The sequence below is a fragment of the Aequorivita marina genome, from assembly GCF_031631895.2.
Lineage (GTDB): Bacteria > Bacteroidota > Bacteroidia > Flavobacteriales > Flavobacteriaceae > Aequorivita > Aequorivita marina.
Window position 1 is genome coordinate 115,344 of sequence record NZ_JAVMBW020000003.1, and the last position, 57,671, is coordinate 173,014.

Below are 57,671 nucleotides of genomic sequence, written 5' to 3' on the forward strand. Positions count from 1 at the left end.
TGAATTTGGGGTTTTGATATACAATTTCGTTTTTCGTATTAACCGGTGGCATACTTATTAAGGGCTCATCTCTTGTGCGATCGTAACCTTTTACTAGTGAAAACTGTTGGTTAAAACGAAAGTTCTTAGTAAAGGAATAGGAAGCATCTATATCTACCCCCAAAAGTTGGGCGTTGGTTTGTCTGTATTCCCAAACTTGGAAATTACCACGTACCGTTTGCTGAATTTCTGTGGGTTCAATAACAATAAAGTCATTAATGACATTTATAAAAGGACTCACTGAGAAACTCAAGTTTTTATTCGCTCGTTGAAATGTCAATGCTATTTTATGCCCTATTTCTGATTTAAAACGCAAGTCGCCCAACTCAATTCGGGAAGCCGAATGGTGTAACCCTTCACTAAAAAGTTCAGAAGGGTTAGGGGCACGAGATGCTAATGAATAGTTGAAATATAAAGTATATAAATCGCTAAAAGAGTATGTAGCTCCCAAGGTTGCCGAAGCGTTGTAAAAATTAAGTTGCGGATTGGTCAAAATCTGATTATCAAATTCCTCAACCACAATTTCAGGAAAGAGAACATCATAATCACGAGATTCCCACAACGAGGTACGGTAAAATTTAAAAGCGTCCATATAGGTATAATCAAAACGCCCGCCTGCTTCAAAGAGTAGCTTATCATTTAACCGAAAATCAGCTACGGCATATATACCTAGATCATATTTGTCATAATCAGGTATCAACCTACGTACTCCGGTATTAGGGTCTGCAAAATTGTTTTGATAACTTACTTTTAAACCAGATTTTAGACCCGTTGCATCAGTTAATTTCGAGTCCAAATCGAGCATTAAAGTGTGAGTGTCTAATTTCAAGTCTAACGAAGCCTTGCCTTTATCTGAACCTCGCCTGATATCAAATTCCAAACGTTTGTTCTGCTGAAAGTCATATTGTAGGCTCAATTTTCCAAAGCCATCAAACTTTTTAAACCCTTTTATCCGTGCCAAATGATGCGTAACATCTTGTTTTGGCGCAATGATATTGTAGGTAAAGTCATCTATTAATAAAGGCTTATCGCTATTTATTGCTCTAATTTGGTCTTGAGCACCCCCTAAGTGCGATGCCCTTAATATGCCAATTTCATTTTTAAAAAGGGAGTAGTACGCCTCGAACCCGTAATCAAATTGATTAAGACCTACGCGCAACGAAGCATTGCGTTCAAAACTACCTGTGTTGCTCAATACATAATCCGGCGCTTCAAAATCACCAAAGCGTTTTAAGGTTCCTTGCAAGGCTGCATACCAACCGTTTTGATAACTTTTGGTCAATTGGGTAGTAAGGGAAGCACCGCGGCCGTTACTTACCCCCGTAAATAGCGTCTTACCATAAAGGCTATCTTTAACAGGAACTTTTGAAGCCTCTGCCACAATAACACCACCCACAGCATCTCCACTGTACTGTAGTGCTCCAGCTCCTTTTATTAAAGTAAGGTTTCCGGCGGTATTCACATCAACATTTGGGGCGTGTTCCGAACCCCATTCTTGGTCCTCCATTCGGACTCCATTGTTGATGATAACAACCCGACTACTGTGAAGTCCGTTAATCATTGGCTTAACTACAGTATTACCTGTATTAAGGGAAGAAACACCGCTCAAACTGTTGAGTGCATCGCCTAGCGTACCGCTGCTAAAGCGTTCTAATTCATCTTTTGAGATGGTGTTTTCGACCATTGTTTCAGACTTATTCGCATAGGTCTTTCCCGAAACGATAATTTCGTTAAGCTCCTCCAAATGGTGTTCGAGCTTAAAGTTTTTGGTCGTGTTTCCAGATACTTTAACGGCAAAGCCATTGGTCAAGCAATTTGGATGTGAAACCTGTATATTATAGGTGTTGTTACAGAGATTTGAAATTGTAAATTCCCCGTCAAGGTTTGTAACCACAGCTTGTCCAGAACCTGCAACAATAAGTGTTGCGCCAACTAATAAAGAGCCGTCGTGAAGGTCTGTTACTGTACCAGAAAGTGTGTTGTTACAATTTTGTGAAATAGACGTAATACCGCTCAATAGCAGTATCAATAGTGCATACTTGCGCATATAAATTCTTAATTAACATAATAAATAGTGTTTTATAATTAAGAATAGAATGGTGGTGCGCGAAGCTGGGTATTGGTTATTACAAAGGAGTGAAACTGAAGAGAAGCAAAGCTTACTTCAGTTTTTGTAGGGATTGTTGGTAGTGAAAAGTCTGGGTACTTAAGTATGTCGTAGTTGAACGATGTTGAATGAAAATGATAAATATCACATTTCACAACTGTTTCATGCATATGAGTACTATTCTCATTACAAGCAATGTGCTCATGCCCCTCGAACATATGGAAAAACTGTATGGCAGTAGGTAACATTAAAGCTGCAAAGAGCAATAATGCGGCTATGTTTTTGCCAAGTTGTTTTTTAGAATCCATTATACCCGTTAATTTCGGAAGCGCAAAATAAAGAATAATTATTGAATTAGAGCTATCCTTGAGTAGGATAATTTTAAGCGAGTTTTCAAATTTCTTGATTTCAATCTATTTTAAAGTAGTATTTGAAGGAAAAACAAAACTTAAGTATTAGACTATTTTCCAGTTTTAGGTTGCCTCTATTCCAAAGGCTAAATCCACCAATAAAAATCAATTATCTGTGCGCTACTATTAGGCTATTGAAGCTTTTTTGTTAATTACATCACGCTATTGAAATGACAACTTGGGTTTAATACAAAAGAGTTGGCTTAATCAACAAAGCCTAATTATCAATCTATTCGAAATCAAGTATTACGCCTTTTACGTAGCGACCTTAAGCCTTAGTCGGACACGGCTACCTTTTTTAGTTCTAAATTGAATTAGGCTAAAGTCCGTGGCAACAGGAAAACACATGATGTTCAGAACAAAACAACAGTTTCAATTCACTTTGGGGTAATATGAGAGAAATACAAGCTAAGGGCTTATGTAGTTTTTTAACGTCCTTCTGTATTATTTAAGCGAACTTAGATAAGCAATAATGGCTTTTCTGATATCCCCAGCGGTTTCCTTTTCTACGGGTTTATATACTTTTTTAACTTCTGGGTTTTCGGGAGTTAGAAAAGGAATATCGAGACCTTTTAGCAAGAAGTCGCTAATCGCAATTTTATAGGTTTTTTTATCACGAATAATTTTACCATTCATTTTCCACGTACCACCTTGGGCTCGAGAAATGTTGTAACGCTGTAAGTAAGCTCCTTCTCCACTACTTGCTTGTCCGTAATCTAAAACCTTTTTTAAGAGGCTACCCTTTAAATCAACTTTTAATACACTCCCTCCAAAAGGCAGAATTCTAAAAATATCGGTACTAGTTAAATCGCCAACCAAACGGTCATCTATCCTAATAGAGCCGCCATTTACTATAGCTCCAGCTACCTTGTCTTGATATGAATATGCCATAGAGCGTGCAATGAGCTCACCTAAATTGGTTTGTTTGCTACGGCTTGCTTTATCGGTTCCGTCTAAAGGTATTTTTGCAGTGTAAATAACGGCATTGGGGTCGTCAATTACTTCCTTAAGCTCTTGATCAAGTAGGTCTGTCCATTTGTTGACCACACGCTCCACTTTTGCTGAAGACGCTATTTTATCTGTAACCATCATTACTTCCGAATCAATATACAAGTGCTTGGTTCGCAAGTCGTAAATAATGCTATGGATATAAATACTTTTTGCATTGGCGTCTGCTTTTGCAATTAGCGTTCTACCTTCTTTTTCAAGCATATTAAAATGCTCGTGCCCTCCCATGATTAGTGGTAAGGTTCTAATTCGTTTCGCAATCTCTATATCTTGGTCAATGGCAACGTGGGTTAGGCCCACAACAAAATCAGATTTTTGGATGGCAAGGTCATAGGCGCGTTTGGCATTATCATAAATATCGCCATAATAAACGTATTCTTTTGGGTTGCTAGGTAGGGTAACTCCAAAAACACCAAACTTCATTTTATTTCCATCTGCATCCATAGCATCAAAGGTAGAATAGTCTGAGGTAGGAACACTGGAGTAGTCCCATTTTGTGCTAAAAGGTTCCACATTTCCATCTTCCGTTACATGACGCACGTTTGCCGAGGTCCATGTAAATTTTGACTCGTTTAATCGTTTTTGCAAATCTTCTTCACTAAGGTCAAATTCGTGGTTTCCGAAAGTAACCAAGTCAATTTCCATCGCGTTGAGCACATCAATCATTTGCTTGCCATTTACGCGTTCGCCATCAACTTTTAAGGTACCCAATAAGGAGGGGTTTAGAAAATCGCCTGCCAGAAACAAATAAGTGTTTGGATATTTGGCTTTGATAGAATCACGAATATGGGCAACCCGTGCCAGCCCGCCATATTCGCCGCCATTTAAAGGTGCAATTTCATACACGTCGTTCATCTGGACAAACTTGAGCGTAACTACGCCAGCTCCTTTTACTGGATCTTCCGGTGCAATTTTAAGTATTTCGCAACCCGTTAAAAAATAACCCGCTAAAACTAAAAGTAAAAAATTTTTCATTTAATGATATTTAGTAAAAATCTTTGTTGCTTCGTTGTGCGCGCTCTCAAAGGACATCGGGTCTATATTGCATGAAATTTTCCCAGCTGTAAAATAGCTGAGCATTTTTTCTGTAGGCATATTTCCCGTTAATTCATCTTTTGCCATCGGACAACCTCCAAAACCTTGTATGGCGCCGTCAAACCTTCTGCAGCCCGCTTTATAAGCTGCATCTACTTTTTCGTGCCACGCACTTGGAGTGGTGTGTAAATGCGCACCAAATTCGATATGGGGATATTTAGGGATCAAGTTACTAAATAAATATGAAATAATATCAGGCGTTGATGTACCAACGGTATCACTCAAAGAAAGTATTTTCACCCCCATTGCAGAAAGCTTCTCGGTCCACTCCCCTACTATTTCAACACTCCATGGATCTCCATATGGATTGCCAAACCCCATAGAAAGATAGGCTACTACTTCTTTATTATTTTTATGGGCTAGGTTTAATACCTGCTGAAGTATCACCAAGGACTCTTCAATTGTTTTATGAGTGTTTCGCATCTGAAAGTTTTCAGAAATAGAAAAAGGATACCCCAAATAATCAATCTCAGGGTGTTTTACAGCATCTTCGGCGCCGCGCACATTGGCAATTATGGCCAGCAATTTGCTATCGGTTCCCGAAAGATCTAGCTCCGAAAGCACTTGAGCCGTGTCTTTCATCTGTGGAATTGCTTTTGGAGAAACAAAGCTGCCAAAATCTATGGTATCAAATCCACAGCGCAATAAGGCCTGAATATATTTTACTTTTTCTGAGGTCGGAATCCAGTCCTTAATGCCTTGCATGGCATCTCGAGGACATTCTATTATTTTTACGTGTTGCATCGGTTCAAAGATAGCAATTCCTACGCAGGCAGAAATATTTCGATTTTAAAAAATAACAAAAAGCTACGGCAGCAATATAAAAACTGCAATCCCAACAAAAACTAATATTTGAAGCCATTTTAAAACAAGGCCCATATTCTTCCATTCTAAAAGTAAAGTCGAAATTCTACCCGCAGCCAATGCGATGGCGCTAAAAGTAAGAAAGGAAACAGTCATAAAGGTTATGCCCAAAACATAAAATTGAACGACAGTGTTTCCGTCTTTATCCCAAAGAAAACCAGGAAAAAATGCTAAAAAGAAGATCATCACTTTCGGGTTAACTAAGTTCATGATCACACCGGTTTTAAAAAGTTTTAAATAAGACTTCCTTGGTGCGTTTTCTGTCAGTGAAACATGTTCATCACTTTTATACACGGTGTATGCCAAATACAATAAATAGCAAGCACCCAAAACTTTTATAGCGTAAAAAAGTTGGTCTGAAGCCGTAATAATTGCAGAAATCCCAAACGCCAAAAGCGTAGTGTGAACAATGCAACCGCTAATTAATCCGGCGGTAGTAGCAATGCCACTTTTGGTGCCATTGGCCAAAGATTGAGTAAGCACATAGATGTTATCCGGCCCAGGAGAGATGGCCAGCGCGAGGGTTGCAATTGAGAAAGAAATTAAGGTTTCAATCATGCTGGAATGTTAGTTAGGTCTGAGACTTGAGGCGGGAGAAGCTCTAAATGAAATTGAATGTTCCAGATTTTTCGTTACCTTATTGTTATACCTCGCTATTCAAAATTGCCTTGTTTATATCACGAATTAACCCTGGACCTTCATATACAAAACCAGTGTAAAGCTGTACCAAACTTGCGCCGGCATTGAGTTTTTCTAAAGCATCTTCGCCAGAATGTATTCCGCCAACGCCAATAATTGGAAAGGCTTTATTGCTTTTTTCCGAAAGAAAACGAATAACCTCAGTAGCTCTTTTAGTCAAGGGTTTTCCGCTTAAACCACCCATTTCCTTCTTGTTTTCTGAAGAAATACCTTCGCGTGAAATGGTTGTATTGGTAGCAATAACCCCATCAATTTTTGTGGTTTGAACAATCTCTATAATGTCTACAAGTTGTTCATCGGTTAAATCGGGGGCAATTTTTAGAAGTATTGGCTTTCGTTTTTCTTTTAAATCATTTTTATCTTGAAGTGTTTTCAGCAAATCTGTCAATGGTTTCTTTTCCTGTAAAGCCCTTAGATTTGGTGTGTTTGGAGAACTTACGTTTACCACAAAATAATCTACGCAGTCAAAAAGTGCCTCAAAGCAAGTTATATAATCATTAACCGCATCTTCATTTGGAGTCACTTTGTTTTTCCCAATGTTTCCACCAATTAAAACCCGTCCTTTATTACCAATTTTGGCATTCTTCTTTAATCTTTCAACAGCTTCTTTTACCCCTCCGTTGTTAAACCCCATTCTATTGATAATCGCCGAATCTTCTTTTAAACGGAACAATCGCGGCTTTTCATTTCCGGCTTGTGGTTTTGGCGTTACGGTACCTATTTCAATAAAACCGAAACCCAGATTAGAAAGCTCCTTATATAACTTGGCATCTTTATCAAAACCAGCTGCAAGACCAACAGGGTTTGGAAATTTTAATCCAAAAAGCTCGCGTTCCAATTTCGGGTTTTCAACTTTGTAAATACGTCGAAAAGCTCCAGCCATTCCAATTTTTTTGAAAAACCGAAGCAATGAAAATGTGAAATAATGAATCTTTTCAGGATCAAAACTGAAGAATATTGGGCGGATAATGTTTTTGTACATAGCTGAAAGATATTTGGCAAAAGTACCACTAAAGGCATGAATTTCTACGGAATTACATTAAATATTATCTTCTTTCGGAATACATAATGCTTTAAATATTTAGTAACTTTGAAGAGCAAATTAAATTGCGAATCCTATTTAAAAAAGCACAAAACATCCAACTTTAAAACTTGTAAATTACTACGTATAAAGCGGATGCACACTTGAAGACTGAAAACACGTTTAAAATTGCGAATACAGAAAACCGATTAATCAAGACTTATAATAGGCTAGGTAAAAGTTGACAGTGTATGCACCGACCTTTTGAAATAATTACAAACAAACACCAGAAACAGAAAAACGATTACCATAAATTATGATTGAAAAACAACACATTATTGATCGCTTTAAAGGCTACATTACCATTGACACGGAAAGTGACCCAAATAGCGATACTACGCCAAGTACTGAAAAACAATGGAATCTTGCCAACAAGCTTGCGGAAGAGTTAAAGGAAATAGGCATGGAAGATGTTAGCATTGACGAAAACGCCTATATTATGGCAACTTTGCCCGCAAATGTTTCGCATGAGGTTCCTGTAATTGGATTTGTTTCGCATTTTGATACCTCACCAGATTTTACGGGTGCAAACGTAAACCCACAAATCATTGAAAATTACGACGGAAAGGATATTGTCCTCAACAAGGAACAAAATATCATTCTCTCTCCAGATTATTTTGAAGACCTCCTGCTTTATAAAGGCAAAACCCTTATCACAACCGATGGCACCACACTTTTAGGAGCCGATGATAAAGCTGGAATTACCGAAATAGTTTCAGCCATGGAATACCTTATTCAGCATCCTGAAATTAAACACGGAAAAATTCGCGTAGGTTTTACTCCAGATGAAGAAATTGGTCGCGGTGCTCATAAGTTTGATGTTGAAAAATTTGGCGCGGCATGGGCTTATACCATGGACGGCAGCCAAGTGGGCGAATTAGAATACGAAAACTTTAACGCTGCCGGAGCGGTAGTGACCATTAAAGGAAAGATCGTTCATCCGGGTACCGCAAAGGGAAAAATGGTAAACAGCGTTTATATTGCTACCGATTTTATCAATTCGTTACCTAGGCTTGAAACTCCAGAACATACTGAAGGCCGCGAAGGCTTTTTCCACCTTCATACTATAGAAGGTTCTGTAGACGAAACGAAACTCCAATATATTGTTCGCGACCACGATAAAAACCAATTTGAGGCGCGTAAAGAAATGATGGAGCAGCTTGCAACAGAGCTAAACGAGCAACATGAAGGCGAAGTAGTATCGGTTGAAATCAAGGATCAATATTTTAATATGCGCGAGAAGATTGAGCCAGTAATGCATATTGTAAAAATTGCCAAACAAGCTATGGAAGACGCCAATATAGAAGCCATCATCAAACCCATACGCGGCGGAACAGATGGTTCGCAGCTAAGCTATATGGGGCTGCCTTGTCCCAATATATTTGCCGGCGGCCATAACTTTCATGGCAGGTATGAGTACGTGCCAGTAGAGAGCATGCAAAAAGCAGTGGAGGTTATTGTTAATATTGCACAGATAACTGCAACGGATCTTTCAAAGTTTAAGAAAGAAGAGGCCTAAACAAATCTCAAATACAATCCATAAAGAAACTCCCTCAACTAGTAAATAGCGAGGGAGTTTTTATAAAAAAAGGAACAATTTACTATTTCTTTTCTTTTGCCGGGGCGTTTAGCTTTGCTGTTTTCTCCATAGAGATTGCAGCTCGTTCAAACTTCTGCTTTCCGGCACCGCTTTCAATGATGCAAGTTCCGTCATCATGAAGGTCTAAAACCTTTCCGTGAAGCCCTCCATTTGTAATAACCTTGTCACCCTTTTTCAATTGGGCGGCAAATTGTTTTTCTTGTTTGGCTTTTTTCATTTGCGGACGTATCAAAAAAAGATACATCACTGCAAACAATAATATAATAGGTAAAAAACTTTGAATTTGTTCCATAGCAATAATTTATTCCTAAGTAGTTAAAAATTTAGGAAGTTAAGATTTTACTGGAGCTGCTGCACCTCCTTTAGGAGTCACAAAAGCTTTAATTGTTAAGGTTTCAGCACCTTTTTCAGTGTTTGCTGTAATGGTTACCGTTTTACTAACTTGGTTTTGACCACTACCATTAAACTTTACCAGCATTTCACCAGACTCACCCGGTGCAACAGGCTCTTTGGTATATTCTGGAACAGTACAGCCGCAACTACTCTTTGCGTTTACAATCATAAGCGGAGCATCACCTGTATTTTTAAACTTAAAAACATGCTCTACATTGGTTCCTTTATCTATGGTTCCAAAATCAAACTGTTCCTCTTCAAATGTCATTACTGGAAACTTTCCGGATTCTGCATCGCGATCTGCCGCTGCAGCTACGTTTTCTTCATTTACTTTATCTGCCGCATTATCTTTACAAGAAGAGAAAGCGAAAACAGACAAAATAGCAACTAGTAAAATTGATTTTTTCATAATAAATAAGATTTTTTGTGTTTTTAGCAGGGCAAAAATAAGGATTATTTTACTCTTACTGAAGTCCGCGCCCAATTTTATTAAGCTCTCCAGTCTCGGAGAACTCCTTTACAATCTTGTCTAAAATTCCATTGACAAAAATACTGCTTTTAGGAGTTGAATATTCTTTTGAGACTTCCAAGTACTCATTTATACTTGCTCTAACCGGAATGGATGGAAAGTACAGAAACTCAGCTATACCCATTTTAAGAATTATCAAATCTAAATCTGCAATCCGTTCTTGATCCCAATTTGGCGTCTTTCCGGCTATATGCTCATTGAGCTTTTCCTCATTTAAAATCACCTTTCTAAAGAGTTGAAGAGCATATTCCCGATCCTCTTCATTTTTATATAGTCTAGGCGTTAATAAAGCGGAAGCATTATCTTCTGAAAGTTTGCCCAACATTTTTACAATAGCCGTATTTACCAACGGGAAATCGTCAATCCAGGTTAGGCGTTTGTCTTCAAGGTACTCGTAAAGTTTATCATTAGGAGCAATTACTTTCTTAAAAACCGAAACTACAAAATCGCGATCTTCTTTGAAGGTAGTTTCTTTTTTGTCAAGATAGGTTTTATACCATTCTAGAGCTCGCAGTTCATTAAAAATTATGGTAGGATATTCATCATCAAGAGCCCAATAATTGAGGTTTCTTTTTTCTATAGCATCAGAAAAGGCAGTGTTTTCTGTGATAATCTGCAATACTTTATTGTCAATAAAAGTCCTACTTGGGTTTTTTTCCTTGGCTGTTGCCAGATGTTTCTTTTGAGAGCGTGTAAGAAAAACCTCCGCTTGGTCTTGAACGGCAAGCAGCAATTGTATCATTAAAAGGTATAGGTCCTGCATTTGCCCAATACTGTGGTGCAAAAACTTTTCCTGAATATCAATATTTGGATTTTCTGTCTGTTTATAGGCATAAACTGATTGTAAAACTTTTACGCGGATATGTCTTCTTGTAAGCATATAATTTTAAAAGAACAGGTTTTAAAAGAAACAACGCACAGAACAATTTCTGTGCGCTGCAAAGATAGTGTTTTCAGAAAAACGAAGCCTATTTTTTATTTTTTCTTGCGTCAATTCTCGCTTGCGCTATATTATATGCAGCGGCGTAGCTTGTAATCTGGTCTGAATCTGCTTTTTTAAGAATCTCAAGCGTGGTGTTATAGATGTTCTCTGTCTTGCGAATAATCTCTTTTCGATCATAATTTTCAAGTTCAGCATACACGTTTATAATTCCACCAGCATTTATAAGGAAGTCGGGCGCATAAACAATTCCCTTTTCCCGAAGCATTTGTCCGTGCTTGCTCTCCTCGGCCAGTTGATTGTTAGCTGCACCTGCAACCACTTTTGTTTTTAACTGGCTAATGGTAGTATCATTAAGCGTAGCACCTAAAGCACATGGAGCATAGATATCCATTTCTTCGGCATAAATATTGTCTCCTTCATAAATATTAACGTTGTATTTGTCGCGCACTTCTTCTAATCGCTCTCTGTTGATATCAGAAATGTAAACTGTTGCGCCTTCATTGGTAAGGTTTTCTACCAAACCTTCGCCTACGTTTCCGATTCCCTGCACGTAAACAACTTTTCCTTCAAGCACATCGCTTTCAAAGGCGTATTTAGCAGCTGCTTTCATTCCCATAAAAACACCATAAGCCGTAATTGGCGATGGATTTCCTTTACCACCTTTCGCTTCAGAAATACCAGTTACATAAGGGGTAACGGTACGTACCAAATCCATATCTGATGTTGCCATTCCAACATCTTCGGCTGTAATATATTTTCCTCCAAGAGAATGTACAAATTCGCCAAACTTCAGCATTAATTCGGGTGTTTTTTGAGTTTTCGCATCTCCTATCAAAACTGCTTTCCCACCACCGAGGTTTAAGCCCGTAATTGCACTTTTATACGTCATACCGCGCGAAAGACGAAGCACGTCATTCAAGGCCTCCCACTCGCTGTCATAATTCCACATTCTAGTACCACCCAAAGCTGGCCCTAAAACGGTGTTATGAATACCAATTATTGCTTTTAATCCAGTATCTTTGTCGTTGCAAAAAACAATTTGCTCGTGATTGTCAAAAGACATTTGACCGAAAACCGGATCTATTTTATGTAGTTCACTCGTATTGATTACCTCTGATGTCATAGCTATTTTATTATATTATTGATCTTCTAAAAAGACGGTGCAAAAATAGCCATTTGTTAGTAATCCCGCAAAGTAAAGACCACTAATTTAAGAATTTAAAAAACCCGTTTCTCCATTTTAATTAAACATAACAGCTGCTTTATTTTTTTGAATAAACAATATCTTTTAAGCTTCTTGCTTATTACTATTTTAAAATGTGAAACACATATTGTAAATGAAAGAATTAAAATATCTAAATAAATATTTTTTAAAATACAAAGGGCGTCTGCTTCTCGGTGTTTTTATTACTATTATCGCCACGGTGTTTAAATTAGTAGTGCCTATGAAAATTGGGGACTCCGTAACCATAATAAAACAGTACCTAAGTAACCAAGTAACAGACTTAGCCCTTGTAAAGCACGAATTACTAATCAACATTCTTTTATTATTAGGCGCAGCATTGCTTTCGGCCTTGTTTACCTTTATTATGCGGCAAACCTTTATTGTAGCGTCAAGATATGTAGAGTACGACCTTAAAAACGAGGTTTTTAAACACTACGAACAGCTCTCTCTAGGTTTTTACAAACAAAATCGTACAGGCGATTTAATGAACAGGATTAGCGAAGACGTCTCTAAAGTGCGAATGTATGTTGGCCCGGCATTAATGTACAGCATTACCACCGTAACACTTTTTGTTGTGGTTATTAGCTATATGTTTTACAAAGCCCCAACCCTAACCCTCTATGCTATTGCACCATTGCCCATACTTTCTGTGGCCATTTATAAACTAAGTGTACTCATCAATAAACGCACTACTGTGGTACAACAATACCTATCTAAACTCACCACGTTTACCCAAGAGAGTTTTAGCGGTATTGCCGTGATAAAAGCCTATGGAACTGAGATCAGAACCAATGCCAATTTTGAAGAACTTGCCGAGGGCAGTAAAACTAAGAACGTAGACCTTGCAAAGGTGCAGGCCTTATTCTTTCCGTTAATGATGTTATTGATTGGTGTGAGCAACATCCTGGTAGTTTATATTGGAGGTACGCGATATATAAACGGACAGATAGCTGAATTTGGAACCATCGTTGAATTCTTGATTTATGTAAACATGCTCACTTGGCCCGTAGCGGTTGTAGGCTTTGTGGCTTCCATGGTACAGCAAGCGGAAGCCTCGCAAAAAAGAATTAATGAATTTTTACAGACGCAGCCAGCAATTAAAAACCTGACAAAAGAAAACACTCCGGTAAAAGGTGAGATTGAATTTAAGGATTTGAGCTTCACCTATCCCGACACGGGCATCACGGCGCTTAAAAAAGTTTCATTTTCTGTGAAACCTGGCGAAACATTGGCGATTGTAGGGAATACCGGTTCGGGAAAATCGACGATTCTGGAGCTTATTGGTCGGCTTTATGACGTTGAGGAGGGCATGCTGAATATTGATACAACCCCTATCAAAAAATTAAATTTAGAAGATTTGCGCGAAAGCATAGGTTATGTGCCGCAGGATGCTTTTCTCTTTAGCGATTCGCTTCGGAACAACATCCGGTTTGGAAAAGAAAAAGCTACAGAAGAAGAAGTAATTGAAGCCGCAAAAAACGCTGTGGTACATGAAAATATAATTGGTTTTTCAAAAGGCTACGACACGGTTCTGGGCGAACGCGGAATAACATTAAGCGGAGGACAAAAACAAAGAGTTTCCATTGCTAGGGCCATTATTAAGGATCCACAAATTTTATTGTTTGACGACTGCCTTTCAGCAGTAGATACCGAAACCGAAGAGGAAATACTAAACAACCTACAAAAAATATCTAAAGACAAGACTACCCTGATTGTTAGCCATAGAATCTCTTCAGCAAAACACGCCACAAAAATAATTGTATTAGATGAAGGCGAAATAATTCAGCAAGGAACACATAATCAATTGGTAAATGCGGAGGGCTACTACAAGGAATTGTATGCCAAACAGCTTTTGGAAAAAGAAATGTAATTTTTACCTTGGCTTATTTGGATTTTTTTTGGATTTTTGGCGAAACCTAAGTAAAATATAGAAATTATGAGTGACCACAAAGTGATGGGGCAAGAAGAAATATTTTCAAAAGTTATGCGTGCTGGAAGACGCACCTACTTTTTTGATGTAAGATCAACAAAGGCGGGAGATTACTACCTTACTATTACCGAAAGCAAGAAGTTTACAAACGATGATGGCTCGTATCATTACAAAAAGCATAAAATCTATCTTTACAAGGAAGATTTTCACGAATTTAAAGACAACCTTGCCGAAATGATAGACTATATTATTGACGAGAAAGGCGAAGAAGTAATAAGCGAAAGACACCAAAAAGATTTTAAAAAAGAAACTGACGAACAGCCTAGCGTTGCCGAAACTACCCAACAAACGGCAGGTACAGATACCACTTCGTTTACCGATGTAAAGTTTGACGATATATAAATAAATGGCGCAGGAAGCATAAAGATTTAAACCTTTTAAGCAGAACGTCTTAATTTTACACACAAGACCAAAACCGGATCAGTAAACACTGATACCGGTTTTTTATTTTCAAAAATGAAGGCTGGTCTATTAAGTTTGTTTAATTTACATCTTTAAAATTTTCCGTACACACAAACAATGGCCAAAAAACCCTACCAAACCTATAAGCCAAACCTAGACTTTTCTGGGTTGGAGCACATTGTTGTTGGTAGTGGAATGGGTGGTTTAACGGTTGCCACTTGGCTTGCGAAGGCAGGAAAAAAGGTTGCAATTTTTGAACAGCATTACGTTCCCGGGGGTTTTACACATAGTTTTAAGCGGAAGGATGGCTTTCAATGGGATGTTGGCGTGCATTATGTTGGCAATATGGCCAAGGGAAATTCCCTTCGGAGCTTTTTCGATTTTTTAACCGATGGAAAACTGGAGTGGGAATCCATGGGCAGTATTTATGACGTTGCGAATATTGGCGGCACCGAGTATATTTTTAAAGCGGGAAAGGAAAACTTCAGAAAACAACTTATCACTTATTTTCCAGCGGAAGAAAAGGCAATTGACACTTACCTAAAACTCATAGAAAAATCGAATAAACGCGGCAGTGGTTTCTTTTTCGAAAAAGTATTCGAGCCATGGTTTAGCAAGGCGGTTGGTTGGATTTTCAAGAAAAGATATTCAAATTTTTCAAAGCGAAGTACGTGGCAAGTCTTAAACAAGATTACCAACAACAAAAGGTTAATTGCCGTGCTCTGCTCTCAATGCGGCAATTACGGATTATCGCCTAAAAACAGCAGTTTTGCAGCCCATGCAATGGTAATTGGCCATTTTATGGAAGGCGGATATTACCCCGTTGGAGGATCGGACCAGATTTGCCAAAAAACCCTTGAAGTTTTTATCGCACATGGCGGTAAAACATACATTAATGCCGAAGTAGATAAAATAGTAACCAACAAGAAACGCGTTACGGGAATAGAGATAAACAAGAACTTTATTCCCTGCAAAAGTGTAATTAGCAATGTTGGGGTAAACAACACCTTTAATCATTTACTTACAGAAGCAGATCGCGAAACCTGCAATTTCAATCTAAAAAATGTCCCACCTGCCAGCGCACACATCTGCCTATACCTTGGGCTAAACAAGTCTAGCGAAGCTTTAAACCTGCCAAAGAGTAATTTGTGGTTTTACAAACACGACGATATAGATGAAATCTTTGAGAATGCAAACCTTGAGAATGCCCCAAGTAATTTTGCGTACATCTCGTTCCCTTCTGCCAAAGACCCTGAATGGGAAGTCAAAAACCCAGGCACAACCACAATCCAAGCAATCTCTATTGGGAATATAGAATGGTTTAAAAGCTATAAGAAGTCTAAATGGATGAAACGCGGCAAGGAATACGAAAAGCTTAAAAATGATTTTGAAACGCAAATGTTAGGTGTTTTATATAAATTTTACCCACAGATTAAAGGAAGTATCGTCACTTCAGAAGTATCTACCCCACTATCTACCAAAAATTTCACCAATTATAAAAGCGGGGAAATCTACGGCGTAGCGCATTCCCCCGAAAGATTTAAACTTTCCTTCTTAAGACCTAAAACAAAGATAAAAGGCTTGTTCCTAACGGGGCAAGACATTACTTTAGTTGGAGTTGCGGGAGCTATGCTATCGGGCCTGCTTTGCGCTACTACAATATTAAAATTTAATTCTTGGAAGATTTTTAAGGAAATAGGGCAATTTAAAAACCAGCGTCATGAACAAAACAAGACGGCCGAATAAATCTAAAGCAGCAAAACCACATTCAAATTTGCATTGGAAACTGTGATTATGTGAAAAGTCCATCTAGCCCCAATAAGAAAACAGTAAATTGGTAGCTGTTTTAATTACTATCCCACCTAAATTCCTATTGATTAAGCTTCACAAATAACTAAAAAACAAGGAGATATGTTTATTTAAGCAGACAATATAGACGTTCTTTTTTATCTCAAAAACCTACTTTGAATTGCTCTTAATTTATAATCTTTCAACTATTTTAAAAAATACTATATTTGCCGCCGTTTAAAAAATCAACCAAAAATGCTCACTAAAACAATCCAAAACTTTACCCAGAACCCAAAAAACGATATTTTATCTGGTCTTACCGTTGCTTTGGCCTTAGTGCCCGAAGCGGTAGCCTTTGCCTTTGTAGCCGGTATTGACCCACTAGTGGGGTTATACGGTGCTTTTATTATGGGTATTGTAACCGCTCTTTTCGGTGGCCGCCCAGGTATGATATCTGGGGCAACTGGAGCAATGGCAGTTGTAATGGTTCATTTAATACAAAAAGGAAATGAAGTAGGCCTAGCCTTGGCGGAACCGGTGGAGTATCTTGGCCTGCAATGGCTTTTTATAACGCTTTTGTTTGTTGGTGCCATTCAAATAATGGCAGGCGTGTTTAAGCTGGGTAAATTTGTAAGGCTTATCCCCCACCCGGTAATGATGGGCTTTGTAAACGGTTTGGCTATTGTTATTTTTCTTTCTCAACTCGGTCTTTTTAAAGAAAGTCGCGGCACGGTTCCACAATGGCTCACAGGCATGGATCTATGGATAATGCTGGCTTTGGTTGGGGTAACCATGGCCATTATGTTTGGTTTGCCCAAGCTCACCAAAAAACTTCCCGCTGCCTTAATTGCCATTATAGTTGTAGCCTGTATCACCATTTTTGGAGGCCTTGATGTAAGCACCGTTGGTTCTTTTATTCGCGACGGGGGCGGTAGCGGTTTAAAAGGCTCCCTACCCGTATTCCAAACTCAGATATTTGGATTTATTGACACTTTAAGCGGTCATTGGGACTTAATACTTTCAACCGCATTTTTACTTGCGGCAGTTGGTTTAATTGAATCTTTAATGACCTTAAACCTAATAGATGAAATGACCGAGACTCGAGGTAGCGGAAATCGTGAATGTGTAGCTCAAGGAGGCGCTAATATGCTTAACGGACTCTTTGGAGGAATGGGAGGCTGTGCCATGATCGGGCAGTCTATTATTAACGTGAGTTCTGGGGGTCGCGGCAGACTTTCGGGCGCTACAGCTGCCATTGCACTCTTGTGTTTTATACTTTTTGGCGCACCATTAATTGAGCAAATACCAATAGCTGCACTGGTTGGGGTGATGTTTATGGTAGTAATTGGAACATTTGCCTGGAGTAGTTTCCGAATTTTACACAAAATACCGCTAGCAGATGCTATTGTATTAATAACCGTATCAGCCGTAACCGTTTGGCAAGATCTTGCAGTGGCCGTTTTGGTTGGCGTTATCATGAGTGCCCTTGTGTTTGCTTGGAAAAGCGCAACTCGAATTCGCGCCCGAAAACGTGTTAAAGAAGACGGTACAAAGGTTTATGAAATCTGGGGACCCTTATTTTTTGGTTCTACTACCACTTTCAACAGTAAGTTTGAAGCATCAACCGATCCCGATAAAATAGAAATCGACTTTATCGAATCTAAAATATCAGACCATTCGGGGGTAGAAGCAGTGCGAAACATCGCCAACAAATACATGGACCTAGGCAAGGAAATTAGACTTACTCACCTAAGCCCAGACTGTAAAGCATTACTTTTAAAGTGGAACCCAGAATTTGAAAGCATTATAAAAGATTCAGTTGAAGATCCGCGCTATTACGTGGTTACCGACGTCTTAGACTCAGAAACATATAATTCCTAAGGTTTTTTTGAAAAATAAAAATCAATTTTTTTAGACTTATTATTTACCGGGCCTTCAATCCACGCGTGAAGCGAATCTTTTTTAGGGTTAGTATAAACAATTCGCTTTGGGAAGTCATGGTTTTTATTTTCAAAAGTAAACGCATCATTTTCTGAAGTTTTAAATTGAAATGTCACTGGCGCCGAGCCTTTTTTATTTGCATTAGCAACGGTTAAAATTAAACGCGTTCCCTTTTCTTCTAAGGCCATTGTTTCGGCAAAAACCGTTTCGCCTTCTACTTCTGTAAAGCTGAAACCGGTAAACGTGCTGTCATTTTCTTTAGACCAAGTTTCTTGCGAAAACTCCTCTCCCGCCTCATTGATCCATGTACCCAAAAGCCAATCTAATTGTGCTATTTTTTTATAATCTTTATTAAGGCGAGTGTTTTCAGAAGCTTCACTTTCATTGTTATTTTTACAAGCATAAAACAATACTGGAAGCAGGAGGAGAATAAATAATTTTTTCATAAAATAATGTAATGAATACAAGCCTAAGTATTTAGGCACAACAGCCTTAAAGTTCTTATACCTAAGTTACGCCCAAGTGGGTGTTATAAAATTCGCAACCCATTTTCAACGGGTTTATCTGTTTTTAGCAGAGTAACATTTTTTCCTTCAACAGCCCCTAAAACAAGACATTCGCTCATAATATTAGCTATTTGTTTCTTCGGAAAATTAACGACGGCAACCACTTGTTTCCCCACTAACTCTTCTTTATTATAAAGCGAAGTAATCTGAGCGGAGGTTTTACGGCGTCCAATTTCATTTCCAAAATCTATTAACAATTGATAGGAAGGGTTTCGAGCTTCAGGAAAATCATTGACATCAACAATTGTTCCCACTCGCATTTCAACCTTTTCAAAATCAGTCCACGAAAGATTACTGGTCATGATGGATACGTAGTTTTTTTATCATTTCGGGAGAAATTTCGCCCTGATCTGCTCCATAAGCATCTACAAGAAGGCCTTTTTCTCCGTCGTGTGTTTCTATTAAATACAAAATAGTATTGTCGCCAGGATTGGTCATTCCTTCAAACCGATAAAACTTCACCACGTCTAAATCGCCAGCCTTCCATTTCTTCTTTAGATTTTTAGATTCAATGCCTTCGCCAACAAGGTTAAAGTCTTCGGTAAAGCCATCTTCCTGTAAATCTTTAATGGCGACGGAAAGTGATGGATAAGAATTTTTCATAATTATTTGTTTAATGAATAAAGTTAACGGAGATAATCTGCAATGACAAAATTTTATAAAATCTTTAGTAAAACACATAGTCGGGTTCTACTGAGTTTTTAAGATACTTCGGCAAGCTATTAGTTTTACATATTATATTTACAGAAAGTTTAACCTTATTAAATTTTAGTCGTGTCCGACTAAGATATAAGACCGCTGCGCTGAAAGACATAAGACATAAGACTTGCTTTTTAATAGATTGAATACTAGATAAAATTGATTAAACATACTTTTTAATTGATAAATTTTGATGCTAAGTATAATAGCATGCTGTCATTAAATAAAAAATATTCTAATTGCCTATTATCTGTGACTCAACAAATTTTCTCACTCTTTTAATCGGACACTAATGATTAAATTTCTAAAAAAACCAAATCCTATCAGTTCGTTGCAATTTAGTCATTTCACTTTTTTTATATAACGAAGCAAAACTGGCTCTTAAAGCAGAGACTAATGCCTATAAATAAACTTGCCTTTTATATCTGTGTGGGAAACTATCTTTTTCTTTATATTGAACAAGGGAAGAACTAAAAATTGAGTAACTTTGCATCTTTCATTATGAGCTCAAAAACAGACACAAATAATCAAGCAATTGTAAAGAACGTTTTCACCGGTTTTCTTGAAGATAAAGGACACCGTAAAACGCCGGAACGCTATGCTATACTTCAGGAAATTTATGACCATGACGACCATTTTGATATTGAGTCGCTCTATATAAATATGAAGAATAAAAATTATCGTGTAAGCCGTGCAACCCTTTATAATACTATTGAATTGCTACTTGAATGTGGCTTGGTGCGAAAACATCAATTTGGCCAAAATCAAGCACATTACGAGAAATCATATTTTGATCGCAACCACGACCACGTAATTCTTGAAGACGGTGAGGTAATTGAGTTTTGCGATCCACGAATACACAGCATTAAAAAAACCATTGAAGAGGTTTTTAATATTGAAATAACCAACCATTCACTTTATTTCTACGGAAATAAGAAAAATCCCGAAGACAATTCAGACGGGAACAATTCCTAAAAAATTATGGCAGTAGATTTACTACTTGGACTACAATGGGGCGACGAAGGCAAAGGAAAAATTGTTGATGTCCTTACTAAAAACTATGATATTATCGCACGCTTCCAAGGCGGGCCAAACGCAGGGCACACCCTAGAGTTTGACGGAATTAAGCATGTTCTGCGAACCATCCCATCGGGGATTTTTCATAAAAACGCTACCAATGTTATTGGTAACGGGGTTGTTATGGATCCCGTTGTTTTTGTAAAAGAACTGGAAGGTTTAGACAAATACGGTCTTGATTACCGTAAAAACTTGATTATTTCAAGAAAAGCCCATATCATTCTACCCACACATCGCTTGTTAGACGCAGCTTCGGAAGCTTCAAAAGGGAAGGCTAAAATTGGCTCTACCCTTAAAGGCATTGGTCCAACGTATATGGATAAAACTGGTAGAAACGGTATCCGCGTAGGCGATTTAGAGCTTGAAAACTGGAAAGAAAAATATCGCGCTTTGGCAGATAAGCACGAAGCGATGATAGACTTCTACAATGTTGACGTGCAGTATGATCTCGCCGACCTTGAAACCGAGTTTTTTGCAGCTGTTGAAACACTGAAAACACTTCAGTTTATTGATAGTGAGGAATATTTACATCAAGCAAAAAAAGACGGAAAAACCATTCTGGCTGAAGGCGCCCAAGGCTCCTTGCTTGATATAGATTTTGGAACCTATCCGTTTGTAACCTCGTCCAATACTACCGCAGCAGGTGCTTGTACAGGTTTGGGTATTCCACCAAATCAGGTAAAAGACGTATTCGGAATATTTAAAGCCTATACCACCCGTGTAGGAAGCGGCCCTTTCCCTACTGAACTATTTGACGAAGTAGGTGAAAAAATGGCCAAGGTTGGAAATGAGTTTGGTGCCGTTACAGGACGCTCAAGACGTTGTGGATGGTTAGACTTGGTAGCCCTTCGCTATGCCGTGCAGGTAAATGGCGTAACCGAATTAATAATGATGAAAGCCGATGTACTTAGCGGATTTGAAACCCTAAAAATATGTACGGCCTATAAGTATAAAGGCGAAACTATTCAGCATTTACCATACAACATTGAAGCGGAAAACATTACACCAGTCTATACCGAAATGAAAGGTTGGAAAGCAGATTTAACTGGAATGAACGATATTTCGCAGCTGCCTAAAGCCCTACATGATTATATAGGTTACTTAGAAAAAGAACTGGAAGTACCTATTAAAGTTGTTTCGGTAGGACCCGATAGAAGCCAGACCATTCGCAGAGACTAATTTTTAGTTTAATCTTTCTTGATAGTGTTTTCAAAAAACCTTTTAAAGATTCGGTTTTAATACCATATTAAATACTAAAATTGGTGTAAGCGTAAAAATTGGAAGCTTCTTAAAACTAAAACAGCATTTGAAAGCAATTACGGTATATAATTTTTTGTTCCTTTTTCTTTTCCTCTTCGGATCAGTGCTCAATGCGCAGGAAAAGCAAAAAGTTGATATCCAATCGGGATATTTGGAAAGACGCCCAGAGTTTCCCGATGCGGCAATTTATACCAAAGACGAGACCGGTCAGGTTTACATTATCCATGAAGGTGTAGAAATGTGGTGCGATCAAGCTTTTGTGTATCTAAACAGCAATTTCGTAAAAGCTTATGGTGCCGTACGGATTACCCAAGGCGATACCATCTCCATGAATAGTAAATACGCGGAGTACAACGGCAACACTCAATTTGCCTTTGCCAGCGGCGATGTGGTATTGACCGAACCCAAAACTACCCTACAAACAGACACGCTTTACTTTGACCGTATTAAACAACAAGCCTACTACCGAACTGGAGGAACCGTGCGCGACACCGCAAGCGTTTTAACCAGTAAGGCAGGCAGATACTATGCCGAAAGTAAAAAGTATCAGTTTCTGTCTGACGTTAAAATTGTAAACCCCAAATATACCGTAAACAGCAACCAGCTCGATTTTTTTTCTGAAACGGGAGCAGCCTATCTTTTTGGACCATCTACTATTGTAAGCGAAACCAGTACAGTTTATTGCGAACGGGGTTATTACGACACCCGCGGCGACACCGGTTATTTTGTAAAAAATTCAAAAGTAGATTACGAAAACCGAACCCTTTATGGCGATAGTATTTATTTTGATCGGAATAAAAGCTTTGCTTCGGCAACCAATAACATTAAAGTATTAGACACTATTAATGAAAGTGTAGTCCGAGGGCATTATGCAGAAGTTTTCCGGGAAAAAGATTCGGTATTTATTACAAAAAGAGCTGTTGCCATTACTGTACGCGACAAAGATTCCATTTATGTACATGCAGATACGCTTCAGATAACCGGGAAACCTGAAGACAGGATCCTAAAAGGTTTTTACAGGGCCCGGATGTTTAAACCTGGTAAAAATGACGATGAACCAACAAGCGGGAAATGTGATTCCATTTATGTAAATGAGAAAAAGGGAATTACCAAACTCCTTCGAAACCCAGTGTTATGGAGTGGCGAAAACCAGATGACGGGCGACACCATTCATATTCTTGCCGATACCCTTACCGATAAGCTAGACACCTTAAAGGTTTTTAACAACGCATTTTTAGCACAGAAAGATAGTTTAGGGTATAATCAAGTAAAAGGAGAACGCCTTATCGGACTCTTTACCAACAACGAATTGGATACCGTCAACATTAATAAAAATACCCAAGTAATCTATTACTCCCGCAACGATGAGGAGGAATTGGTAGGTATCAACAACACCGTATCCAGCTCCATCCAAATGTATCTGGAAGAGCAACAAATTTCTGGGATACGCTTTATAAAAAAAGCCGATGGCAAAGTCTATCCACCATCTATGCTACCTGAAAATGCACGACTATTACCCGGGTTTCAATGGCGGGGAGAAGAGCGTTTATTGCGAGTAGAAGATTTATTTAAAGGAAAGCCAGCCCCTATTCTTCCAAAGATCACAGGCATTCCACTCCCTGAGGATGAAGGCCAATTTTTTGAAGAAATCCCTCCTGATGAAATGCAACTGCCCAAGGAGTCAAAACTCTCACCAAAAGATTTACAAAACCGTCCCGAGGATCCAAAACCTGAAACCCAGGAAATCCCAACTATCCCTGAATCGGGGAATGAAGAGTAATGTATGACGAGTGGTTACTGAGCCCTAGCCTCCTGAAAGGGAAATGGGTTCTGATGAATACAGAACAGCGATTACCTATTACTGACTACTGCTTTTTTTGGTTCTCCAATAAAATCGCGCCGAAGACCCCGAAGGGATGCCAATGGCAAAACCTACTCTAATCACCTCTAATCACCTCTAATCACCACAGAGGCACGGAGGGCACAGAGGGTTTTTGCAGTTTGGCTACTGATCACTGACTACTGACTACTGACTACTGACTTACTGACTACTGAAAGCGAGTCCCCCTAGCCCCTCGAGGGGGAATGCTTTGTTGCTTTCTAATGCTGCCAGCTATCCGCTAATCACCGCTAATCTCTAATCACCGCTAATCTCTAATCACCACAGAGGCACAGAGGACACAGAGGGTTTTTTGTAGTTTGACTACTGCCTACTGATTACTGACTACTGACCTACTGACTACTGAAAGCGAGTCCCCCTAGCCCCTCGAGGGGGAATGCTTTGTTGCTTTCTAATGCTGCCAGCTATCCGCTAACCTCTAATCACCACAGAGGCACGGAGGGCACAGAGGGTTTTTGCAGTTTGACTACTGATCACTGCCTACTGATTACTGATCACTGCCTACTGATTACTGATCGCTGCCTACTGATTCACTGATTTACTGACTACTGAACCCCGACTAACACACCTATCAATTATTTTCTATTTTTGCAATTAAAATTCACTTTTAATCCCCTAACTTACCCTTGTGATACACCAGACCAAAAGTTTTATAAAGTTCGTTAGACTCTCCAAGAACAAACACGGAGTGCATTCACCTTTTGTGTATGATCTGGTTACAAAATGCTTTAACGATAAAACCAAGTATCCTGAATACCAAACACTGAAATCGTACAGGAAAACCCTAAAATCTGACAAAACTTTAATCAACATGAAGGATTTTGGTCAAGGGTCTCGCGTATTTAAGGGGACAGCAAGAAAGGTGGCTGCCATCACCAAAACAGCAGGCATGAAAAAGAAGCGTCAAAAGTTGCTGTACAGGATGGGATATTACTTTATGGCCGAAAACATGCTTGAACTGGGTACCTCTGTTGGTCTTGGCACCGCGGCACTCTCACTTTCAAACAAGTATGCTTTTGTAAATACTGTGGAAGGATGCCCAAATACAGCAAGATTTGCTGCAGGTTATTTTGAAAATTTCGACTTTAAAAACATACAGATCCATCAAGAAACATTTAAAGACTACCTCAACAACCATACTGAGGAAAAATATGACTTGATATTTGTTGATGGGGACCACAACGGCGAACGCACCCTGGACTATTTTAAATCACTTTTAAAGAATGTCCACAATAATTCGTTAATCATTTTTGACGATATTTACTGGAGTAAGGATATGACTACAGCTTGGCAGAAAATCATAGCCCATGAAAAAGTTACCGTGAGTATTGACACGTTTCAATGGGGGATTGTATTTTTTAGAAAAGAACAGCCCAAACAGCATTTTACAATCCGTATATAGTTTTGTAATTTGAGTACTTCAATGTAACATCCCTTGTATCTTTACGTCTTATTAAGCATATTGGAAAATCTATGGATTTAGTTATTAAAATTAGAAATATTACTCGTGATTTCCCTTTGGGGCAAGAGGTAGTAAAGGTTTTAAAAGGAATTGATCTAAATATTGAACGCGGCGAATACGTAGCTTTAATGGGGCCCTCCGGCTCTGGAAAATCTACCCTGATGAACCTTTTAGGCTGTTTAGACACGCCTACTTCAGGCGATTACGAACTCAATGGCAAGAATGTTAGCAATATGACAGACGATGAATTGGCCGAAATCAGAAACAAGGAAATAGGCTTTGTCTTTCAAACTTTTAACCTCTTACCGCGAACCACTGCCCTAGAAAACGTAGCGCTCCCCATGATCTATGCAGGCGCCTCAAAAAGTGAGCGTACCGAACGCGCAAAACAAGTATTAACCAACGTTGGCCTTGCCGATAGAATGGACCATAAGCCCAACCAACTTTCTGGTGGGCAGCGCCAACGGGTAGCTGTGGGCAGAGCCTTGGTAAACAATCCTTCAATTATTTTAGCAGATGAGCCAACAGGAAATCTGGACTCTAAAACTTCGGATGAAATAATGAATCTTTTTAATGAAATCCATAATGCAGGAAATACGGTGATTTTGGTTACCCACGAAGAGGAAATTGCCGAAAATGCCCACCGAATTATTAGACTTCGAGATGGAGTGGTGGAAAGCGATACCAAGAAGGAAGTTGTGGGGTAGGTAATGTTTGAGGTTTTTGAATGTTGTGAAACTCTTTAGGCAGTGATCACCACAGAGGCACAGAGAGCACAGAGAGTTTTCTATAATCTAACTGGTGTAAATAGCACTCAAACCCACTACCCTCTACCCACTCCCCACTAATCACTCCCCACTAATCACCACAGAGGCACAGAGGACACAGAGGGTTTTTTGTAGTTTGACTACTGACCGCTAATCACCACAGAGGCACGGAGGACACAGAGAGTTGTTTGCAGTTTGACTACTGATCACTGACTACTGACTTACTGACTACTGACTATTGAAAGCGAGTCCCCCTAGCCCCCGAGGGGAATGGTTTGTTGCTTTCTAATACTGTCAACTATTAACTAATCACCACAGAGGCACAGAGGGCACAGAGGTTTTTTGTTATAAAAGTAACTCCCCGCCCAACTCCGCGTTACTCTGCGTGAACCCCATGAAATCGAAATCGAAATGAGAAATTTATTAGTCTAAACTTAAACCAACAGCCCAAGCCGTCCTGGTTTTTGATTCCCTTTAGTCTTGTTTCTTAAAAAATCACCACAGAGGCACAGAGAGCACAGAGGGTTTTTTGTTATAAAAGTACCACGCCAACTTAAATTAAAACAAAAAATCCGTGTGCGCTCCCCTCCTTTTTTCAGGGAGGGGTGGACGTCGTGGAAGGGTTTGTCTCTTTCAGCCAAAAGTTTAATCACGACGGACGGGGTGGGTTGGGAGAAATCGAAACCGAAATCGATCCCAACCACATCCTTTCACACCATCCCAAAAACTCAGCATAACTCCGCGCTACTCTGCGCCACACTCTGCGTAACGCTGCGTGAACCCCATGAAATTGAAATCGAAATTGAAATTGAAAGTCCTAAACATAAACCAATAGCCCAAGCTGTCCTGGTTCTTGATTCCCTTTAGTCTTGTTTATCAAATAATCACCACAGAGGCACAGAGGCACAGAGAAGGTTTTGTAAAACTCTTTACATACTTATGGTGAAAAATTACACTCAAAATTATAATGGAAACTGTGTACTGATTTACTGACTAATGAAAACTGACTACTGAATCACTGACTACTGAATCACTGATTACTGATTACTGAATCACTGATTACTGCGCATTGCCTACTGCCCTCGGAAGAAAATGATGGTACTCAAAGTTTTAACAACAATGGTAATATCCAGAAAAAAGCTTCGGTGCTTGATGTAATATAGGTCGTATTGCAGTTTTTCAAGTGAATCGTTTTTGTTTTGTCCATATTTCGCTTTTACTTGCGCCCAACCAGTAACTCCTGGTTTCACAAGGTGTCGCACTTCATAAAAAGGAATTTTCTCTATTAAGCCCGTTACAAATTCCGGACGTTCGGGTCTAGGGCCAATGACGCTCATCTCCCCTTTAATAACATTGAAGAATTGTGGAATTTCATCAAAACGAGATCTTCGTAAAAATCGCCCAAACTTCGTAACACGCTTATCTTTATGCTGTGCATATTGTGCACCAGTTTCTTCCGCATTTTTGACCATGGTTCGTAGCTTGTAAATTTTAAAGTGATTGCCGTTTTCACCAACTCGGGTCTGGGTATAGAATATGGCCCCTCTATTTCCTAAAACATTACCTATAATGATAAAAGGAGATATAAGAAGCCCGAATAGAAGACCGCAAACAGCAACAAAAAGATCCATGATTCTATTAAAAAACAAGTATAATTTGTTTTGGTTGCTTCGGCTAAACGGAAAATAACGGTAAAAATCACGTTCTACATACTGCACAGGAACCCGATGCGTTAATTCCTCATAAACCTGGGTGAATTCACGAATGGGAATACCGTATTCCAGTAATTTAATCAGTTGATTGTTTAGTTGAACGGTCATACCTTCTGAATTAGGAATGGCCACAACAATTTCTGAAATAGAATTAGACTCGGCAAAGCTTTCAATATCGGTAACTCCCACAACATCCGTTGGCTCTGTACTTGTTTTATCCGCTGTAATAAAATTAATATTTGAATTAAAATAACCTATAACGCGATAATTAGGATCGGAGCGCTGAAGCGACCCTACAATGATATTAACATCCTGTGTATTCGCTATCAATAAGACTTTTTTATAAAACCGCGGAGCCGAAATAAGGGTAATGTACGCATAGCGCCAAATGAGTATAGCTACGTTAATTGCCAGAAAGAAATAGACTATCTGCAATCTATTTGAAGGAAGCATAGGGGTATAAAACGGAGTCAATAAATAAACAAGAACTGTAACCGAAACCGTAACTATTACGTTTTTTACAACCACCTCAAACTTACTGGCCTTTTGTAGGTCATAAATTTCGAAAATTGTACCAAATAGAGTGATGTAAGCCGCAAGTACTATAGACCAGACCCAATGCTGTTCTGTGATTTTAAAGTAATCAAAATCAAAGGTTGTTCCAACTATGTACAGCAGAGAAAGTACACACGCAATATCCATTATTCGCAGAAGGACTTTCCGCTCAGAAATATCAAAATGGATACTATTCTTTTTGGTCATTTCTAGGTGTAGGTTATCAGTTTTAAATTATGGAGTACTTATTTGACCGCTAGCTTAAGCTAACCCCAAATTTAACAAAATTTTAGCCTTGCAAAAGCTTTATCCATTTCTTCTTAACATTATCCCAATCGTATTTATCCACTTTAAAACGGGCTTTTTGGCTTATCCTATTGGCTTCCAAAGGGTTTTCTGATAACTCTATAATTGCATTGACAAAAGCTTCGGCATTATTAGGCGGTACCAGCACTCCATGTTCTCCATTGGCTATTAAAAACGGCACTCCTCCTACATTGGTAGATACTACGGGCATGCCCAGCGCCATAGCCTCCATCACACTCACTGGCATGTTATCAAAATTGGTAGTGTTGATAAAAACATCATAGTCTTTTGATAGTTCTATCCATTCTGCTTTCTGCATCAGTCCTGTAAAAGTTACAGGTAGGTTTAATTCCGAAGCTACTTTTTTACAGCGCTCCATTGTACCATCCTTATCTGGCCCTACCATACACAAGGAAACCGATATCCCTCTCTTTAGCAAGCGTTCCACTATTTCTAAAGCGAGTAATGGATTGTATATTTCTGAAAAAGAACGTACCCATAGTAATTTTGGCTCCACCACTTCTCTACTTTTAAAAGGATAGTTTTCTATTGCTAAACTATTTGGAATATAGGTGAGGTTTTGAAAGCCTTCTTGTTGAAACTGCTTCAGCATATATTTTGAAGGTGCAACATTGGTATGCGATCCTCCAAAAAGAAACTTGCTTAGTCGCGGGTTATTTTTAAGTCGTTTAGAAAGGTTTCCACCGTGTAAAATAGGAATATAAGCCAATGCAAACACCTTACATAAGCCTGCAACCAGCAAGGCGTAATAAAAGTTTGTAGTGCTGTATGTGTCTATTAAAACTAGATCTACTTTATTTCTATTTTTGATCGTGAGCCGTGTCATATCAAATAACCTAGCAATCTTATTGAGTTTTGAAGAACCTGAAATAACAGAACACCCTTCCTCCTCGAGCTTTACTGACAGCGAGTCTATTGTGGTAGGAGGCTTTCCATGGACAGCCAATTTATTTCCTAGGTAGAGGAGTCTTTTTTTTGGTTCCATAATCAATGTTCAATAAGGCAAGCGCATAAATAAAGGAAGGCATGGCTATTCGCATAGAGGAATGCGCAATAGTCAAAAACCAAAATATCAAGAAAGGCCAAAAGAAAATATTCTTCCGCCCTTTTAATTTTGTAATAATAGGGGCAAATATTAATATCATCAAAGCTATAATACCAAACACACCATGTTCAGAAAGCATACGAGAGACTTCATTATGCGTTGGCAAATCTATTCCTAATTCATCTTTAAAAACAGATTTTACCCGTCCTACACCCATTCCGAAGAAAGGGTTTTCCATAAAAGCATCAATTTCAGCTACTAACAACTCACCTCTACCTGTGGTAATATCATCTTTTTGACGCCCCAGGGCATCCTTGTTTTCATATCGGTTTTCCAACATCCCTCCTGTTTGGAAAACAGTAAAAGTCCACACTGCCAGCCCTGTGGCAATAAGCGCTACAACCCTTACACTGGTTTTAACGGTTAATCTAAATTTTGTTGCAAAGTAAAATACCCCTACAAAAACAAGACACATTACAATAGCTACCAAAATACCACCACGAGAAAAAGTAAGCAGGGCTCTATAGGCCATCAAAACCATAAAAAACATCATAGTCCAATGAACCAAAACATTTTTATACGGAATCAATAAACGCGTAAGTAATAAAAACACGCCTAGCCCTAAAACGGTTGCCACCTGATTAGGGCCATAACCCCCAGAAACGGCAGAGTTGGAAGCCGTATTGGTAATAACATCCTGTACACTCGGAGAATACAATACTACATAAACCGTCGTGGCTATTAGAGGGTAGATAATATAATCGACCACCTTTAACATTTCGCGAAATGTTACTGTTCTTCCATAGGTGAAAATAGCGGCAATACTCAAACATATAGGGCCACTGAGGTTAAACATTACCGCTTTTCTAAAGTTTACATTATAGGCTATATCATCCAGCGTGATTAAAACGCCTGGTAGTAACAAGAGAATATAGACAATATAAGGCGCGGCACTTCGCTTAAATCCATAGTGAAACATGCCCAATAATGAAAACCATATAACTACATATTTACCGGTTTCCCAAAAAATATAAGCTTTGGTCATTCTAAAAAACACCTCTGCACTCATAAAATATGCCGCAGCCACAAGTACGTAAAGCAATTTATTCTTTTGGGTGATTATTAGCCAGGAGAAGTAAATTACCACCACGAAAGAATAAAGGAGCATCGCAGGGCGCGAAATGGTACCCAAAGCTCCAAGACCTATATGGAATAGAACGGCGTATAACGGCTTTATATTTCGAAGTAAATATGGTATGATCGCTTCTCGGAATTACAGTTTTAATTAATCAATGGCTTCATTTTTTATACGCTTTCTATATTGTTTAAAAGTAAACTGAAAAACAGTTTGATGGGCAGCAATCGCCATATTTTTTAAAAATACTTCTTCTATATCCATTGTAGCATTCAATAATACTAACAACTGCTTAGAAGTACAAGGGTTTACTATAAAACCATTATCATTGTTTACGTATTGCCCAATACTGGAAACACTGGAAACAATAGGGAGACACCCAAAATTCATGGCTTCGGCAATTACCTTCGGAAATCCTTCGGAAGCAGTGCTGGGAAGCAGAAAAAAATGTGACTGCTTATAAATTTCAAATACTTTATCTCTTTCTAAAAATCCGTGAAAGTGTGTAGGCAGATTTAATGCTTTAGCCTGCTTTTTATAGGTTTCCATTTTATCACCGTTTCCTATAAAGTGTATTGCAGCTACTTTTTCAAGGGAATTTAAACCTCCAAAGGCATCAATGATTCGTTGTACGCCCTTGGCATCTTCCAGCCTTCCCACAAAGCAAAAAGTGAATGGCGGCTGAAAACTTTTCTTCTCAACAAGCTGCAAGCCTTCTTGTCGCTCTGCTTCGGTTAAACACGGGTTTTCAAAAGTCAAACAATGTTCGGGCTGTTCTGGCCAACGCCCGTTGATAGTTACTTTTCTACGCTGTCGTTTTAACATCCATCGCTGTAGCCTATATCCTAACGGCGGATTCTTTTGATTCCAATTGCCAGCATATTTAAACCAGCCTTTTTTGTTGTTAAACCAGGTTAAGTAGGGAATTAAAACCACTCCTATCCCCGTGGGTGCGCGGAACTGAAAGACATCGACCTTTTTTAAAGTCTCACGAACGGTTTTTAACATTCCTGGGGTATGGGTGACAATTTTTAACTTGTCTCCTAAACCTTTTCCGCCTACAGGTTTTAAGGGGACAAAATGTATGTTTTTCTTGATGTAAGGCAAGGAGCTTGGGGGTGGTGCTTCGGGATGTAAAAAGGCAATGTGGTAGATCTCGTCAAAGTCTGCTGCCAAATGATTTATTTCACTAATAGTTGGCCCCCAGCCTACGATGTTGCCATTGACGTCTTGGTAATGTTCGGTATGGGAGATTATGGCGAGTTTCATGATGCGGGTTAGTTTATGGTTTACCACGGAGGCACAGCAAATTCTAATGTTTTATTATTTATTAATTTTTTGTAATTAATTATGCTTCTTCACCAACCTCTGCAACTCAACAGTGGAAAACATACCGCAAAGTCGCAAAGTACGCAGAGTTATAAGTGAACCATTTACTACAAAGTCGCAAAATACACAGAGTTATAAATTGTTACTTATTAATTCTTACTCCTTGTCCTCAATTTCTTCGCGACCTCTGCGCCTCTGCGGTGGACCATTTACTACAAAGCCGCAAAGCACGCAGAGCTATAAATTGTTACTTGTTTATTCTTACTCCTTGTCCTCAATTTCTTCGCGACCTCTGCGCCTCTGCGGTGGACCATTTACTACAAAGCCGCAAAGCACGCAGAGCTATAAATTGTTACTTGTTTATTCTTTACCTTTAATTATGCTTCTTCACCAACCTCTGCAACTCAACAGTGGAAAACATACCGCAAAGTCGCAAAGTACGCAGAGTTATAAGTGAACCATTTACTACAAAGTCGCAAAATACACAGAGTTATAAATTGTTACTTATTAATTCTTACTCCTTGTCCTCAATTTCTTCGCGACCTCTGCGCCTCTGCGGTGGACCATTTACTACAAAGCCGCAAAGCACGCAGAGTTATAAATTATTTACTATTCTTTTAAGCCCATCAACTAATCTAACGGAGTTAAAGTTGATCAAGAGTCCTAGTTTTACTTCTTTTAATTTTAAATAAGTTAATATCTGAGCAGTATGTATTGGAGCCAAAGTGTCTACTGACTTAATCTCCAAAATTACTTTGTTATTTACAATCATATCGATTCTATATCCAGCATTTAATTTTATCTCCTTATAAACCACTGGTAAAGGGACTTGTTGTTTTACACTAAAGCCCATTAAGGTCAATTCATGCGCCAAACAAACCTCATAAGTGCTTTCGAGCAATCCTGGACCTAATTGTTTGTGAACCTCAATAGATGCACCGATTATTTTTGAAGAAATTTCATTTTCAGTCATATCAGCTAATTTTATATGGCCTTCTCGCGCCTCAGCAGTCGAATGTTCCCTGTAAAGCCCGCGGTTATAAATTATTACTTATCAACCCTTTGCCATAAATTAAACTCCTTTACCAACCTTCGCAACTCTGTAGTGGAAAATACACCGCAAAGACGCAAAGCGCGCAGAGTTATAAGTGAACCATTTACTACAAAGTCGCAAAATACACAGAGTTATAAATTGTTACTTATTAATTCTTACTCCTTGTCCTCAATTTCTTCGCGACCTCTGCGCCTCTGCGGTGGACCATTTACTGCAAAGCCGCAAAGCACGCAGAGCTATAAATTGTTACTTGTTTATTCTTTACCTTTAATTAAGCTCCTTTAACAACCTCTGCAACTCTGTAGTGGAAAATGCACCGCAAAGTCGCAAAGCGCGCAAAGTTATAAGTGGACCAGTTATACAAACTCACAAAACACACAGAGTTATAAATTGTTACTTATTAATTCTTACTCCTTGTCCTTAAATTCTTCGCAACCGCCGTGCCCCTGTGGTTCACCTAAAATCTGCAAATAATGATTTATTACCTTCTCCCAACTAAAATTCTGAGACCAAGTTTTGGCCTGTTGTGAATAGGCTTGATAATTATCCAAAATCTCCGTCAAGGCAGCCTCGAATTGTTGGGGCTCCTTATTGCTTATCAACTTCCCCGAAACACCTTCTTTTATCGCATCTTCAATCCCACAACCTAAGGCACCAATTGCGGGAACACCCAAAGCGTTGGCTTCCAAAATAGCAATCCCAAAGCCTTCAACATCCCCCGTTTTGGTGGTTTCACTCAGCATGACAAACACATCGGCCTGCTGCAAGAGCTCGAGCTTTTCCTGTTCAGACACTTTCCCTTTAAAAGAAATCGCTCTTTCCACCCCTAAATGTAAGGCTAATTTCTCCAACTTCGCTTTTTCAGTAGGTATGCCAATTATATAATACTTTAAATCTGGATATTGCTTTAAAAGCACGGGCAAAGCATTAATAACATTGTGCTGCCCTTTACGCTGGGTAATATTCCCAACCGTGATTAAAACCGGTACGGGTTCGTCTTTAAACAGCTTGCTTTTCTGTACCTGCATTTCAAATCCGTTGGGGATTACCGCAGTGTTTTTTAAGTTTAGATGCGCAACTAAAGATTTGGTATAATTACTGACCGCAATTATTTTATCAAAACGTTTAAGAGATAAATCTGTAAGTTTTCGTAATGCTATATTGGGAAGCAATACCTCGCTGCCATGGATAACAGCTATAAACTTTTTATTAAAGAAAAAGCTAAGCAATCCGCCCAACCAGAGTGAAAACTTGCCTGAACAGATTACAACTTCACTGTTTCGGCATAGGGAGAATGCGGTTTTAATTCGGTTAAAGTAGCTGAAAAGTAGCATTTGCTGCCGTGGGATTCGTTCTAACTTAAATGCTAGGTTTTCATCAAAGTTTACTTCTTCGGTGCCAGATGCTGAGCGGGTGTCGCACATCACCTTTACTTCATATCCGTTTTCTTGCAATCCTTTGGCTAGGTGGTAGGCGTGATTGCCTATACCTCCGGGTTGGGGTGGGAATTCAGAAGTGAGTATGAGGGTTTTAGTCCCCCGAGATTCCCCTGAGGGGAACATTTGATGCGTTAACAATTTGTTTTCGTTATTTGGTTTAACAATATTTTTTTCACCACGGAGGCACAGAGGGCACAGAGGGTTCTTCTGATGCTCTGATGTTCACCGCAAAGACGCAAAGGGCGCAGAGGCTCTTCTGATGCGCTGGGGCTTACCACGGAGGCACAGAGGGTTATTCTGATACTCTGCTCTGAGGCTTACCACGGAGGCACAGAGGGCACAGAGGGGGTTTCTGATGCTCTGATGCGCTGGGTGGTCACCACGGAGGCACAGAGGGCGCAGAGGCTCTTCTGATGCGCTGGGGCTTACCACGGAGGCACAGAGGGCACAGAGGGGTTTCTGATGCGCTGATGCCTGGGTGTTTACCACGGAGGCACAGAGATTTTATTAATATCCATTTTTTATTCTTCTTATTCCATCAACCACTTTCACTTCATTAAAGTTAATTAAAAGACCTAGTCTCATATTTTTTAATTTTAGATATGTTAATATTTGGGCAGTATGGATGGGTGCTAAGGATTCAACTGACTTTATTTCGATTAGAACCCTGTTTTCAACAACTATATCAATCCTATAACCCGCATTTAATTTTATCCCTTTGTAAACTACAGGCAAGGGCACCTGTTGCTGGAACTCTAAATCTAACATCCGCAACTCGCGAGCTAGACAAACCTCATAGGTGCTTTCTAAAAGACCTGGACCCAAATGCTTATGAACCTCAATACATGCTCCTATAATTTTCGAAGATAGTTCATTTTCAGTCATGACTTAATTTTTTTCTCTGTGCTCTCCGTGCCTCTGTGGTGAACCTCTACCCTAATCACCCTTTTCTCCGTGTCCTCCGTGCCTCTGTGGTGAACCTCTACCTCAATCACCTTTTTCCCCGTGTACTCCGTGCCCCTGTGGTAAACATCTACGCTAATCACCTTTTTCCCCGTGTCCTCCGTGCCTCTGTGGTGAACCTCTACCTCAATCACCTTTTTCCCCGTGTACTCCGTGCCTCTGTGGTAAACATCTACGCTAATCACCTTTTTCCCCGTGTACTCCGTGCCCCTGTATTTTAAACTGTTACAGCATTTCAATCATTGCTCCTTCTTTTAATTTCTTTGTCGCTAACCGCCAAGAAATAATGACCTGCACTAACAAGAACGGAAACAAAAATAGGGAGATCAGTACACCGAGCATCAGCATTCTCTTGTTTTTCTTATAACGGTATGGAATAATAGAGGGTGGCACTGTTTTTAAAATTGCTAGTATGGTCCGATTTCGTCCATAGTATTTTCGAAAGTAATACAACACACTGGGGATAGGTCTAGGAGCAAAAAGGCTTTTCGGGCGAAACGCATCCCAACTGCCCATCTCGCGAAGGCCACCAGAACCAACTTTTAAATGCACCCGGCTTGCATCTGGGTTGGAGATATTTTTAAACCCATTTATAAAAGCACGTAATCCAAACTCGCCATCGCCCATGCGTTGTTTTTCAAACTGTCTATCGAATAAACCTATTTTCTTAAAAATTTCTTTTTTTAGTAAGACATTGCCCGTATCCAACTGGCTCGATATTCGGAAAAAGGAATAATTCTCAGGCACTTTACCGCCTACAACCGAAATAGAAACACCTGACGAAATATCGGCTTTAAAGAAATCTAGGGCTTTAAGATGGTTCGTAATCCAGTTGCTTTCTACCCTACTGTCATCATCAAAAAGAAGAATGTACTCCCCTTTTGAGCTTTTAATAGCGTTGTTTCTAGCTAACCACAAAGCTCTTTCCTCTTGATAAAAAAGCCTGATGTTTAATTTAAACTCTTTATAGAAATCCTCGCGATACGGAGCTGATTGATCCACCACAATAACCTCAAAGTTTTTATAATCTTGCTCTTCGAGGTCTTTTAATACATCTTTTAAATATTCATATCGGTTTAAAGTAGGTATCACGACGCTAACCAAAGGATTTTGATGCAGTAGTTTTGATTGATAGTTCTTATAATCGGGGTATGGAAGAGGTGTTTTTAGATAATCGCTCCTTTTTGTGTGTCTGCTTCTGCGCCAAGCAATAACCTCAATTAATGGATTATTAAAAGAGAAAAGCCGTAATAATAGCACATAAAACACCCATACAGGGTGAAAGTATTTTCTAAGAAACCGGTATTGATCAACAACCGGCAATTTCCGAAACAGTCTATGGGTTTGGGTTGGGCCTATATATCCTTTTTCAATTGCTTGCCATGCGAGGTCATAGCCCCGGGCTGACTTGCTTTTAAAATTGGAATCTAGTTGCAGCTGATTGCTTATCTCCTTTGGCAGCTTTTCAACAACCGGAAAAACGGAGCTACCATCTTCCATAAAATGCTGAAAGTAGTGCGTGGGCTGTAGGTATTTTAATAAGAAAAAAAGCATTTAGTATATTTTTCTTTTTAATAACTCTTTATGTGCAAGCATTAATTAGGATTGAAATTTGAATAATTTTTTATTGATAAACTTTCTTTATACATATAGTCCAAATACATTTTAACATTCCTTTTAACACGATCTTCTATGACCGATTTGCCAACAACGCCTTTATTATCATAATGTCTTTTCCCTCCTTCCCCTAAATCCAAACCGTAAATTTCTATAGGTAAATTCATTCTTGTAGCCAAGAAGTATCCAAAAAGCAATATAAAAACTCCACTGTTCTGAATCTTTATAGGCAAGTTCCTATCGAAATAAAACTTTTCAAAAGTATCAAAATTCGATATTGAATTAGCATCATTTAATTCCCTTGAAATAAACACTTTGTTTTTATTTTTTAATAAACAAATGTTTTTCATAAGGTATTCAAAACCTCTTTTATGAGGTTCAGAATTATTATAATAAAATAATACTTCTTGATTAAATTTCAGAAATTTACTTCTCGATAAAATCTTCCGGATAAAAAATCCATCATTCACATAATATAAAAAGTCTTGATGCTCTACCAATTCTTTCCCTTTGTTGGTAACTAGATATAAATTTTTATTTGATTTTTCTTTTAATGTCAAAACGCTTGGCCCGTTACAAACAATGATAATTTTCTCCTTTGCTGAATATTTCTTTATTAAGTAATCAATAGACCCCGTTGAGAACTCATTGTCTTTAAAGGTGAAAGCCTTTTTGAAAAGAATAGTTATGTAATAGATTTTTGAATATATGCGTTTTTGTAAAAGTTTCATCTTTTCTTGAAAATAGCTATGATGGTGGGGCCTCTATAAGTTCCTAATAAGGACTTTAAAATATGGTTGTAAGTTTCCTTTTTTTTCCAATTGAAATACGGGTATTTCTTTTCATAGCAAAGTACAATTTCAAAACCGTAAATTTTAGCGATGTTTTGTAAACTTTCAACAGTAAAAAAGTTTAAATGTATTGGAGGCCCAGATTGATAGATTTTGTTGTTGAGGTTTTTGTAATTCAAATACTTATTAAAGTTAGGAACAGTAAAACCTAATGTCCCGTCTGGTTTGATTTTCTGTTCTAATATTTTAAAAAGTAAACCCAAATCTTGAAGGTGCTCAAATACTTCAAAAGCCAAAATAATATCAAAAGTATCTTCAATTTTATTTAAGGACTTAAAATCGCCTTGTTTAATATTCAAGTTTGCTTTTTTTGCTCTCTCAACAGTTTTTTTATCAATTTCAATTCCTAAGTAATCAATTCCTTTACTTTGTAAAAAATTAGCCACTACCCCTACCCCAGCTCCTATTTCAAGAACTTTTGGATTTTTCACTTTAATTGCCTTATTTAAGACTTTTGATTTAGTTCTGCCTAATTTGTATTTGTTTTTAGAAATCAGATCGTCTGATTCTTTAATATGAGTTGAATACTGTTTAGTTTGATTATAGAGTTTATCATATATTCTGGAAAACATTTCCTCTTCAAAAATGTCATTACAGAATACGAGTTTACATTTACTACAAATAACCAAATTATACCTTGGATTAATAAGTTCTATCTTTGATGAACAAATTTTACATTTATTGTACTGATTCATAATTTACTCAATGACATCTCCTTTATATTGTTTTGTATAACTATGCGCAATAATAATATTTCGCCAATCGAAAAAACCATGAACTGAAAATCGATAAGAATGATCGTCTGACGTATTTCCGTGAAATGTGCTTCCCGTAATTGAAGTTTTGGAAAAGTTCAGCTTTAGTCTTCGGGCTTTTTTAAGAGGAAATATTTTCTCTCGGATAGTCTGAGATACACTGGTGGAAACAATCCACAGATAAATTGATATGACTTTAAATAGGGCATTGCTTACTTTTTATTTAATTCAACTTTAAATTTTAATTTCAGGAAAAACCTTTCCATATCAATAATTAAACTTATAACCTGTTGTTGACAAGCTGAAGATATAGTAAATTTTACTATTGCTTTTTACGATTCGAAGGCGATTCAAAAAACAAATCCACCAACATATTAGTGAACACTTTTGCGCCTTTTTTATTTACATGAATCTGATTACTAAACAGATTCTTATCCTGTATTGTATTCGATAAATCATGGTAATTAGGAAGATGCTTCACTAACACATCAAAACTTCCTTCCGGCCTATAAATTGGAGCAGTAAAGTACACAACCTCTATATCATTTTCTTTACAAATTTCATTTATATTAATAAAATGTAGGTTTGGTTTATCTTTTAAAGAAAACTTATATGGTTTATCCTTTTTTAGTTCCCCTATTGCTTGTGTATAACCTCGAGAAGAGGAATATTCCAGCCCTTTGTTTAATTGACTTAATATAACATTTCGATAGCCTATTCGAGAGTCAAACATTTGATATCTATAAAATGGCACATACCTATAAAAGATGTACTCTTTACCATAAGGTTTAAAAACTTCATAAACGTCATCATCAACTATAAACGGCAACCAACTCAATTGTCCCGTTTTATCTGGATTTTCTTTATTATACCAATGATCAACCTGTATAAAAAATCGTTTTGCCGTATTGTTTTTTAAATACTCTTTAACAGCTAACTCAATCTCTAGGGGACCTGAAGCCTGTATCGCTAAATTTAATCCTTTTTGCCCAGTTTTATCTAAAATAAGGTTTGGAATCACATAATTATTACCTCTGGAAGATCCAAAGACTACATAGTCTAAAAATTCATCTTGAATATCATGCATCCACATAACCTTATTTCTATATGCTCCCTTTTCATATGTGCTATTATATATAAAGTCTAACACATACATAGAAGCAATCAAAATTAAAACTAGACCAAATATGTACTTTACAAATTGCTTCATTAAAATTGGAAGTATATAAAATCTTGAGCTATTGAGAAACTTCCGAATATTAGAATCATAGCGATAATTAAGCTAACTTTTAAATAAGTTGGCCTTGCCGAATACAAGGGAAATTCTATGTTTCTTGAATACCATTCAATTCCCAATAAAATTACAATTAAAGGAATTATTTCAAATGAATATCTTTCAATATTTAGCATTTCGATATTAAAATCAAACTTTAGGATACCCTTGATGTAGTCAACGGCATCTTTAACGGATACAGCTCTAAAAAATATCCATCCAAAGAGCGCAATACAATAAGTAATTAAAAGTGAAACAATCTCCCTTAAGGATGGTAATACCTTATTGAAAGCTACTGTATCTGTATTTGTTCTATTTTTCCTTGAAAGCAACAAAGGGATGAAAAACAAGGCATTTATTGCTCCCCAAACTATAAAAGTCCAATTAGCTCCGTGCCAAAACCCACTAACTATAAAAACTATAAAAACATTTCTAATTTGCTTGTTACGAGACACTCTACTTCCACCCAAAGGAATATATACATAATCGCGAAACCAAGTAGTGAGCGAGATGTGCCATCTTCTCCAAAACTCTGCTATATCTCGTGAAAAATAAGGATACCGAAAGTTTACCATCAACTTAAAATTAAATAGCCTTGCCGTACCGATAGCAATATCTGAATAACCCGAAAAGTCGCAGTAAATCTGAAACGAAAAATAGATTACTCCTATAATTAATGTTGCACTGGAAAAGTTGGCATGATTGGCAAATATTTCATTTGCAAATTGAGCACAGTTATCAGCAATCACAATTTTTTTAAAAAGGCCCCAAATTATTTGTTTTACACCAATTACAGCTTCAGCCTTATCGAATTCTCTTTCTTTATGAAACTGTGGCAGTAGATTGCTAGCACGTTCTATTGGTCCTGCAACCAACTGGGGAAAGAAAGAGACAAATGCTGCAAAACTTAAAAAATCCTTGGTCGGTCCAATCTTTCTTCGGTATATATCTATGGTATAACTCAAGGTTTGGAATGTATAGAATGAAATTCCAACAGGCAGAATAATTGAGAGGGTATTGGGTTGAATAGTTCCGCCAAAAAATGTAAAGGCAGTAGTAAAGTTATCTATAAAGAAATTATAGTATTTAAAAAATCCCAACAAACCTAAATTGACTCCTAAACTCAAAAAAAGCAAGAATTTTCGATACTTTAAATTAGTGCTTTTCTCCATTTGGAGTCCAATGGTATAATCTACAATAGTACTAAACATTAGCAGTGACAAGAACCTCCAGTCCCACCAGCCATAAAACACATAGCTGGCCAGCAAAAGGAGTGCATTTTGAAACTTCAAATTTTTATTGACTACAAACCAGTAGAGAATAAAAACTATCGGCAAAAATATTGCAAAGTCTAATGAGTTAAAAAGCACTTATCTATCGGGTATAATTATGATATATGAAGGTTTCAAAAAACCCTCCCAACGTCAATCGCTCTTCCCACAACTGTCTATTGGCATGTTGTAAATCTATAAAATCCTTTTCAGATAAACCACTATGAAAATCTGCTACTTTTTCTACAACCCTATGCCGTTCGTTATATTCCACCCAAACTACGTGTTTTTTCCAGTCTAGTTTATCGTCAAAAGGAAGGGCGCAATCGGTATTTATAAAAACGGGGATTCTGCCCATTGCCAAAGTTTCATAAAAGCGAATGGAGAAATTTCCAGCGCCGCGAACACAGACTACATAAGACGCATTTTTCAGATTGTCATAAAACTCCATCGTAGTCGCATGCGTGTCTTTTTTCTTAGTCACGCCTGCTCGATATTCGTCACGAAGAATAAATAGCGTATCCACCAATTCCGACTGCTGCAATTTCTTTAAAACAGAGGCTCGCAGATGAGTGGTAGCGATCAGTGCTTGAGGTTCGTTTTTACTCTTTCCAAGATAATATTTCAAATTCCGTGCAACAGTCAACAGCAATTCTTTTGCCGCCTTGACCTTAGACAAACTAGCGTGACCACAAAATCCAAGTAAGGGTTTTGATGTATAAGGCAATGCAAATGGCGTTTGCGTTTGATAGTATTTTTTTAATGGATCATTAATAAAACTCGGCAGCGTAAATTCATTACTAGCGAATTTAGAATGATAACCGCTTTCTCTAAAAATAATAAGATTGTCAAAGGAAGGTGTTTTTACTCCGAAATCGCCCGAATTCCACATTAGCACTTTTTTGTTTTTTGATTTACATTCGGTAACAAAATCAACAGCTAATGCTACTTGATTGGTTTTTACATAGTAATTCCACGACATGGTAAGCACGGCCAGATCTGCTTCTTCTAAGGTTTCTGAGAACTGAAAGTCATTTTCCGACGTGTGATACATCGCCATCCGCTCGGCGTCTGTAAATCCTTTGCCTTTAATAAAGGGTTTTAGCAAGGGAAACACCGCACCGCGATGGGACTTGTCGTAATGGGATTTAGGGAAGAATAGTTTCATTTTTCGGTTGTTATGGTCCCCCTAATCCCCCCGAGGGGGACTTTGGACTCGGAATGGTATTAAGTTTTAGGTTACAATTATACTATATCTTTATTTCCGATTATTAAGTTTATGCACTGTATGCGTTGTATGCACCACAGGGGCACAGAGAACACAGAGGACACAGCTTAATGTTTCGCAATAACTCTTAGCAGCTTTGTGGTAAAAATAGCACACAAAGGCACCAAGACGCTAAGTTTTTTCCCTATTTTGTCATAAACTCTAATGCCAAATCCCATACTTATCACGGAGGTATAAACCCGCCTACCCGACGGGCAGAGGATACAGAGGTTAATTTCTCAGTGCTCTCTGTGACTCTGTGGTTATCTTTCCGCTCCAAAAAATTCTACAAACTTCGCTTCCTGCTGAACAATTGTAAACTCATCACGCACTCGATTTATCGCATTTTGAGCAAACCTTCTTTTTTCCGCTGGTGAAAGCGCCAATACTTCCTTGATTTGTGCCGCTAATAATTTTGGCGCATACTTTGGCACCACCCAACCCGAATATCCGTGTAAGACGTTTTCTGCCAATCCCTCGGCATTACTTACCACACAAAGCTTACCCGTTGCCTGGGCTTCCAACACAGCATTGCAAAATCCTTCTTGAATGCTGTATTGCAAATAGATTGTTGCTGTTTTTAAGTGTTTTCGAACTTCTTTATGCGGGACTTTACCCAAAAAACAAACCTCTTTTTGCAAACCTAAATCGTATGCAGCAAAAGCAATGCGTTCATAGTCTGGTCCATCGCCTATAATTTTATATTCAAACTGAAGCCCTTCTGCCTTTAACAATGCCAAAGCCTCAATCATTTCCACATAGCCTTTTTTCCAATGTAGCCTCCCGGTGGTCATAAAAACCACTGGTGTTTGTTGTTCAAAATCTGGCAATTCTGTACGAAACAATGCCACATCAATTGCAGGTGTAATTTTCTTTACAGGGATGGAGTCGGGCATTCCAAAGCGTTTTGCTGATGCCCACAAGTCGTTGGAATTGGTGTGTACCTGATCTACATACTTCCACAACACATTGTAGCACCCTGGATTTTTTATGGGATAAGTGCCCATATCGAACCCACGAAAGCTCACGCCCATTTTGGCTCCTATCGCCTGAGCAACGGTTTCACTTCTAATCGCCATTGTAGCAAACCCAAAGTGGAGCCAATCGGGCCTTGCTTTGAGGAAGTGAGAATTTAAATAAACATTCTTGACTAATGAAAAACCGCGAACGCCTTCCTTTTTTTCCAGCGCTAAATAGCGCCTCACTACAGAATGATGCGGCAATAATCCTATAAAAGTTTTTATAAAATACAGCAGTTGCAAGATTGGATTTTTACTTACTTTTGGTTGTAAAACTACCGGACATAAATCAAAACCATTTTTCGTGCTACGACAATATAGAGTCACGTCCATACCATTCTTTTGGAGTCCGCGAATCTTCGAGCGCAAGAAGGTCTCGGAATAACCAGGAGGTTGCGAAAGGACGAGAGCGATTTTCATTTTTGAACAATTATTTTATATAGGTTTTCATGTCTTTCAATTTCTTTCTCTATTGGATATTCCAAACTCACATGATTGTGAAAAGACTTGCCCAATATTGTTAACTCATCTTTTGACTTGCTCATGTAGAAAGTAAGTTTGTCACTTAATTCGTCAATTGCTGATGGGTCAAAAAGAGAATCAGGGAATTTCGCCAATTGATCTCGGATGCCAGGTATATTAGACCCTATCACAACTTTTCCATTTGCCATTGCTTCTAAAAGAGCTACTGGTGAACCTTCACCTTTCTCTTTGGTAGGAAGTACAAAAACCTCAGCACGATTTAGTTGCGGTCTTATATCCAATAATTTACCACTGAATTTGATTCTTTCTTTCAAGCCCAAATCAGATACAAGTTTGTGTAAACCTTGTCCATACTCATTCTGGTCATCGCCAACGAGTAAAAGACTCCAATTTTGGTGTTTTTCACTTAATCTATTAAATGCTTCAATTAGAATTTCTATTCCCTTAACGGGAACAAAGTTTGCCACGCAAATTAATAGGCGCTGACCATTTGGAAACTGAGGCAATAGATCCACTTCATTAGTTACAGTAGGGCTAAAATAAGATACATCAACACCTCGTGGAATCAATACTGTTTTATTACTTCTTTGATAAAATTGATCTATCATGTCTGTATTTTGAACGGCAATTTTAGTTGCAAAAAATGAACGTAATTTCCAAGCATTTTTTGAGCCGCCGCCCCAGCTCATATTTTTCTTTGTAAACACCCATGGAATACCTGCCATTCTTGCAGCTAGGGCTTCAGTATAATCTGAACTATAGTGGTAGCTATGAATAACATCAGGGGCTATTTCTTTAAATTTACGAGACACCCTCCAGCATTCTTTAAACATACGTCTAATAGGCCTAGAGTTGGAAGTATAATTTAAAATATGTACGGGTAATCCAGAGTTTTCTACCTCTTTGAAAAATGCACCCCTATTATGCAAACACATTATATGAGCTTCAAAAACTTCAGAATCCAATCCTTTAGCGATGTTTAGAAGTGCCTTTCCACTACCAGCCGTATCGAAATTGGGAATCGTAAATAGAACTCTTATCCTTTTCATCTAAATTTTGTTAGGGCGTAAAGTGTGAAAATAGGCCATTTTAAATCGGCTTTACCTTCAAAATGATTATTCAATAATTTTTCAACAGCTTTCTTTTCAAATCCGAAATCGGACATATCAGACTGCAATAGCTGATTACCAACTACTTCTTTTAAATCTTGCCGCAACCATCCGGTTAAAGGTATGGAAAATCCTTTTTTCTCCTCTTCTTCTTTAACAGAAGGAATACGTTTAGAAAGCACATTCTTTAAAAGTTGCTTTTGCCTTCCACCCCCATAACTTAAAAGTGGATCTATTTTCAACGCGGCTTCAATTACATTTTTATCCAGAAAAGGAACTCGCACTTCAAGGCTGTTTTCCATACTTGCCAAATCTACCTTCCGCAAAGTTTTTTGCATCATCCCATAAAACTCGGCATGGCGAATGTTGTATAATAACTGACGAATATCTTTTGAGTTTCCGTAGGAATAAACATTGTAATCTTCCGGTAAAGAGGTTTTAGATAGTCCCGGTGCAACTTCATCTAATAAGTTCTTTCTAAAACGAGAATGTAATCCTTGTTGCGCTATTCCTTGGCTGGGAGCTAACAATACACTGTTCACCCGTTTATTTCCTGAGGTATATTTATCAAAACCATAAATGGCTTTTTTTAAAAGACTTGGAAAATGCTGAAAGCCAATGTTTTTCCCGATACTCCAAAATCGTTCATAACCAAAAAACAATTCATCTCCCCCATCTCCACTTAAGGCAACGCCAACTTTTTTCTTCGCTAATTTTGATACTAAATACGTTGGTAAGATACTAAAATCGGCAAAAGGTTCATGCAAGGCGTCCATAGCTTCGTCCCAAAAACCTAAAACTTCTTGGGCAGATAACTTCCAGATTTCCTGTTGCACATTCAAAGCTTCGGCAAATTGTCTTGCCCGATCAGATTCGTCATGCTTTTTACTATCAGAACCGATAGTAAACACATGAGGCTTTGCTTTATATTCTTTCATAAAGGAAGTGACCAAGCTAGAATCTACTCCCCCAGACAGAAATGCACCTAGAGGAACATCGGAAAGCAGCTGCCCTTCCACCGATTTAGCCAAGGCTTCCTCCACTAGCAATTCAGCTTCTTCCTTGTTTGAAATAGAATACGCTACGGCAGTTGGAAGCTCCCAATATCTAGTTTTATTAACCGTTCCATTCTTTTTAAAAGAAACTATTTCCCCCGGTGCCACTTGGAAGGTGTCTTTATACAAGCCAAATGGCGAAGGCATATAATGCTGTTCCAAATACAATTTTAGCACTTGCGGATTTACAGATTTTCCTCGGTATTCAGGATGTAAAAACACCTGATCATATTGACTGGCTGCCACTAAGGTTTTACCATCCCAGCCAAAAAACAATGGTTTCATTCCCGCAAAGTCTCTAATTAAATGAATTTCCTTTTCAAGGCAATCATAAACCACTAGCGAAAACATACCATTGAGCGCTTTAACAGTTTTAATAACCCCCCATTCCACCAAGCAGGCAGTAATTGTTTCCGTATCGCTTAATCCGTTAAAGTTTTTAAAATTCAGTCTTTTTCTCAACTTTAGATGATTGTAAATTTCACCATTAAATACAATAACAAACCGAGCATCATGGCTTTTCATAGGTTGCTCCCCAGCTTCGGAAAGTTCTAGGATAGCGAGTCTATTGAACCCAAGTTGTAAGTTGGAAGCATTAGAAAAGTAACCTTGAGAATCAGGGCCGCGTTTTTTAGATTTGTTTAGCAGGCTTATAAAGTCATGCTTATCTAATCCCTTATTGTTATCTGGCGAATATTCTACTAGGAATCCACACATTGATTTTTTTTAGTTATTGGTTATCAGTTCTGAGATGTTGGCACTTAATTTATAATTCCTAATTCATATTTCAACACTTAACCTTTTTATACCCATAGAGGTTCCAATTATCTTTGCGATGGTCTAGAGAGTTTTTTTCATTTTAATAGACCAAGAATCAAAATCCTGAAGGTTCATATAATGTTCTTTGTTTTCTAAATGAGTATTGAACTCATAAAAAGAGTTTTTTATTGGAAATTCTAAATTATTAAATTCTGGATATTTATTCTTGGATATCACACCAACCCCCCAATCCGTATCAAAACAAATAGAATGTAAGTTTTGTTCATGTCTAATTTTATAAAAAGCTTTCCAAGTAGTCCCATTCCAGAAACCACGAGCAGGTGAGTTTTTAAAACCAAATGATTCCCGAGCATGAAATTCAGTAGGAGGATTACAATCGTGAACCACAACAAATCCTTTTTGCGATATAAAGTCCATTGCATTAAAGATATCCCTTTCCACTTGGTCAGCCAAATGTAGCCCATCTATAAAAATAACATCAAACTTTATATCAAATGGAAAATGAGGTGTGTTAATCTTTAATTCCCTGAAAAACTCATCAGATGTAATTTTAAAATCTACCGGATTATTCCTGAATTCAACTCCAGGGTCGACCGAGTATTTGTTCTTACTCTTAATTTTATTAAAATTATCATTTGGATTTCGAACGCCTATCTCTAGATAATTAACCCCATCTATCATTTCAAGTAAAAAAGAAATGATTTCTGTACGCGATCCTTTCTTTCTTCCCTCATCTTTGGATATTTTATATGTTTCGTAAAACTTTTTATCCATAAATATCCTTTTTGCAAAATCAAATTGATATTTATATTGCTTGAGCCTTTGCTTAAGACTATTCATAAGCACTCTTAATTTTAGTTAATTTTTGATTGATTCTTTTTGTTAGTAAAATATATGGCATACTCTGAAATGGATTACGAATCAAATAAAGAAAAAGAGAAGAATAGAATGTACTTCCATATCTTGAACTTAATTCCAGTTCTCTCTGAATTACAAGCGCTTTCTCATAAATATCTTTATTTATAATCTCTGGGTATTCGTAATAAAAACATCTTAATAACTCCATCTTTGCTTCATTGTGTATGGTCACTTTCTTGGTTAGTGAATTTCGATTAGCTCTTCTATCCAATCTCACCAAAACATCGCCTAATCCATGAACTTTTGAATCTAACGAAAAACGCAAGAAATATGCCCAATCTATCGGTATATTTGGATAATGTTGAGAAAAGTAAAGTCCATAGTTCTGATGCACAGATTTCCTGAACATCATACAACTATTCACTATTTTCGTCTGTTTAATATAATTTAATAGGAAGAGTTCCTTTCCTTGTGGATACTGCCCTCCATGAACTAAAATCCCAGGAAATTTTGAAGTTACTTTTTCTCCATTCCAAAATTCTGCAATGCCTGACACTAATCCTACCTCTTCTTCTGAATCTAAAAGTGCGACTTGCAATTGCAGTCGGTCGGGATAGTAATAGTCATCCTGCTCGGCAACAGCAATATATTCTCCTGACGTATGAGCAACCAAACGATTCATTGTTGGCCCTAGGCCAAGATTCTTTTCATTCTTTAAGATGGTTAATCTTGGAAAATGCTCGCGATATAATTCCAAAATATCTTCTGAACCATCCTCAGTACCATCTATACAAGCAACCAATTCGAAATCTTGATAGGTTTGATCCTTTAGACTTTTTATAGTTTCCTCAAGGGTTTTTTCACCGTTATAAATCGGAAGTATTACAGAGACTTTCATTAAATATTTGAAATAGGTTTACACATTAGTTTTTTAGGTGTCATTTGTTTTCATTTCTTAGTTTGCGGTCTTAACAGTGTGCGAAAATCGCTCGCAGCGGGTAAAAGTTTCTCGCAGAGGTCGCAGAGTATAGCGCAGAGGGCGCAGGGCTAAAACTCCGCGTACTCCGCGTCAACCTCAGCGTACTCCGCGTGAACCCTTCCCTCTCAAATCTCACATCTCACATCTCAAATCTCACATCTCACGTCTCAAATCTCACGTCTCACATCTCACATCTCACGTCCCGTCTCTTCCACCACACCGCTAAAGTAAGCAACATACTCAAGGGGTGGGAATATGCTACCAAATCCTTTGCTCTAAAATTATTATAAAACCGAACTAAAACCTCCTTGGGCAGAAACGGATGTAGGTTTTCTCCAAAAAGATGTTCTTGCAACTTCTCATCGTTTTCCATTCCTAAAAACTGTAACTCCCAGTTGCGCTGAATATACGGCTTTCCCAGTTTTTCATTTACTACACGCTTCGCCTTATTTATAATTCGATAGGGCAAGTTGTAAGGTGCTTTATTATTATGAAAACTATATAAATTGTACGGCTTTTCTGCTTGCCAAGTAATTTTAGCCACCTGAGGGCTCTGTTTTTTAAGATATGCTATTTGAATTCGTCGGTCTGCTAGAAACTCCTCCGGAATCCCACAAATAAACTCCGCCATTCTATTGTCGTAATAAGGAGCTTGGACGGGATTTGTAGCTTCAAATATTGCAAAACCAAGGTTTGTCCATCTACCAGCGCGAGTCATACTCAAATAAGCTCGGACTTTGGCCGTACAGTTTTCTATTGGAATGCTATTCCATATTTCTTTAATCCGCAGTTTTAAATACGGCATAAACTCGCCTTCTAACCCCCATTCTTTCCATAATGCTTCTGCAAGTTCTTGCCCGCCTTTCACCACTATTTTATTTAACAACCATGCCTCGGCCTCATTTTCGGTGAGGTTTGCTGGTGCAGGAGAATCGAAAAGTACATCGCCCCAATGGCCCAAAGTAAAGGTACCCTTCATTTTACGAAACGCATCAATCACCGCCATTTGCCGTGGATGGGTGAATTCTGTATTACAACTAATAAGCTCCGCTAATTCATCAATTTTACTCCATAAATATCCGGGTTTGATGGTCATATCATAATATTCATAGCCCAAGGTTTGTGCAATCTGTTTTGATATTGCGCCTTCCTTGTATCCGTTGTGAAACGAATAACTATACGAAACCACTGGGTTTTTAAGTTTGGAATAGGCAACCGCTTGCGTACGGCTGTCTAGTCCACCTGATAATGGTAATAATACCGTGCCGCTGCTTATTTGTTCTTTACAGATGCTATGGAAAAGGGCTGTAAACTCATCTACTGCTTGATCAAAAGAAATATCTCTTGGCTTATAATGCCATTGAAACCAGGGCTTGCTTTCTACCCAATATCCTTCGTTGTCTAGTGTATTTACTGTGCCTGGCGGAAGTACTTTTTTGTCTTTCCAATAGGTGTCTGTACCTAGAAAGTAGCTAGTAGCAGCAAAAATGCAGATGGCTTTTTTATCTAATTCGTGAGGCGCGTGTACGTTGACGAATTGTTGATGGGTGGGGAGAATGGGGGTTTTAATGGTTCTCATTTAGTTGGGTTGTGGGCAGTAAAAATAAGGAAAATAAAAAAAGAAAACTCTGGAGGAATTGTTAACCACAAAGTTCTCAAAGAATGCGCGAAGATCGCAAAGTATGTTTTTAAATGAGGGAATCACTGAGATCTTAGAGAAGGCGCAAAGCTATATTGTTCTTTACTTATATTATCTATTGAGAATTGATTACTCTCCTGATTCCGTTTTTCAATAAGCTTACATTAAAGTTAATAAGCAAACCCAATTTAAATTCTCCCAATCGAAGATACGTTAAGGTCTGAGCAAGATGAACGTCGTTTCAAGGTTAGAGCTTGTTTCTTCAGGGTGTTAAATATAGAGAAATTTTATAAGCTAAAAGATGATTTGAGAAGGGTTCAAAAAACTCCCTGTCCGCCGGGGCGGACACTCCTCTTTGAATGCTCAGTACAGGCTTTTGAAAAAAAAGAGGGAGACTGAACTCCCCGTCAGCGTAGCTGACACCCCTCTTTGAAAAAAAGAGGGGAGCTGGCTTGGGAGTTTTAATATATTTCTGGATGGAATCTAGGTTTTGAACAAAACTAAAAAAAACTCCTCCCTTTTTAAAAGGGAGGTGTCCGCTTGCGGAAGGAGGGTTTCTTGCAAACCACGCAAAATTTCATTAAGTTTAACTTACTTTCCGTAAAATCAGCCAGTTATGAAGAAGCAAATCCACACCCTAAAACACCTAAAAGCTTATCGAAAAGAACTTCGGGAGCGCATGACTCCTGCGGAAGCATTTTTATGGTCGCAACTAAAAGCACGTCAGTTTGAAGGAAAGCGCTTCACCCGACAACATAGCATCGAAAATTTTATTGTAGACTTCTACTGTGCCTCTGAAAAACTAATTATTGAGCTGGACGGACAGCACCATTTTAATTCAGAGGCTCAAGCCTATGATGAGGCAAGAACCGCTCGCTTAAATGAATTGGGATTTACTGTAATTCGATTTGAGAATAAAATGGTTTTCGATTTGTTACCTTTGGTACTTTTGGAGATTAAGGAGAATTTTAGGAGTTAAATTATAATTTTTGTTGGGTTCAAAAAACTCCTCGTCAGCATAGCTGACACCCCTACTTCGACTGCGCTCAGTACAGGCCTTTGAAAAAAATAGGGAGACTGAACTCCCCGTCAGCGTAGCTGACACCCCTCTTTGAAAAAAAGAGGGGAACTGGTTTGGGAATTTTAATATATTTCTGGATGGAATCTAGGTTTTGAACAAAACTAAAAAAAACTCCTCCCTTTTTAAAAGGGAGGTGTCCGCTTGCGGACGGAGGGTTCATGGAGCCACTTTAAAAAGGGAGGTGTCCGCTTGCGGACAGAGGGTTTATAGCCTCTCCAGAACCCCATAATACAACCCCTCCATCCCAACAACCATTTGCATTTCACAGTTTTGAACTTCCACTTTTGCACGTGCAGCTAATCGAACTTCCTCAATTGTTTTCATAGGCAACTTAGCAAACGCCACCACTCCTCCCGCCATCGCTTCCACATCGCGGGTCGGGAACAGCCACCCTTCAACCCCATTCTCAATAACTTCCGGCACGCCCCCGCAGTTCGATGCTAGCACCGGCAGGCCCAGCGCCATGGCTTCTACCACCACATTGGGCAGACCTTCCTCCACACTGGGCAACAAGAGCAGTGATGCTTTTTGCATCTGCTGATAAACTGCTTCTTGAGAAAGACGGTCGTCTAAAAAAACACAATCTTCTAAGTTTAAATCGGCGATTAAAAACTGCAATTCTTCTTCCGCAGCTGCCCCGATAATGCGATACTGAAATGCGATTCCTCGTACTTTAAGGAGGGCACAAGCACGCAACGCATTGTCGTAGCCTTTTTTCCAATGTGCTCTTCCTACTGAGAGGATTTGCAAAGGCGTATCGCGTTGGTATGTTTCTGAAAAAGGAAATGCTTCCAGGTTAAGGCCCGTATATACCACATGGTCTATTTTATTGGTGGCGGTATAGATTTTATCGCCATTGGCAGCGATGGCTTTCGATACCGAATGAAAGCCCGCTATTTTAGGAAACCATGTTTGGAGGTAGTTGAAGTTTTCTGGTTGCACAAAAGGACGCACATTACTATGGTACCCACGTTGACTGAGCACCACCGGAATTTCTTGTTTTTCCAGCACATCTTCAAACCAAGGAATAACTGATGGCCATTGAAGGTGAATGAGATCGGGTGAAATTTTATTTAAAACAAAACGCAAGTTCGCTTCTTGTAGGTTTCGTTTTTCACCCTTAAAAAGACGTTTAATCGTTGTACTTGTTTTCTTTACTGAACCCGATTGCAAGGCATATAAAAAAGAAGTCATCGCCAAACGGATGTTGTTTTGGTTGCTTCCTAAGGGAACATAGTGCACGCCTTCAATTTTTTGAGACAGCGTTTCGTTAAACCCTAAAATATATACCTCATGCCGCGCTGCCAATCCTGCTGCCAACCTATTGATAAAAGAGGTGGTTTGAAAACTACCGTCGAAGAGGATGATTTTAAGTGCATTCATAATCTTTACGCTCTTAGGTTTTTTAATGTTTTATCTCTTCGTTGTTTCAGTAACTTTCTATCCAGCTGAAAAAATGGATTGTATTTAATATGCGGTATTCTTCTGTTTATAAACAAACTAAACGGATTAAATAAAATAGCAGAAAGCTTTATACGTTTTAGTTTTTCAGTTTTCAACGTATTGATATTATCGCCCAATCGATGCAGCTTTAATATATCCGTTTGTAGTTGCTCTTTTAGAATATGCATGGCTATTGGATTGTCTTTCACAATATCATCATTATAAAGATGTTGCCTCAATTCAAAATATCTTCTCAATGCGCCATTTTCGTTTTTATTAGCTTTTGAAATCGTGGAATCTGGATGTCTAAAATAATGAAAATACGTTTGGTCATAAAAGTATCCTTTATACAGCAATCCCATTCGTATAAACAAAAAAGCATCTTCTCCTGTTGTTGCAGTATGAAATCCTTTTAGTTTTTCAACGACACTTTTCTTAACGATTAGTGACCCAGTTCCTTGAAGAGCGAAAAAATTACGAAGCCACGCAAGTCCCAAAGATGGCGGTAAGTTAATCCCTTCTTTTATCCCTGTGGTAGGATGTTTTAAAACACGACCATCTTGATAAAAACGTTTTGCACGACAAAAAACAAAGTCCACATCGTGGTTCTTAAAAATATGGAAGTCGTATTCAAATTTCTCTGGCAGAATAATGTCATCGCAATCTAAAAACGCTAAATACTTTCCTTTGGCATGTTTAATTCCTGTGTTTCTGGCAAATCCTGCGCCTTGTTTTTCTTCCTTGAGTATTGAATAATCGAAGGGAGCTGACTGGAGGAGTTTATTGAGTAGGGCTACCGAATTGTCTGTAGAGTTATTATCAATAAAAACACATTCAAAATCCGTTATGGTAAAAGCACTGATGGTTTGAATCAGTTTATCCAAGAAGGGAGCACCGTTGTATATTGGGATAATAATGGATAGCTTCATTGCTCTTATATCTTTTGTCTAAAATCACATTTTTCTAAATATCTAAACATACTACTTTAGGCAATTACTTTCTTTTGATTAACTGGCTTTCCAATCATAGTTTTTATTTTTTCCTTGCTATAAAACTCTTGAAGATTGAATGCTTGAACAATTTTCTCGAAACCTTCAACCGTATTTAATTCTTCTAAAGAAACTTCGACATACGTGATTTCGGGAAATGTTTTCTGATATAACTCCCCTAAGGCATAGGTTTCTTTATAATACCATTTTATCAGTTTTATAGATTGTCTTTTAAAATAGGGGGGATACTTTCTAACTCCTGAATTCTTGTTTATTTTCCACCAAGCTTTTAGAAGAACACGCAATATTTCATATTCAAAAACACGTAGCGGTGGTTTGATATTATTGTTTCCGTTTGGATAGATAATCCAATCTCTGCCCAACGCATTAAAAGGCCCGGATTGGGTTCTGTGTGTGCTTTTTGCTACAGCATCAACAGCACGTTTCAAAATAATTACGCCAATTTCTTCTTGCGGAATATGTTTGGGGATTTCCCATCCAAAGCTTTTTATAAAAATATGTGATGTATCAGAATATACAGTGCCAGCATGTGTTTTTATTTTCTCCATCTTCTGAGCCATCAACTGCTGTATGGGTTTTTTGTTTCCTTTTAAATATTCTTGCATATCACACTTATGCAATCGGGGTTTTTGTTCATGAAACGAGCTGCACCCCTCCAAGGTAGCCAAGAGTTTGGATAAATAATCTGTACCGCATCTGCCGGTGCTGATACAGAAAATATATTTTATGTTATTTGAGCTCTTACTTTCCAAGTCGCTATATATTTCTGCGCAACATTCCTATAAATGCAAACTTTTGATTTCTTGTTATTGGATGAATAAAATTGTTTGTTTGAAAACTGTTGTTGAAGGGGATGATTTTTAACCTCCTTATTCCAAAACAAACTTATCAGCCCATTTCTGCCAGGCATAGATATGCCAAACTCCCCAGCCGTTGTTGTGTTTTCCTTCTAAAAATTCTGACACATATTTTTTTAATACGTCTTGATCAAAATACTCCTTGCCATATAAGTCTGAATTTAGAACCGTATCTACCAAATCTGACCTTAATTGATTCCGAAACCATAATTCAATAGGTACAGAAAAACCCTTTTTTCCTTCCATTAAAAGAGTATCCGGAATCTTTTCTTGGAGTAGTTCCTTTAATGGCTTTTTTAGGTTTTCTAAGGCACCAATAGAAAAAAACACCTTCCAAGATTCTTCAATTACATTTTTATCTAAAAGCGGCACACGAACCTCTAAACTATTCTTCATGCTCGTTCTATCAACTTTAATCAAGATTCGTTGTAAATGGCCATAAAACTCGTTCCATCGCAAAAAATGCTGCAATTGCTTTTTGTTATAGTTTTTATCTATCCTGTAAAGCGCATTAATTTCTTTGGAAAAGCCGACATCAAAAGCTGAACTTAGCAGTTGTCTTGGTAATCTTATATGCCAATCTCTCCAGAATGTCTCTAGGTCTTTTGCAAATGGAGCATAGGTATTTGTAATCTTCAGCCTATTGGTTATCCGTACTAAATTTTTTCTTACAAAGGGCTGCACCTTAAACCACTCTGATTTTCTTAGCAGATCGTACATTCGTGGGTAGCCCCAAAACAGCTCGTCACCTCCATCGCCAGAAAGCATTGCTGTATGGTTTTGCGCGGCTTTTTTGGTTACCAAATAGGTAGGGATACTAGAATAATCTCCAAAAGGTTCATTAAAAGCCTTAAAATGTTCCTCAATTATTGAAAGCAATACTTTTTTATCTACCGTTACAATTTCGTGATTTATATTCAAATGCTTGGCATAGCTTACCGCATATTCACTTTCATTGTGTTTTTTATCATTCACTTTTAAGGTAAATGCCTTAATATCGTCTTTTTGTTCTTTTGCATAACTGCTCACCAAAGAACTATCTACCCCACCACTTAAAAAAGAAGCGAGAGACCGCTCTGTGTTAAGTTGAAGTTTAACAGACTTCTTTAGGGTCAACTTTAAATTTTCTATATCATAGTTTGAATCTAGACTTGTTTCTTTTGAAAATTGAACGATATTCTTTTTTATAGTTTTCCCCTTGCCACATATTTTTACAAGTTCGCCAGGTTTTATTTGAAATATATTTTCATAAATACTATTAGGAGCAGCCATATACCCAAAGGCAAAATACTCCTGTACAACTTCTGGTTGGAGCTTGAGCTCATTTTGAAACCAAGCATGTTTAAATACCTGATCAAATTGGGAAGCAAAGACAACTCCGGAATCATTTACACCATAAAACAAGGGTTTTATTCCGGCGAAATCACGTGTAAGAAATAGTTCGTTTTTTGTGGTATCAATTATAGCAATGGCAAACATACCATTAAGTACGCTTAGTGTTTTTACCACTCCAATTTCATCTAATAGGTGTAAAACAACCTCAGTATCAGAAGTAGATTTAAGGTTTTTAAGTTCGTACTCCATTATCAGTGCCTTGTAGTTATACACCTCGCCGTTAAACACCATATGAAACCGTTGCGTTGGACTTTTTCTAGGTTGCTGGCCTGCCGGTGTTAAATCTAAAAGTGCAAGACGATTAAACCCAAGTCTATAGTTTTTACCTGAAACAATATTGGTGGAATCTGGGCCACGATGTTTAGACAGGGACAGGAGCTCCGTAAAACTTTCGGTTTTGGATAAGTTGTTGTTATAAGAAAATTCACCTAGGAAGCCGCACATGGGGTTATCTTTTTGTTAAATCTAAGTATAGTTTTTTCAGTTTCTCCACTTCATTTAAGATAGTAAATTTTGAATTTACAAATCTAATGGCCTCTTTGGAAAAGGAGTTATATCGCTCTCGATCTTTCCATAATTTGAGCATAGAATTAGCAGCGGCCGCAACGTCATACGGATTCACGATAAATCCAGTTTTCCCATCTAATATTGATTCTGGCAGACCATCACTATTTGACACTATTACTGGCACCCCGAAAGATTGAGCCTCAACAACAGAAAGTCCTAAAGATTCTGAATGGCTTAATTGAAGAAAAAAGTCATATTTAGGTAATATCGACTTTAACTCTTTATTTTCAATCTTTCCATTATATAAAACACAATCAGTCAAATTATATTTATCAATAAGGTAATATAGTTGACCTGCATCTTGACCATCGCCATAGACATCGTATTGAACTGGAATACCCTGCTCTTTTAATAACTTTATCGTGCGTAGATTACCTTCTATGTTTTTCTCCCAACACATTCTAAAGGCCGAAATAATTCTCATTTTATCTGTATTCGGATACTTGGAATTCACGTGCTCATTATTTCCAAATGATATTGGAATAACATGAATACGCTCAGTTTCTACTCCCCATTTAGAATGTAAATATTTCTTTTGATGTTCACTCATCACAACAAATGCATCCACTTTATTACCATAATTTTTATAGAAATCTGACCAATTATCAAAAACCCATGGCTTAATATAGGTATCCCCGCCTCTAAGGGTAATTACTATCTTCGGACGTTTATGCTTTGGAATGCTTAAAAGGTTGTGAACCTTTGAGTATAGGTATGAATGTTGAATATGAATGATATCAACTTTTTCCTTTAGCGCCTTAATCTCAAAATAATCTAAATTTCGATATTCCTTATTTTGAAACTGAAGAATTTTTGAAAGAACCTTCCTTTTTTTGTATTGAGGAAGAACCTCAGCCTTATCCCGCTCTCCTTTTACGCCATTAAAAGCAACGATATTAATATCCATCCCTTTTTGGTTTTGAAGCGCATCAATTACGGGAGGAATATAAGGTTGATA

General features: G+C 38.1%; 49 protein-coding genes and 1 pseudogene (2 of these 50 cut by a window edge). 11 read left to right on the forward strand and 39 right to left on the reverse strand.

Annotated features, from left to right (window positions below; translation table 11 throughout):
* The 6 genes from QPK98_RS06285 to QPK98_RS06310 form a co-directional block, all read right to left on the reverse strand.
* Positions 1-2,086, reverse strand: the 5' portion of a protein-coding gene (locus QPK98_RS06285; protein WP_310992238.1) for a TonB-dependent receptor. It extends 314 nt beyond the left edge of the window; the window shows 2,086 of its 2,400 coding nt (coding positions 1-2,086); it begins with the start codon at positions 2,084-2,086; the stop codon falls past the left edge of the window.
* 38 nt (positions 2,087-2,124) lie between these two features.
* Positions 2,125-2,454, reverse strand: a complete 330-nt coding sequence (locus QPK98_RS06290) for a hypothetical protein (RefSeq protein WP_310992239.1) — start codon at positions 2,452-2,454, stop codon at positions 2,125-2,127.
* Between the two features lie 546 nt (positions 2,455-3,000).
* Positions 3,001-4,539, reverse strand: a complete 1,539-nt coding sequence (locus tag QPK98_RS06295; protein ID WP_310992240.1) for a bifunctional metallophosphatase/5'-nucleotidase — start codon at positions 4,537-4,539, stop codon at positions 3,001-3,003.
* A complete protein-coding gene (locus tag QPK98_RS06300) occupies positions 4,540-5,403 on the reverse strand; it encodes a hydroxymethylglutaryl-CoA lyase (protein WP_310992241.1) in 864 nt (287 codons plus the stop codon). It lies immediately after the preceding gene.
* Positions 5,404-5,466: 63 nt separating this feature from the next.
* A complete protein-coding gene (locus QPK98_RS06305; RefSeq protein ID WP_310992242.1) occupies positions 5,467-6,081 on the reverse strand; it encodes a LysE family translocator in 615 nt (204 codons plus the stop codon).
* Positions 6,082-6,166: 85 nt separating this feature from the next.
* Complete coding sequence (locus QPK98_RS06310) at positions 6,167-7,204, reverse strand: quinone-dependent dihydroorotate dehydrogenase (protein WP_310992243.1); 1,038 nt, start codon at positions 7,202-7,204, stop codon at positions 6,167-6,169.
* Positions 7,205-7,559: 355 nt separating this feature from the next.
* Between QPK98_RS06310 and pepT the strand changes: the two genes are divergently transcribed.
* Entirely contained in the window at positions 7,560-8,822 is a 1,263-nt protein-coding gene (gene pepT, locus QPK98_RS06315) for a peptidase T (protein WP_310992244.1), read from the forward strand.
* An 82-nt stretch (positions 8,823-8,904) separates the two neighbouring features.
* Here the strand turns inward: pepT and yajC are convergent, their stop codons facing one another.
* The 4 genes from yajC to QPK98_RS06335 all read right to left on the reverse strand — a co-directional run bounded on the left by yajC (position 8,905) and on the right by QPK98_RS06335 (position 11,891).
* A complete protein-coding gene (yajC, locus tag QPK98_RS06320) occupies positions 8,905-9,195 on the reverse strand; it encodes a preprotein translocase subunit YajC (RefSeq protein ID WP_310992245.1) in 291 nt (96 codons plus the stop codon).
* Between the two features lie 39 nt (positions 9,196-9,234).
* On the reverse strand, positions 9,235-9,705 hold the full coding sequence (locus QPK98_RS06325; protein ID WP_310992246.1) for a DUF1573 domain-containing protein: 471 nt from the start codon (positions 9,703-9,705) through the stop codon (positions 9,235-9,237).
* Between the two features lie 55 nt (positions 9,706-9,760).
* Positions 9,761-10,705 (reverse strand): transcription antitermination factor NusB, encoded by a 945-nt coding sequence (nusB, locus tag QPK98_RS06330; protein WP_310992247.1) that lies wholly within the window; start codon positions 10,703-10,705, stop codon positions 9,761-9,763.
* 88 nt (positions 10,706-10,793) lie between these two features.
* A complete protein-coding gene (locus QPK98_RS06335; protein ID WP_310992248.1) occupies positions 10,794-11,891 on the reverse strand; it encodes a Glu/Leu/Phe/Val family dehydrogenase in 1,098 nt (365 codons plus the stop codon).
* 214 nt (positions 11,892-12,105) lie between these two features.
* Here QPK98_RS06335 and QPK98_RS06340 point away from each other — a divergent pair, with 214 nt between their 5' ends.
* The 4 genes from QPK98_RS06340 to QPK98_RS06355 all read left to right on the forward strand — a co-directional run bounded on the left by QPK98_RS06340 (position 12,106) and on the right by QPK98_RS06355 (position 18,054).
* Positions 12,106-13,863: an ABC transporter ATP-binding protein gene (locus QPK98_RS06340; RefSeq protein ID WP_310992249.1), complete on the forward strand. Its 1,758-nt coding sequence runs from the start codon at positions 12,106-12,108 to the stop codon at positions 13,861-13,863.
* A gap of 66 nt (positions 13,864-13,929) precedes the next feature.
* Positions 13,930-14,325 carry a PUR family DNA/RNA-binding protein gene (locus tag QPK98_RS06345; protein WP_310992250.1) on the forward strand — a complete coding sequence of 132 codons (396 nt, stop codon included), beginning with the start codon at positions 13,930-13,932 and terminating at the stop codon, positions 14,323-14,325.
* A 177-nt stretch (positions 14,326-14,502) separates the two neighbouring features.
* Entirely contained in the window at positions 14,503-16,131 is a 1,629-nt protein-coding gene (locus QPK98_RS06350) for a phytoene desaturase family protein (RefSeq protein WP_310992251.1), read from the forward strand.
* 297 nt (positions 16,132-16,428) lie between these two features.
* Positions 16,429-18,054, forward strand: coding sequence for a SulP family inorganic anion transporter (locus QPK98_RS06355; protein WP_310992252.1), 1,626 nt, complete (start codon positions 16,429-16,431; stop codon positions 18,052-18,054).
* Here QPK98_RS06355 and QPK98_RS06360 read toward each other — a convergent pair.
* From QPK98_RS06360 to QPK98_RS06370, 3 genes are all read right to left on the reverse strand, one after another.
* Entirely contained in the window at positions 18,051-18,560 is a 510-nt protein-coding gene (locus QPK98_RS06360) for a DUF6265 family protein (RefSeq protein ID WP_310992253.1), read from the reverse strand. The two genes, QPK98_RS06355 and QPK98_RS06360, sit on opposite strands and share 4 nt — an antisense overlap.
* An 83-nt stretch (positions 18,561-18,643) precedes the next feature.
* Positions 18,644-18,982, reverse strand: a complete 339-nt coding sequence (locus QPK98_RS06365) for a tRNA-binding protein (RefSeq protein WP_310992254.1) — start codon at positions 18,980-18,982, stop codon at positions 18,644-18,646.
* Positions 18,972-19,283 carry a phosphoribosylpyrophosphate synthetase gene (locus QPK98_RS06370; protein ID WP_310992255.1) on the reverse strand — a complete coding sequence of 104 codons (312 nt, stop codon included), beginning with the start codon at positions 19,281-19,283 and terminating at the stop codon, positions 18,972-18,974. Before QPK98_RS06370 ends, QPK98_RS06365 begins: the two co-directional genes overlap by 11 nt.
* A gap of 597 nt (positions 19,284-19,880) precedes the next feature.
* On the opposite strand from QPK98_RS06370, the gene QPK98_RS06375 reads away from it, so the two are divergent.
* The 5 genes from QPK98_RS06375 (at position 19,881) to QPK98_RS06395 (ending at position 25,785) form a co-directional block, all read left to right on the forward strand.
* Complete coding sequence (locus tag QPK98_RS06375) at positions 19,881-20,354, forward strand: Fur family transcriptional regulator (protein ID WP_310992256.1); 474 nt, start codon at positions 19,881-19,883, stop codon at positions 20,352-20,354.
* 6 nt (positions 20,355-20,360) lie between these two features.
* A complete protein-coding gene (locus tag QPK98_RS06380; RefSeq protein ID WP_310992257.1) occupies positions 20,361-21,635 on the forward strand; it encodes an adenylosuccinate synthase in 1,275 nt (424 codons plus the stop codon).
* A gap of 127 nt (positions 21,636-21,762) precedes the next feature.
* Complete coding sequence (locus QPK98_RS06385) at positions 21,763-23,496, forward strand: OstA-like protein (protein WP_310992258.1); 1,734 nt, start codon at positions 21,763-21,765, stop codon at positions 23,494-23,496.
* Between the two features lie 931 nt (positions 23,497-24,427).
* On the forward strand, positions 24,428-25,018 hold the full coding sequence (locus QPK98_RS06390; RefSeq protein WP_310992259.1) for an O-methyltransferase: 591 nt from the start codon (positions 24,428-24,430) through the stop codon (positions 25,016-25,018).
* Positions 25,019-25,089: 71 nt separating this feature from the next.
* Positions 25,090-25,785, forward strand: a complete 696-nt coding sequence (locus QPK98_RS06395) for an ABC transporter ATP-binding protein (protein ID WP_310992260.1) — start codon at positions 25,090-25,092, stop codon at positions 25,783-25,785.
* Positions 25,786-26,918: 1,133 nt separating this feature from the next.
* Here the strand turns inward: QPK98_RS06395 and QPK98_RS06400 are convergent.
* From QPK98_RS06400 to QPK98_RS06500, 21 genes and pseudogenes are all read right to left on the reverse strand, one after another.
* Positions 26,919-28,319, reverse strand: a complete 1,401-nt coding sequence (locus QPK98_RS06400) for an exopolysaccharide biosynthesis polyprenyl glycosylphosphotransferase (protein WP_310992261.1) — start codon at positions 28,317-28,319, stop codon at positions 26,919-26,921.
* An 82-nt stretch (positions 28,320-28,401) separates the two neighbouring features.
* Positions 28,402-29,424 carry a glycosyltransferase family 4 protein gene (locus QPK98_RS06405; RefSeq protein ID WP_310992262.1) on the reverse strand — a complete coding sequence of 341 codons (1,023 nt, stop codon included), beginning with the start codon at positions 29,422-29,424 and terminating at the stop codon, positions 28,402-28,404.
* Entirely contained in the window at positions 29,387-30,586 is a 1,200-nt protein-coding gene (locus QPK98_RS06410) for an O-antigen ligase family protein (RefSeq protein ID WP_310992263.1), read from the reverse strand. The genes QPK98_RS06405 and QPK98_RS06410 overlap by 38 nt, the downstream gene beginning before the upstream one ends.
* Before the next feature lie 183 nt (positions 30,587-30,769).
* A complete protein-coding gene (locus QPK98_RS06415) occupies positions 30,770-31,888 on the reverse strand; it encodes a glycosyltransferase (RefSeq protein WP_310992264.1) in 1,119 nt (372 codons plus the stop codon).
* Positions 31,889-32,543: 655 nt separating this feature from the next.
* Entirely contained in the window at positions 32,544-32,921 is a 378-nt protein-coding gene (locus tag QPK98_RS06420; protein ID WP_310992265.1) for a GxxExxY protein, read from the reverse strand.
* 488 nt (positions 32,922-33,409) lie between these two features.
* Positions 33,410-34,564 carry a glycosyltransferase family 4 protein gene (locus QPK98_RS06425; RefSeq protein ID WP_310992266.1) on the reverse strand — a complete coding sequence of 385 codons (1,155 nt, stop codon included), beginning with the start codon at positions 34,562-34,564 and terminating at the stop codon, positions 33,410-33,412.
* Positions 34,565-34,948: 384 nt separating this feature from the next.
* Positions 34,949-35,326 (reverse strand): GxxExxY protein, encoded by a 378-nt coding sequence (locus QPK98_RS06430; RefSeq protein ID WP_310992267.1) that lies wholly within the window; start codon positions 35,324-35,326, stop codon positions 34,949-34,951.
* Positions 35,323-35,589, reverse strand: coding sequence for a hypothetical protein (locus tag QPK98_RS06435; protein ID WP_310992268.1), 267 nt, complete (start codon positions 35,587-35,589; stop codon positions 35,323-35,325). The genes QPK98_RS06430 and QPK98_RS06435 overlap by 4 nt, the downstream gene beginning before the upstream one ends.
* Positions 35,590-35,629: 40 nt before the next feature.
* Positions 35,630-36,958 carry a glycosyltransferase family 2 protein gene (locus tag QPK98_RS06440; RefSeq protein ID WP_310992269.1) on the reverse strand — a complete coding sequence of 443 codons (1,329 nt, stop codon included), beginning with the start codon at positions 36,956-36,958 and terminating at the stop codon, positions 35,630-35,632.
* Positions 36,959-36,999: 41 nt separating this feature from the next.
* Positions 37,000-37,752 carry a hypothetical protein gene (locus tag QPK98_RS06445; RefSeq protein WP_310992272.1) on the reverse strand — a complete coding sequence of 251 codons (753 nt, stop codon included), beginning with the start codon at positions 37,750-37,752 and terminating at the stop codon, positions 37,000-37,002.
* Positions 37,749-38,567: a class I SAM-dependent methyltransferase gene (locus QPK98_RS06450; RefSeq protein WP_310992274.1), complete on the reverse strand. Its 819-nt coding sequence runs from the start codon at positions 38,565-38,567 to the stop codon at positions 37,749-37,751. The genes QPK98_RS06445 and QPK98_RS06450 overlap by 4 nt, the downstream gene beginning before the upstream one ends.
* Positions 38,568-38,949: 382 nt before the next feature.
* A complete protein-coding gene (locus QPK98_RS06455; protein WP_310992275.1) occupies positions 38,950-39,837 on the reverse strand; it encodes a hypothetical protein in 888 nt (295 codons plus the stop codon).
* Positions 39,837-41,270, reverse strand: coding sequence for an MBOAT family O-acyltransferase (locus QPK98_RS06460; RefSeq protein ID WP_310992277.1), 1,434 nt, complete (start codon positions 41,268-41,270; stop codon positions 39,837-39,839). Before QPK98_RS06460 ends, QPK98_RS06455 begins: the two co-directional genes overlap by 1 nt.
* A gap of 4 nt (positions 41,271-41,274) precedes the next feature.
* Positions 41,275-42,339 carry an exostosin domain-containing protein gene (locus tag QPK98_RS06465; protein ID WP_310992278.1) on the reverse strand — a complete coding sequence of 355 codons (1,065 nt, stop codon included), beginning with the start codon at positions 42,337-42,339 and terminating at the stop codon, positions 41,275-41,277.
* 362 nt (positions 42,340-42,701) lie between these two features.
* The gene (locus tag QPK98_RS06470; protein WP_310992280.1) at positions 42,702-43,877 is read right to left on the reverse strand and encodes a glycosyltransferase family 4 protein; all 1,176 of its coding nucleotides are present in this window, start codon (positions 43,875-43,877) and stop codon (positions 42,702-42,704) included.
* A complete protein-coding gene (locus QPK98_RS06475) occupies positions 43,874-44,989 on the reverse strand; it encodes a glycosyltransferase (RefSeq protein ID WP_310992281.1) in 1,116 nt (371 codons plus the stop codon). Before QPK98_RS06475 ends, QPK98_RS06470 begins: the two co-directional genes overlap by 4 nt.
* Positions 44,986-46,821 (reverse strand): asparagine synthase (glutamine-hydrolyzing), encoded by a 1,836-nt coding sequence (gene asnB, locus QPK98_RS06480; RefSeq protein WP_310992282.1) that lies wholly within the window; start codon positions 46,819-46,821, stop codon positions 44,986-44,988. The genes QPK98_RS06475 and asnB (QPK98_RS06480) overlap by 4 nt, the downstream gene beginning before the upstream one ends.
* A 123-nt stretch (positions 46,822-46,944) precedes the next feature.
* Complete coding sequence (locus QPK98_RS06485; RefSeq protein ID WP_310992284.1) at positions 46,945-47,724, reverse strand: class I SAM-dependent methyltransferase; 780 nt, start codon at positions 47,722-47,724, stop codon at positions 46,945-46,947.
* Entirely contained in the window at positions 47,717-48,640 is a 924-nt protein-coding gene (locus QPK98_RS06490; RefSeq protein WP_310992285.1) for a glycosyltransferase family 2 protein, read from the reverse strand. Before QPK98_RS06490 ends, QPK98_RS06485 begins: the two co-directional genes overlap by 8 nt.
* Positions 48,641-48,902: 262 nt before the next feature.
* Positions 48,903-50,300 (reverse strand): asparagine synthase-related protein, encoded by a 1,398-nt coding sequence (locus QPK98_RS06495; RefSeq protein ID WP_310992286.1) that lies wholly within the window; start codon positions 50,298-50,300, stop codon positions 48,903-48,905.
* Between the two features lie 175 nt (positions 50,301-50,475).
* Positions 50,476-50,586 (reverse strand): annotated as a pseudogene (locus QPK98_RS06500) (GxxExxY protein); the annotation flags it as partial.
* Positions 50,587-50,976: 390 nt separating this feature from the next.
* Between QPK98_RS06500 and QPK98_RS06505 the strand changes: the two are divergent.
* Entirely contained in the window at positions 50,977-51,339 is a 363-nt protein-coding gene (locus tag QPK98_RS06505; protein WP_310992287.1) for an endonuclease domain-containing protein, read from the forward strand.
* 306 nt (positions 51,340-51,645) lie between these two features.
* Here the strand turns inward: QPK98_RS06505 and QPK98_RS06510 are convergent, their stop codons facing one another.
* The 5 genes from QPK98_RS06510 to QPK98_RS06530 form a co-directional block, all read right to left on the reverse strand.
* Positions 51,646-52,824 carry a glycosyltransferase gene (locus tag QPK98_RS06510; protein ID WP_310992288.1) on the reverse strand — a complete coding sequence of 393 codons (1,179 nt, stop codon included), beginning with the start codon at positions 52,822-52,824 and terminating at the stop codon, positions 51,646-51,648.
* 5 nt (positions 52,825-52,829) lie between these two features.
* Positions 52,830-53,813 carry a glycosyltransferase family 2 protein gene (locus QPK98_RS06515; RefSeq protein WP_310992289.1) on the reverse strand — a complete coding sequence of 328 codons (984 nt, stop codon included), beginning with the start codon at positions 53,811-53,813 and terminating at the stop codon, positions 52,830-52,832.
* A 56-nt stretch (positions 53,814-53,869) separates the two neighbouring features.
* Positions 53,870-54,499 carry a hypothetical protein gene (locus QPK98_RS06520; protein ID WP_310992290.1) on the reverse strand — a complete coding sequence of 210 codons (630 nt, stop codon included), beginning with the start codon at positions 54,497-54,499 and terminating at the stop codon, positions 53,870-53,872.
* Positions 54,500-54,763: 264 nt separating this feature from the next.
* Positions 54,764-56,590 carry an asparagine synthase (glutamine-hydrolyzing) gene (gene asnB / locus QPK98_RS06525; protein ID WP_310992291.1) on the reverse strand — a complete coding sequence of 609 codons (1,827 nt, stop codon included), beginning with the start codon at positions 56,588-56,590 and terminating at the stop codon, positions 54,764-54,766.
* A gap of 4 nt (positions 56,591-56,594) precedes the next feature.
* Positions 56,595-57,671 carry the 3' portion of a glycosyltransferase family 4 protein gene (locus QPK98_RS06530; protein WP_310992292.1) on the reverse strand. Its footprint extends 39 nt past the window's final position, so the window shows 1,077 of its 1,116 coding nt (coding positions 40-1,116); its start codon lies beyond the right edge, outside the window; the stop codon is at positions 56,595-56,597.

Excerpts from the sequence above, each read along its gene's own strand:
- QPK98_RS06400 (WP_310992261.1), bottom strand. The coding sequence starts at position 28,319 with ATGACCAAAAAGAATAGTATCCATTTTGATATTTCTGAGCGGAAAGTC.
- QPK98_RS06350 (WP_310992251.1), top strand. The coding sequence starts at position 14,503 with ATGGCCAAAAAACCCTACCAAACCTATAAGCCAAACCTAGACTTTTCT.
- yajC (WP_310992245.1), bottom strand. The coding sequence starts at position 9,195 with ATGGAACAAATTCAAAGTTTTTTACCTATTATATTATTGTTTGCAGTG.
- QPK98_RS06515 (WP_310992289.1), bottom strand. The coding sequence starts at position 53,813 with ATGAAGCTATCCATTATTATCCCAATATACAACGGTGCTCCCTTCTTG.
- QPK98_RS06340 (WP_310992249.1), top strand. The coding sequence starts at position 12,106 with ATGAAAGAATTAAAATATCTAAATAAATATTTTTTAAAATACAAAGGG.
- pepT (WP_310992244.1), top strand. The coding sequence starts at position 7,560 with ATGATTGAAAAACAACACATTATTGATCGCTTTAAAGGCTACATTACC.
- QPK98_RS06470 (WP_310992280.1), bottom strand. The coding sequence starts at position 43,877 with ATGAAAATCGCTCTCGTCCTTTCGCAACCTCCTGGTTATTCCGAGACC.
- QPK98_RS06520 (WP_310992290.1), bottom strand. The coding sequence starts at position 54,499 with ATGCAAGAATATTTAAAAGGAAACAAAAAACCCATACAGCAGTTGATG.
- QPK98_RS06485 (WP_310992284.1), bottom strand. The coding sequence starts at position 47,724 with ATGAATAGTCTTAAGCAAAGGCTCAAGCAATATAAATATCAATTTGAT.
- QPK98_RS06505 (WP_310992287.1), top strand. The coding sequence starts at position 50,977 with ATGAAGAAGCAAATCCACACCCTAAAACACCTAAAAGCTTATCGAAAA.
- QPK98_RS06305 (WP_310992242.1), bottom strand. The coding sequence starts at position 6,081 with ATGATTGAAACCTTAATTTCTTTCTCAATTGCAACCCTCGCGCTGGCC.
- QPK98_RS06490 (WP_310992285.1), bottom strand. The coding sequence starts at position 48,640 with ATGAAAGTCTCTGTAATACTTCCGATTTATAACGGTGAAAAAACCCTT.
- QPK98_RS06290 (WP_310992239.1), bottom strand. The coding sequence starts at position 2,454 with ATGGATTCTAAAAAACAACTTGGCAAAAACATAGCCGCATTATTGCTC.
- QPK98_RS06455 (WP_310992275.1), bottom strand. The coding sequence starts at position 39,837 with ATGAAGCAATTTGTAAAGTACATATTTGGTCTAGTTTTAATTTTGATT.
- QPK98_RS06345 (WP_310992250.1), top strand. The coding sequence starts at position 13,930 with ATGAGTGACCACAAAGTGATGGGGCAAGAAGAAATATTTTCAAAAGTT.
- QPK98_RS06425 (WP_310992266.1), bottom strand. The coding sequence starts at position 34,564 with ATGTTCCCCTCAGGGGAATCTCGGGGGACTAAAACCCTCATACTCACT.
- nusB (WP_310992247.1), bottom strand. The coding sequence starts at position 10,705 with ATGCTTACAAGAAGACATATCCGCGTAAAAGTTTTACAATCAGTTTAT.
- QPK98_RS06440 (WP_310992269.1), bottom strand. The coding sequence starts at position 36,958 with ATGCTTTTTTTCTTATTAAAATACCTACAGCCCACGCACTACTTTCAG.
- QPK98_RS06360 (WP_310992253.1), bottom strand. The coding sequence starts at position 18,560 with ATGAAAAAATTATTTATTCTCCTCCTGCTTCCAGTATTGTTTTATGCT.
- QPK98_RS06395 (WP_310992260.1), top strand. The coding sequence starts at position 25,090 with ATGGATTTAGTTATTAAAATTAGAAATATTACTCGTGATTTCCCTTTG.
- QPK98_RS06355 (WP_310992252.1), top strand. The coding sequence starts at position 16,429 with ATGCTCACTAAAACAATCCAAAACTTTACCCAGAACCCAAAAAACGAT.
- QPK98_RS06325 (WP_310992246.1), bottom strand. The coding sequence starts at position 9,705 with ATGAAAAAATCAATTTTACTAGTTGCTATTTTGTCTGTTTTCGCTTTC.
- QPK98_RS06465 (WP_310992278.1), bottom strand. The coding sequence starts at position 42,339 with ATGAAACTATTCTTCCCTAAATCCCATTACGACAAGTCCCATCGCGGT.
- QPK98_RS06510 (WP_310992288.1), bottom strand. The coding sequence starts at position 52,824 with ATGAATGCACTTAAAATCATCCTCTTCGACGGTAGTTTTCAAACCACC.
- QPK98_RS06450 (WP_310992274.1), bottom strand. The coding sequence starts at position 38,567 with ATGAATCAGTACAATAAATGTAAAATTTGTTCATCAAAGATAGAACTT.
- QPK98_RS06375 (WP_310992256.1), top strand. The coding sequence starts at position 19,881 with ATGAGCTCAAAAACAGACACAAATAATCAAGCAATTGTAAAGAACGTT.
- QPK98_RS06430 (WP_310992267.1), bottom strand. The coding sequence starts at position 35,326 with ATGACTGAAAATGAACTATCTTCGAAAATTATAGGAGCATGTATTGAG.
- QPK98_RS06300 (WP_310992241.1), bottom strand. The coding sequence starts at position 5,403 with ATGCAACACGTAAAAATAATAGAATGTCCTCGAGATGCCATGCAAGGC.
- QPK98_RS06365 (WP_310992254.1), bottom strand. The coding sequence starts at position 18,982 with ATGACCAGTAATCTTTCGTGGACTGATTTTGAAAAGGTTGAAATGCGA.
- QPK98_RS06390 (WP_310992259.1), top strand. The coding sequence starts at position 24,428 with ATGAAGGATTTTGGTCAAGGGTCTCGCGTATTTAAGGGGACAGCAAGA.
- QPK98_RS06405 (WP_310992262.1), bottom strand. The coding sequence starts at position 29,424 with ATGGAACCAAAAAAAAGACTCCTCTACCTAGGAAATAAATTGGCTGTC.
- QPK98_RS06420 (WP_310992265.1), bottom strand. The coding sequence starts at position 32,921 with ATGACTGAAAATGAAATTTCTTCAAAAATAATCGGTGCATCTATTGAG.
- asnB (WP_310992282.1), bottom strand. The coding sequence starts at position 46,821 with ATGTGTGGATTCCTAGTAGAATATTCGCCAGATAACAATAAGGGATTA.
- QPK98_RS06475 (WP_310992281.1), bottom strand. The coding sequence starts at position 44,989 with ATGAAAAGGATAAGAGTTCTATTTACGATTCCCAATTTCGATACGGCT.
- QPK98_RS06370 (WP_310992255.1), bottom strand. The coding sequence starts at position 19,283 with ATGAAAAATTCTTATCCATCACTTTCCGTCGCCATTAAAGATTTACAG.
- QPK98_RS06445 (WP_310992272.1), bottom strand. The coding sequence starts at position 37,752 with ATGAAACTTTTACAAAAACGCATATATTCAAAAATCTATTACATAACT.
- QPK98_RS06415 (WP_310992264.1), bottom strand. The coding sequence starts at position 31,888 with ATGAAACTCGCCATAATCTCCCATACCGAACATTACCAAGACGTCAAT.
- QPK98_RS06380 (WP_310992257.1), top strand. The coding sequence starts at position 20,361 with ATGGCAGTAGATTTACTACTTGGACTACAATGGGGCGACGAAGGCAAA.
- QPK98_RS06310 (WP_310992243.1), bottom strand. The coding sequence starts at position 7,204 with ATGTACAAAAACATTATCCGCCCAATATTCTTCAGTTTTGATCCTGAA.
- QPK98_RS06335 (WP_310992248.1), bottom strand. The coding sequence starts at position 11,891 with ATGACATCAGAGGTAATCAATACGAGTGAACTACATAAAATAGATCCG.
- QPK98_RS06295 (WP_310992240.1), bottom strand. The coding sequence starts at position 4,539 with ATGAAAAATTTTTTACTTTTAGTTTTAGCGGGTTATTTTTTAACGGGT.
- asnB (WP_310992291.1), bottom strand. The coding sequence starts at position 56,590 with ATGTGCGGCTTCCTAGGTGAATTTTCTTATAACAACAACTTATCCAAA.
- QPK98_RS06495 (WP_310992286.1), bottom strand. The coding sequence starts at position 50,300 with ATGAGAACCATTAAAACCCCCATTCTCCCCACCCATCAACAATTCGTC.